Raw genomic sequence first — 56405 nt, 5'->3', positions numbered from 1 at the left:
CCGGCCCCGCCGGTGTCATGACTTTCACCTTGTCTTGGCTGAGGGAATGCGCCACGGTCAGGATGAAGCCGTGGCCGAGCACGATTCCGGTTCCTTCAAGGGTGGCCTCTTTCTGCCCCCCGTCCGCTCCTTGGCCCCCGTCCACCGGCTTGAATTCCGTGACCGTCTTCAGCCTCACCATCGCCTCGGAGATGCGTGGCAGGTCCGTCCGCGCTGATTTCAAAAACACAGCGTAATTGTCGTAGCCGCCATCCATCCGAGGAATGAATCTCGCCAGATAAATATTCAAGGCGACGGAAAAACCGAGGATGAAAGTCACGGCTCCCATCAACGTGAGCGTCCCGTACTTGCGGATGGCGCGGAATTTGGCTTTGCGGGAAACGGATGACATTTCCGACCTCATTTTGACAAAGAGAGCGGCGATTGATTTCCATTGGCCTTGCTGGCTTCGGCGTCTTGATTGCTGGGCTTGAATCAGCCGGCTTTGGCAAGAGAGGGGGTGCCGGTTGCTGGGTGTGCCGTTTTCGCCAGATATCCATGTTCGGCGGTTCTGGATGCCCCCTCGCATCCCTAACTATTAATCTAAGCGCGGAGGAAAATCGCGCCATGCGCTTTGATTTTGCCGGGGATTTTATCAGGGACAGGCCCGCGTCTGGAGGATGCAAAAGGCGGGGATACCTTGCATTGAAACGAAGGGTTATCCCGGTTGCTTAATCTGCAGGAGGAAATATTTGTCAGAAGGCCGCGTCCAGCTTCCTTCTGAGGTAGCCGCTCATCAAGTCCACGGCGTTCACCAGAATGAATACGGCCGCGATGAGGGTGACGAGGCGGGATTCGAGAAAAAGAGAGAGCGCGATGTGCATCTGCTGCCCCAGGCCGCCCGCTCCCACGAAGCCCAATACCGCCGCGGCGCGGATGTTCACCTCCCAGCGGTAGAAGGTGTAGGCGACGAGCTGGGACCACGCCTGAGGCAGTGCTCCGTAGAGAAAAGCCGAGGACCGCCGCGCGCCTCCCGCCCTGAGCGCCTCCACCGGTCCCCTCCGGACATTCTCCAGCGTCTCGGCATAAAGTTTTCCGATGACCCCTCCGTTATGAGCGCCCAGAGCCAACACCCCCGCGAAAGGGCCCAGCCCCACGGCGAAGACGAAGATGATGGCCCACACCAGCTCGGGAATCGAGCGCATGAGGTTGAGGGCGGCGCGGGCGGCGAGGTAGGCCGCGCGCCGGCCCATGACTCTTCCCGGGGAGGCGCTTTCCTGCTCCCCGCCCGCTCCGAGGACGTCGTCCGAGGCGGCGAAGTAGAGGAGCAGCGCCGCGATGGCGGCCGCCACCGCCGTTCCCGCCACCGAGATGGCGAAGGTCTCGGCCGTGGCGCGGGCCACCAAAAGGAGGAACTCCGGCGAGCGGTCGGGCGGCCAGAGCCTCGAGATATAGGCCCACATTTGTGTCGCGCTCTCGGCGGTGAAGAAGCCCGCCAGCTCCCCCCGGACGCCGTTGAAGCTCCACAGCACGAGGAGGATGGGAATCCCCCAGGCGGCGAGGACGCCCCATCCGCCAGGCCGGCGGGGGATGGGAGCGCCCATGCCCGGCGCGGCGCTCATGCCAGCTTCCTCCGCAGGCGGGAGCTGATGAAATCCGCGGCCGCGACGAGGAGGGCCAACTCGAGGATGAGCGTGGCCGTCTGGCGGTGCTCGAACATGCGCATGGCAATCTCGATGTGCTGGCCCAGGCCTCCCGCCCCCACGAAGCCCATGATGGCGGCCGCCCGCATCGCGCATTCCCACCGGTAGAGCGCGTAGGAGAGGAACTGGCGGAAGATGGGCGGGATGATCCCGTAGAGGATGACCTTGGGGCGGCTCGCCCCCGCCGCGCGCAGGGCGAGGGCCGGGCGGAGGTCCGCGCTTTCCATGATCTCGGCGAAGACCTTGCCGAGGATGCCGGCGTAGGCCACCCCGAGCGCGAGAATGCCGGCCAGGGGGCCTAATCCCACCGCGCGGACGAAGATGAGGGCCCAGATCAGCTCCGGGATGGAGCGCATGAAGTTGAGGAGGAGCCGCGACAGCCAGTACGGCGCCGCCCGTAGTCTTCGCACCGCCGGGGAAGGCTCGGGATCGCCCTCGAAAAGGGCGCCCCCAAGGTGGAAATTGCCGGCGGCCAGGAGGGCCATCGGGAAACCGACGAGGATGGCCAAGGCCACCCCCGCCGTCGCCAATTGGACGGTTTCGATTACGGGTCCAAGGGAACTGGAGAGGAAATCCCGGTTCAGGTCCGGCGGGAAGAAGGCGGCGGCGAAGCTCCCGATCGCGCGCAGCGCCTCCGGGGAGAGAAGGAGGGCCGGATTCGATTGAGTGTAGGCGAAGCTTCCCAGGAGAATGAGGAGGCCGGCGCCGGTGAGGATTCTGCGCTCCCGGGATGCCCCCGGAGAGGGCGGGACCGCCGCCTGATTCACCTAGGCAGCCCCGGCTGGCCCACCTGAAAGATTTCCTGGAACCACTGGCGAACGTCCGAAGTCAGCTCCTCATCCCCCTCGTAGAGGCTGACGAGGAGGCCCGAGTCCACCTCCTCCACGGGCAGATCGAAGCGGACGCGCCCGTCCCGGACGCCCACGATGCGCCCGAAGTGGCGCAGGGCCAGCGGGACGTCGTGCAGGTTCACGACCAGGGTCTTGCCGTCGCCGGCACACACGCGCCGGAGCAGGCCCACGATGGCGTCGGCGAGGGAGGGATCCACGCTCGCCACGGGCTCGTCCGCGAGGAAGTGGCGGGGGTTCTGGACCAGGGCGCGGGCGATGGCCACGCGCTGCTGCTGGCCTCCACTCAGGCGGTCGGTGCGCTCCCAGAGCTTTTCGAGAATCCCGACCTCGCCCGCCGCCCGGGCCGCCAGGGCGGTTTCGCGCGGCGAAAAAAGGGAGAGCACCGCGCCCGCGAGCGACCAGACGGAGAGCCGCCCGGCCAGGATGTTGTGGACGACGCGAAGGGCCGGAATCAAATGGTGCTGCTGGTAAACCGTGGCCGTGCGGGCCCGCAGTTTTCGTAAGCCGCTTTGCGAGAGGGAAGTGGGGTCGGTTCCGTCCACGCGAAGCGCCCCTTCGTCCGGGCGCAGGGAGAGGTTCAGGAGGCGCATGAGGGTGGTCTTGCCCGCTCCGCTCGGGCCGATGATCGCCACCGCTTCACCCGGGCGTATTTCGAGATCCACGCCCTGGAGCGCTTCCGTCCAGCCGCCGCCGGCACGGCGGAAGCGCTTGGAGACACCGTTGAGTTCAAATGCCAGGTTCAATCCACACCTCGCGAAAAAAACCGGCGGGGAGGGCCCGTCCCCGCAAGTGGAAGGCTACTTCAACAGCTTGGCATTCCGGGCGGCCTCTTCGATGCTGTCGTAGTCGCCCGGCCTGGCCGGAATGTATTTCTTCGCCCCCTGGAGATCGAGAATCTTTCGGTCCTCCGGCTTGGCGTAGTTGAGCTTGAGGAAGGCATCCCTGATTTTTTTCCGGAACTCGGGAGCCAGGCCGCCCCGGACTGTCCAGTTGTAGTCATGGTAGGGCGGAGTGGTGTAGAAGATGGTCACTTTCTTCGTGTCCACCAGCTTTCCGGCCATCATCTTCTCCCACACTTGCTCGTTCAGTGCTCCAGCGTCCACCTTGCCCTCCTGGACCCATTTGACGGTGGCGTCGTGGGCGCCGCTGAAGCTGAACTTGGCGAAATCCTTCTCGGGGGAGATTCCCTCCTTCAGGAGGAAGAAACGGGGCATGAGGTGGCCCGAGGTGCTGCTCACGCTCCCGAAGGCGAACGTCTTGCCCTTCAGGTCCTTGAGGCTCTTGATGCCCCCGCCCGCGCGGGTGATGAAGTAGCTCTTGAACACGGCGTCGCGGTCGCGCATGACGAGGGGCACCGCATCCCCGTTTGTCCGGATGCGGGCTTGAACGTAGGTGAAGCCCCCATACCAGACCATGTCCACCTTCTTCGCGGCCAGGGCCTCGACTGTGGCGGCGTAGTTGACGAGAGGGGTGAATTTCACCGGGACGCCCAGTTCCTTGGAGAGGTAGCTGGCGATGGGCTCGAAGATGCGGATGAGCTTGGTCGGGGCTTCGTCCGGGATGGCCGAAATATGGAAAGTTCCAGCCCCGAACGCCGGTGTCAGGGCGAAACAGGAACAGGCCAGCACAAGCCCAAGAAACGCATTGATTTTTTGTCGCATTCGCCTCATTTCCTAAGAAAAAGGCGGGAAAAGCGTGAACATCTTCCCATAGCCGGCCCTGCGTTGGCATTGATGTTTCCGATGCCTGCAAGAAGTATTTTCTATGCATTGGCTCTGGCTGTCAACTCTTATCAGACCGCAAAGCGTCCCCTTGAAGAAGAGCGAACAGGAGGAGAAAGCCTAAGGCCAGGCGCCGGCGCGGCCTAAAACAGGACCAAGCAGTCCGCGCGCCTTGCGCAATCCAGGCGGTGCCGATACCATCCGCCGGGTTTCCGGCCATTCCGCATTTCATTCATTCATCGGCGCCCGCCGGCTCAATCGCGCGGGGGAGGAATGCAAGGCATGGACTTTTCGCTCACCGAAGAACAGTTGGCGCTCCAGAGGCTGGCCCATGAGTTCGCCGAGCGGGAGATCCGGCCCGTTGCGAAAGTGCTCGATCAGACGAAGGATCCTCACAAGCGCTTCCCCTGGGATATCTTGGAGAAGGGCAGCCGCGCGGGGCTGCGCACCTTGGCGTTGCCCGAGGCGATGGGCGGGGCGGGGGCGGACGTCCTGACCCTCTGTCTGGTAGGGGAAGAATTGGCCTGGGGCGACCTGGGCGTGGCCGTCACCTTCGACCAGACCTGGAAGATCACCCACCTCCTCGAGCGTCTCACCAACGAGGAGCAGCGCGCCCGCTACCTGCCGCGCTTCCTCGAGGATCACCGCTTCCATCTTGCGGTCGCCATGACGGAGCCATCGGGCGGGACCGACAACATTCTTCCCTTCGACAGCCCCTCCGCGGGCGTCCGCACCACCGCCGTACGGAATGGGAACGACTGGGTGGTGAACGGCACCAAACACTTCATTTCGAACGGAGGCATCGCCAAGCTTTACTTCCTGGCCGCCCGGACCGATCCCTCCAAGGGCGTGAGCGAGGGCCTCACTTACTTCATCGTCACCCCCGACATGGCCGGCTTCTCCATCGGTGCAATCCACGACAAGATGGGCCAACGGCTCTCCCTGAACGCAGAGCTTATCTTCCAGAACTGCCGCGTGCCGGACGCGAACCGGGTGACGGCCGTGAACGAGGCGATGAAGGCCCGGCGGCGGTTCGTCCGGGGCTCCAACATCGAGGCGGCCGCCACCGTGCTCGGCACCGCCCGGGCCGCCTACGAGGACGCCCTGGAATACGCCCGCAACCGGGTCCAGGGCGGCAAGCCCATCATCGAGCACCAGGCGGTGGGCTTCATGCTCTGCGACTGCTTCGCCGAGTACGAGGCCAGCCGCCGGCTCCTCCACTACGCGGCCTGGACCGCCGGCCAGGACAGCCTCTACGATCCCAAGATGGGCTTCATGACCAAGTGCTTTGTCTCGGAGGCGTCCTTCCGCATCGCCACCCGCGCCCTTGAAGTCTGGGGCGGGATGGGCTACATGACCGAGGCCCCGATGGAGAAGTACCTGCGCGACGTGACGAGCTTCCTGCACTCGGACGGCACCAACCAAGCCATGCGCATCCGGTCCATGAACTTTCTCTGAGAGGTGAACATGCCCGGCCTCAAGATCCGCGCCCTCGAGGCGAAGCGGCTCAAGATCCCCCTGGCCAAGCCTTTCTCGAGCTCGCTGGGAGTGTACAAGCACGTGGACTGCCTCGCCGTCCTCATCCACACCGAGGGCGGGCCCTCGGGGACGGGATACACCACCGTGCTGGGCGGGGAGGGTGGGGCAGCCATGACGGTCTACGCCCGGGACGAGTTCGCCCCCCTGGCCTTGGGCCAGGACGCCCTGGCTCCCGAAGCCTTGTGGCACCGGTTGTGGGCCCCCAACAAGGCGCGGCTGCGGGCCGGGCTGGGCGTGTATGCCCTCTCGGCGGTGGACATCGCCGCCTGGGACATCGTGGGCAAGGCGGCGGGGCTCCCCCTGAACCGCCTCTTTGGCGGCCACCGCCAGAGCGTGCCCGCCTACGGCAGCGGCGGCTGGCACACCCTCACCGATGCCGAGCTCCTGGACGAAGCGCAGGGGAGTGCCGAGAAGGGGATGAGCGGCTACAAGCTCAAGATCGGCACTCCGCGCGATCGGGAGCGCATCTCCATGCTTCGCAGGGAAATGGGGGACAAGTTCACCCTCTACGCGGACGCCAACCAGAAGTACAACGTGCGCGAGGCGGTCGAGGTGTCCCGGATGCTGGCTGATCTGGGCGTGGCCTGGATGGAGGAGCCGGTCATCGCCGATTCCCTGGACGATCTGGCCGAAGTCGCGCGCAAGAGCCACGTGCCTGTCGCGGCGGGCGAGAACGCCTACATGCGGTGGGGGTTCCGGGAGATGTGCGAGCGCCGCGCCGCCGCGTACCTCCAGCCCGATGTGGGCCGGTGCGGCGGGATCACGGAGCTCATGAAGGTGCTTCACCTGGCCGATGCCTACAACCTGCCGGTGGCCACCCACCTGGCGCATGACGTCTCGGCCGGGCCGGTCGCGGCGTCGCCGGCCGGCGCCATGGTGGAGTACATGGAGCTCTTCCCGCCGGGCACGCTCACCCGGGAGTTCAAGCTGGAGAAGGGGAGCCTTCGCGTCCCGGATGTGCCGGGGCACGGGGTGGAGTTCACGCCCGAGGCATTCAAGCGTTTCGGGGCGGACTGAGGCGATCAACCGACCGGCGCCCAGGCGCCGGCCCATCGATGGGAGTCATGCCATGAGGCTTCTGACCTACGACTACCGGGGACTGCGCCGCGTGGGGGTCTGCGTGGGGGAGAAGGTCGCCCATCTCTCGCGCATCGCGGGCATCCTGGGCCAGCCGGACCTGGCCGTCGGCTCCATGCGCGAGCTGATCGAGAGATGGGACAAACTCGGGCCCCGCGTGCGGGCCCTTGTGGCCGAGGCGGAGAAGAGGGCGAAGGACAAGGACATCGCCCCGGTCCTGATGGACCCGGAGAGTGTCACCTTCCTGCCTCCGGTCCCTGACCCTCCGAAGCACGTGCTCTGCATGGGGCTCAACTACAAAGACCACGTGGAGGAGGGCCTCAAGGCCAAAGATGTGCAGACCCAAGCAATGGGAACGGATCTGCCCATCTTCTTCACTAAGGCGCCGGCTACCCTTATTGGCCACAAAGCGGGCATTCCCAAGCACGCCTGCACGGCGAAGCTCGATTACGAGGCCGAGTTGGTGGTGATCATCGGTAAGCGGGGCCGGGATATTCCCGAGCCGAGGGTGAACGACCACATTTTCGGCTACTGCTGCGGGAATGACATCTCGGCGCGCGATCTCCAGCGCGCCCACAAGCAGATCTTCAAGGGCAAGACGCTGGACGGCTCCTGCCCGCTCGGCCCCTATATCGTCCCAAAGGAAGACGTGAAGGACCCGGCCAACCTCCGGATCCGGAGCTTCGTGAACGGCGAGCCACGCCAGGACTCGAACACGAACAAGATGATCCACAGCGTTCCGGCCATGCTCTCCTCCCTCTCGAAGGGTTTCACCCTGGAGCCGGGGGACCTCTTCATGACGGGCACCCCCTCGGGCGTCGGTTACGCCCGCGCGACACCCGCTTTCCTCAAGGCGGGGGACGTGGTGGAAATCGAGGTGGAGGGGCTGGGCAAGCTCGTGAACCCCGTGGTGGCGGCCTGAGCCTGGGAGGCCGCAAGGACCAGAGGCTTGTGGAAGGGCGAGGCAGGACATCCAACAGGAGGCTGGAATGCCGGAAGAGCAGCCGATAGACCCCGCCGCCATTCGACGGGGGGATACGCAGTATGGCGAGGGTTACACGGAGGCATTGTTCAAGAGGCTTAACAAGGTTGATGCCCATTTCTCCCACCTGATGCAGAAGTTCGTGCACGGCGGGCTCTACGACCGCGACGTAATTCCCCACAAGACGCGCGAACTGTGCGCCATCGCGGCGCTCTGCACCTCGGGGCGCTTCGCCCAGCTCCGCTCCCACTTCACGGCCGCCCGCAGCTATGGGGCGAAGGACGTGGAGATCCTCGAAGTCCTCATCCAGATGAGCACTTACGCGGGCATCCCCGCGGTGCTCGAGGCCATCAAGGTCTATCAGGGCTGGGTGGAACAGGGATACTCTATGTCCGGCTACGGGACCGGCGAGAAGTGAGGCCATGAGCCCGGGACGGTCCCGGGGGCTGGAGGGAAAAACCGCCCTCGTCACCGGCGCGGGCGGCGGCATCGGCCGGGGCATCGCCCGTTGCCTGGCCGAGGAGGGGATGGCCCTCGTCCTGGCGGACATCTCCCTGGCGGGCGCCGAGGCCGCCGCGGCGGAGATCGAAGGGCAGGGGGGGCGCGCCATCGCCCTCGGGCTCGATGTCACGGACGGCGCGGCGTGCCGGGCGGCGGTCGAGGAGGCGCGCCGGGAGCTGGGCGGCCTTCATGTGCTGGTCAATAACGCCGGGGTCATCGGAAGCCCTGGGCTCAAGCTGGGGCTGCCCCTCGCCGACCTCACGGAGGCGGACTGGGACGCGGCATACGAGGTGAACGTGAAAGGAGTGTTCCTCCCCTGCCAGGCAGCGCTTCCTCACCTCCAGGAGCAGCGCTGGGGCCGCATCATCAATATCGCCTCCCGTGCCGGCAGGTACGGCACGCCCGCCATCCCCCACTACAGCGCGAGCAAGGCCGCCGTCATCATCTTCACTCAGGCGCTCGCCCGGGAGGCGGCGCCGCACGGCGTGACGGTGAACGCCGTCTGCCCCGGTCTCATCTGGAGCCCCATGTGGGAGCGCCTGGCAGAGCTCTACCGGGCCAAGCTCCCCGCGCTCTCCGGCATGAAGCCGCGGGAGATTTTCGAGCATTTCGTGGCCCAAACCCCCCTCCGCCTTGAGCAGACTCCCGAGGATATCGGCCGCTCGGTCGCCTTCCTCGCCAGCGAGGATGCCCGGACCATCACCGGTCAGGCCCTTTTGGTGGATTCGGGGGCGGTTATGCATTGATTATGAAAATTCTGAAAAAATAACCTTGGCCTTGACAAGTAAGGTAAAGACCTGATAGGTTCGCATTTGAAGCTAAAAAAAGCCCAATTTAAAGCAACTTTGAAGTAATCCGCCGAAATGGGGACGCGGATGTAACGCATCGAGGCCCTCCCTGTAATTCTGCAACAATGGGGGTAGAAGTGGCCGGCAAGAAATACACCATCATGGTCATCCCCAGCCACGACAGCGGGGCGAGGCGGTTCGCCATTTCCCGTGTGGCGGTGGTTCTGGCATTCCTCCTGATCCTTTCCCTTCTGGGCACCAGCAGCTACCTCATATACGACCGAGTCACCCTCGAGCATAGCCTCTCCCGCCTGGAGCCCCTGCAGGAGCGCGTGCAGGCCCAGCGCAGCGTGCTGGAGCGGATGGGCGAGCGCGTGCGGGAGATGGACCAGAATCTCGTCCGCCTGCGGAAGCTCGAGGAGCAACTCCGCATCATGGCCTCGCTCAAGCCAGCGGAGCGCGGGACCGACCTGGGCGTCGGCGGCGTGAACCGTACCGATCTGCTGGACAGGATGGACAAGCTGCCCGAGAACGAGAAGCTGGTCGTGGGCCGCCTGAGCCGGCAGTTCCTGGACATGGAGCGGCGCGCCACGGTTCAGGAGGACGCTTTTAAGGAAATCATCGGGGTATTCCGGGACAAGCGCGTCCTCCTGGCGCACACGCCCTCCATCCTGCCGACCAAGGGCTGGGTCACCTCCGTTTTCGGGCAGCGCCGTTCCGTCTTCACCGGCGGGTCGGAGTTCCACGCGGGCCTCGATATCGTGGCCCGCGTAGGCACCCCCATCACGGCCCCCGCCGACGGCGTCGTCATCACCTCGGGGCGCGAGTCCGGCTACGGGAACATCGTCGAAATCCGCCACATGCAGGGCATCGTCACCCGGTACGCCCATAACCACCGGAACCTCGTCCGGGTCGGGCAGAAGGTCCGCCGGGGCGACGCAATCTCCGAGGTGGGCAGCACAGGCCGCTCGACGGGACCCCACCTCCACTATGAAGTCCGCCTGAACGGCGTGGCGGTGAACCCGTTGCTCTACATCGTGGAGGAAGTGGTTTTCCGGAGATAACCGCAAGCGCTGAGGATTTCCGCCCCATCCCTTTCCGTCCCCCCCTCCGCATGGTAATCTGGCGGGCTGAATTTGCCGCGCTTCGCGGTGTTTTGCGCGGTGAAGCCGCCGTTTCGGAGTCTTGAATGGCCGTTGTCCAATCCGTCGTCTCCGCCATGAAGTCGGTCTTCGGGACCGCCAACGATCGGCTCCTCAAGCGCATCCGGCCCAGGGTGGAGGCCATCAACGCGCTGGAGTCCCGCGTTCAGGCGATGCCGGATGCTGAGCTCAAGGCGCAGACCGCCCGGTTCCGCGAGCGCTTGGCCGCCGGCGAGACCGAGGACGACATTCTCCCCGAGGCCTTCGCCGTGGCGCGGGAGGCCGGCCGGCGCTTCCTGCGCATGCGCCACTTCGATGTCCAGCTCATTGGCGGCATCGTCCTTCACATGGGCCGCATCTCCGAGATGAAGACGGGCGAGGGAAAGACCCTCGTGGCCACCCTCGCCGCCTACCTGAACGCGCTGTCCGGCAAGGGCGTCCACATCGTCACCGTGAACGATTACCTGGCGCGGCGCGACGCCGCGTGGATGGGACCCCTTTACGAGGGGCTGGGTCTCACAGTCGGCTGCATCCAGCACGAGATGGACGACTTCGCGCGACGGGCAGCGTATGGAGCCGACATCACTTACGGGACCAACAACGAATTCGGCTTCGATTACCTGCGAGACAACATGAAGTTCGAGCCGGGGTCCCTCGTTCAGCACGGCCTGAACTACGCCATCGTGGATGAGGTGGACAGCATCCTCATCGACGAGGCGCGCACCCCCCTCATCATCAGCGGGCCGGCCGAGGAGGCCACCCGCCTGTACGCTGTCATCAACCGCCTCATCCAGCCCCTCCTGCGCGAGGCGCCGCGCGGCGCCGAGGACGAGCCGCCGGAGGCCGGGGAGGCGGCGGACGGCTACAAGGAGGGGAAGGACGCCATCAGCAAGAAGAAGTACGAGTTCCTGATCGTGGACGAGAAGAGCCGCACGGTGGGCCTGCGCGAGAAGGGCGTGCTCGAGGCCGAGCGGCTGCTCGGCCGGGCGGGAGTCCTCTCCAACGGCCAGGGGCTCTACGACATGGGGAGTATCACCGTGCTCCACCACGTCGAGCAGGCCCTGCGGGCGCACGCCCTGTTCACGCGGGACATCGACTACGTGGTGAAAGACGGCCAGGTCATCATCGTGGACGAATTCACCGGGCGGCTCATGCCCGGCCGCCGCTACAGCGACGGCTTGCACCAGGCGCTGGAGGCGAAGGAAGGGGTGAAGATCCAGGAGGAGAACATCACTCTCGCCACCATCACCTTCCAAAACTATTTCCGGCTTTACAAGAAACTGGCCGGCATGACGGGTACCGCCGACACCGAGGCCGCCGAGTTCAACCAGACCTACAAGCTCGACGTGGCCGTCATTCCGACCAACCGGGACCTGATCCGCACCGAGTATCCCGATCTCGTCTACCGCACCGAACGCGAGAAGCTGGAGGCCGTGGTGGAGGAGATTGCCGACTGGTACAAGAAGGGCCGGCCGGTCCTGGTGGGCACCGTCAGCATCGAAAAAAGCGAGAAGCTCGCGGCCCATCTCAAGCGGCGCGGCATTCCGCACCACGTCCTCAACGCGAAGAACCACGAGCGCGAGGCGGAGATCATCGCCCAGGCCGGGCGGAAGAAGGCCATCACCATTTCCACGAACATGGCGGGCCGCGGCACCGACATCCTCCTGGGAGGCAATCCCGAATTCCTCGCCGCGGCCGCGGCAAACGCGAGCGAAGGGGCGGAGTTCGACGCCGCCATCGAGGAATTCCGCGCCCAGTGCGCCACCGAGCATGATGAGGTCGTGGCCCTGGGCGGCCTCCACGTGCTGGGGACCGAGCGGCACGAGAGCCGCCGGATCGACAACCAGCTCCGGGGCCGGGCGGGCCGCCAGGGCGACCCGGGCAGCTCGCGCTTCTATCTCTCCCTCGAGGACGACCTTCTCCGCATCTTCGGGTCCGATCGCATCAAGGGCATCATGGAAAAGCTCGGGATGGAGGAGGGCGTCCCCATCGAGGCCCGGATGGTCACCCGCGCCATTGAGAACGCCCAGAAGCGCGTCGAGGCGCATCACTTCGAGATGCGCAAGCATCTTCTGGAGTACGACGATGTCCTGAACAAGCAGCGCGAGGTCATCTACACCTTGCGGCGCGACATCCTGGAAGGAAAAGATATCGCCGACCGCACCGAGGACATGGCCGCCGGCTTGCTCGACGGGCTCCTGGACCTCCACCTTCCGGAGGCGGTGCACTTCGAGGAGTGGGACCTCCCAGCTTTCGCGGCGGCCTTCGAGCGGCAGTTCGGGGTCCCGGTCAAGATCGAGGGATACAAGCTCATTTTCGAGAAACAGGGCGCCGCGATCGATCTGGAGGACGAGCCCCGGGACGCGGTGGCCGAGCGGCTCCAGGAGCTCATCAAGGCGGTATTCAAGGCGAAGTACGGCCATTTCGACGAGAAGGTGGTCCAGGATCTCGAACGGATTGTCTACATCCAGGTGCTCGACGCCCAGTGGAAGGAGCACCTGACCAGCATCGAGCACCTGAAAGAGGGCATCGGCCTGCGCGGCTACGCCCAGGTGAATCCGCTCAACGAGTATAAGAAGGAGGCCTTCGCGCTCTTCGAGGCCCTGAACGACCGCATCGACTCCGAGGCCATCCAGTACCTCTACCGGCTGGACGTCTCCGAGGAGCGCGTCCAGATCGAGGAACCGGAGCCCAAGCAGGAGCTCATCTACACCCACTCGAACGCCTCCGGGTTCAGCGGCGACACCGACAACGGCGCGCTCGCCGAGCCCGTCCGCCGCAAGACGCCCAAGGTGGGACGCAACGATCCATGCCCATGCGGCAGCGGAAAAAAGTACAAGCACTGCCACGGCCGGTGAGCCGCCTGGGAGCCCTCGCGGGGGCGGCATTCCTGGGAGTTCTGCTCCTTGCGGGCTGCGGCGGGACGGATGCGCCTGCCTCCTCCAGGGGGGCCGAGGGCGGCGGCCCCCCTGGCGGTTTCGTCGTGGCGGGGGTGGTGCGGGAGACGGGCGGGTTCCCCATCGGCGGGGTTCCCGTCCAGGTCCTCGCCGTCCCCCGGTCCCTGCCGCCCGACCCCCGGCTGGACCGGCAGGGCCTTGAGCCCCTCGCCGAGACCCGCACGGCGGCGGACGGAACCTACCGGCTCTCTTTTCCGCTCCGGACCGGCTCGGCCCGCTACTACCTCAGCTTCTTTGCCCCAGGCTTCGACGAAGTGCGCTACGCCCGGCCCGACCGGGTGGAGTTCACCTCCCATGTGAGGCCGGGCGGGCACTGGGTGTTCGACCTGCGGATCCCCTTCCACGGAGGCTGGTCCAAGGTGCAGGAGGTCCTCAAGGCCTACTCCAAGGACTCCGATAAGGCCCGGGTCATCCGAGGGTACGGCATCGCAGAGGAGGTGCGCGTCAAGCCGGGCGAGCCGGGCGCGGAGGTCTGGTGGTACTATTCGAGGGGAAAGAGCTTCACTTTCCGGGGAGACGCGCTCGAGGGCGAGACCACCTTCGCCCCCGTCCTTAAGTAAAATCTTTCTCGCGCAGGAGGGCGCCGCCGTGCAGTTCGGCCTCATGCTCCGGGGCCAGTTCCCTCTGGGCGACGACATGCGCCTCCGCCTTCAGGAGATGATGGAGCAGGTCCGCACGGCCCAGGCGCTCGGCTATGACTCCATCACCAAGGGACAGCACTTCAGCGGCCATCCCTTCCAGGGCCCCCAGCAGCTCCCCTTCCTCGCGATGGTGGCGGCGGTGGCGCCGGGCCTCAGGCTGAACGCGGGCATCCTCCTCCTCTCCCTCCACAAGCCCCTCGACCTGGCCGAAACCTTGGCCACCATCGACGTGGCCTCGGGCGGCAAGCTCATCTTCGGGATCGGTCTGGGCTACCGGGAGGTGGAGTTCCGCGCCTTCGGCACCACCCAATCCGAGCGGGTGCCGCGCATGGTGGAGAACCTCGAGGCCATCAAGCGGCTCTGGGCGGAGGAGAAAGTCACGATGAAGGGCTCGCACTTCGAGCTCATCGAGGCCTCCTGCCCCATCAAGCCCCTTCAGAAGCCCCATCCGCCCGTCTGGGTGGGGGCGAACTCCGACCCGGGCATCCGCCGCGCCGCGGAGATCGGGGACTGCTGGTACATCAACCCGCACAACCGCATGGACACCATCGAGCGCCAGCTCGACATCTACAGGAAGGAGCTCGACCGGCTGGGCAAGCCCTTCCCGAAGGAACTCCCCATGCGGCGCGAGGCCTTCGTGGCCCGCACCCGGGAGGAGGCGATGCGCCTCTGCCGGCCTTACCTCGAGACGAAGTACAAGTCATACCACGAGTGGGGGCAGGGCCGGGCCATGCCCAAGGAGGACAACAAGCTGGACCAGGAGTTCAACGCGCTCCTGGAGGAGAGGTTCATCATCGGCTCGCCGGACGAAGTGGCCGAGCAGATTGTCCGCTTGAACCGGCTCCTCGGCGTGAACCACCTCATCATGAGTACCCAGTGGCCCGGGATGCCCCAGGGCCTGGCGCTCGACACCATGCACCTCTTTGCCGGGGAGGTGTTCCCCAAGGTGAGGCGGGCGGTCAAGGCGTAAGCGGAAAGAGATTTCGAAACTTGGCGCGACGAGAGAGGATTCCCCATGGAAACCCCGCCATCTGCCGCGAGCGAGCGGATCTGCCGCTTCGCCGAGACCCTCCGCTACGAGGCGATTCCCCCTGATGTGGTGGAGAAGGTGAAGCTCCTGGCGCTCGACGTAATCGGCATCGCTCTGGCTGCTCATTCCACCCCGGTCGACGCCCCCCTCCGCGCCGCCGCCCGCGCCCTGACGGGCCGTCCCAAGGGGGAGGAGGGAGGCGATCTGGGGCCTGCAAGCGCCGTGGGGGAGAAGCGGCGAATGCCCGCCGCGGGCGCCGCTCTGCTGAATGGCGCCCTGGGCCATGCCCTGGATTTCGACGATACCCACACCCTCTCGGTCATCCACACCGCCGCTCCCGTCATCCCCGCCGCCCTCGCGGGGGCGGAGGCCTTCGGGAAGAGCGGACGAGAGATGCTCCGCGCCGCTGTCGCCGGCTTCGAGAGCGAGATCCGCATCGGCCTCGCCGCCCCGGGCCGATTTCACGCCCGAGGGTTCCACATGACGGCCATCGCCGGGACGTTCGGCGCCGCCCTGGCCTACGGCCTCCTGGCCGGGCTGGACGGCAGGCGGCTCGTCTCGGCCCTCGGCATTTGTGGGAGCATGGCAGCCGGGCTGTTCGAGTACCTGGAGGACGGCAGCCCCGTCAAAGCCCTTCACCCGGGGTGGGCGGCCCATGCGGGCATCGCGGCGGCGGCGCTGGCGGAAGGGGGTTTCGGCGGCCCGCCCACCGTCATCGAGGGGCGTTTCGGCCTCCTCCGGAGCCATCTCGAGGGAGAGGCGTTCGATGCCGCGGCCGTGGCCTCAGGACTCGGCGAGCGCTGGGAGACCCTGGCCACCGCCTTCAAGCCCTACCCCTGCGGCCACGTCATCCACGCCTTCCTGGACGCCGCCCTCCGGGTCCAGCGCGAGAGAGGCTTCGCCCCGGAGGCGATCACTTCCATCCTCTGCCACGCCGCTCCAGGCGCCATCGCGCTGGTGCTGGAGCCCGCGGAGGCGAAGTGCCGCCCCCGCACCGAGTACGACGCCAAGTTCTCGCTCCCCTATTGCCTGGGGAGCGTCCTCGTGCGGGGCCGGTGCGGGGTGGGGGAGTTCGAGGGGGAAGCGATCCACGATCCCCGCGTCCTGGAGGTGGCCTCCAAAGTCTCCTACCGGCGGGAGGATGGGTTCGATTTTCCGCGCTTTCTCTCCGGCCGGGTGGAAATCCGCCTGAAAGACGGGAGCACCTTCGCCGCCGAGGAGAAGTATCAGCGCGGCTGCCCCGAAAATCCCCTTTCGGTGGAGGATTTGAAGTTCAAATTCCTTGACAACGCCTGCCGCAGTCTTTCCCGCCCCAGGGCCGAGGCGCTGGCGGAGGCCATTCTCGGGCTCGACTCGCTCGCGAGCGTCGAGCCCGTCGCCGGGATCCTGCGGAACGCTTGAGGGCCCCGCGGCCCGCCGCGTCTCAACCCCCGTTCACGTCCTCGATCACGGTCACGAAGTCCGGGATGATCCGGAAGCGGATCTCCTCGCCCACGTCCACCCGCAGGTTGGGATGGGCGTGGATGGTGAGGCGCTGGCCCAGCCCCGGCTCCTGCAGCAGCTCCACCACCAGGGTGATGTACTGGCCGCCGTAGGCGATGTGGGCCACCCGGGCGCGGAAGGGGCCCCCGGGATCGATGGTGAAGCTCTCGGGCCGGATGGAGATGAAGGCGTCGGTCCCGAAGTCCAGGTCCCGCATGGAAAGGCAGGGGACGGGGCCGATGGAGGTCATCACCTCGTCGTAGCCCGACTCCAGGATGATCCCGGGCAGGATGTTCGTCTGCCCGACGAAGCGGGCCACGTACTCTGTCGCGGGAAACTGGTAGACCTCGCGCGGGGTCCCGATCTGCTCGATTCTTCCCTTGTTCATTACGATGATCCGGTCCGAGACGGCTAGGGCGTCCCGCTCGTCGTGGGAGACGATGAGGGAGGTCTGCCCGCTCCGGCGCAGGATGCCCACGAGCTCGTCGCGCACTTGGCTGCGAAGCCGTGCGTCCAGGGCGCTGAAGGGCTCGTCGAGGAGAAGTACCTCGGGGCGCGGGGCGAGGGCCCGGGCGAGGGCCACGCGCTGCTGCTGGCCGCCCGAGAGCTGGTGGGGGTAGCGCTCCTCAAGCCCCGTCAGGTTCACCTGGGCGAGTACCTCCCGCACCCGCGCGAGCCGCTCGATGCGGCCGAGGTGCTGGAGGCCGAAGGCGACGTTCTGGGCCACCGTCTTGTGGGGGAAGAGGGCGTGGTCCTGGAACACCATGCCCACGCCGCGCTTCTCAGGCGGCACCCACCGGCGCCCGCCCGCCACGGAGCGGCCCGCCAGGATGATCTCGCCCTCGTCGGGCCGGTCGAGGCCCGCGATGAGCCGGAGGGTCGTGGTCTTTCCGCAGCCAGAGGGGCCGAGGATGGAGAATACCTGGCCTTTCAGGAGAAAGAAGGATATCCGGCTGACCGCGTCCTCCGTGGCGTCCGGGAAGCGCTTGGTGACGCCGGAGAGCTCCAGGATGGTTTCCCTCACCGGGCGGCCTCCGCCTGCGGCGGGGTGCCCGGCACCGAGCCGCGCGTGGGGTCGCCGAAATCCCCGCTCCTTGGGGCGCTCCGGATGGTGGCGCTCAGGAGGATGACCGGCAGGATTCCCGAGGCGACGATGGTCAGGGCGCCCAGGGCGGATTCCTCCAGCAGCCCCCGCGAGGCGTACTGATGGACGTAGGTCGCCAGCGTCTCGTAGTTGAAGGGCCGGAGGATGAGCGTCATCGGCAGCTCCTTCATGCCGTCGACGAAGACCAGGATGCCCGCCGCGAGCAGGCTTCCCCGGATGAGGGGCAGGTGGACCCCGAGGAGCGTCCGGAAGGGGCCGTGGCCCAGGGTGCGGGCCACGCCTTCCATGCCGGGGGTGATCTTGGCGAGGCTCGCCCGGGAGGCGCCGTGTGATAGCGCCAAGAAGCGCACCAGATAGCCATATACGACGGCGGTGATGGAGCCCGTCAGCAGGTATCCGGCGGAGGCGCCGGTCATGCCCCGCCAGAGGGCGTCGAGCGCCGCGTCGAGCCGGGACAGCGGGATCAGGACGCCGATGGCCAGCACGGCCCCCGGGACGGCGTAGCCGGTGCTGGCGAACTGCGCGGCGGCCCGCACGGCCTTGCCGCCTCCCACCCGGGCGCCGTAGGCCATGAAGAGGCCGGCGGCGACGGCGGCGACGGCGCTCACGGCGGAGAGCAAAAGACTGTTCCAGGCGTAGGCGAGGTAGTTCCCCGAAAATATCTGGTCGGAGTACCTCAGCGCATAGCGGAGAAGGACCCCGGCCGGGAGCAGGAAGCCCAGGAGGATCGGGACGAAGCAGGCGGCCGAGGCGAGCAGTCTCCTCTTCCCCTGGAGGGGCTGCCGCGAAACGGCGCGGTACTTCGAACCCGTCTGATAGAAGCGCTGGTTGCGCCGGGCCCAGCGCTCCGTCCCGATGAGGGCCAGGACGAAGGCGAGGGCCACCAGGGCGAGCTGAGCCGCGCCGGAGACGCTGTTCATGTTCAGCCATACGTCGAAGATGCCGAGGGTAAACGTCTGGACGGCGAAGAAGTCCACCGTGCCGTAGTCGTTCAAGGTCTCCATGAGGGCCAAGCTGACGCCCACCACGATGGCCGGGCGGGCCATGGGCAGCGCCACCGTGAGGAAGCTCCGCCAGGGGCCGCAGCCCAAGGTGCGGCTGGCTTCCAGGAGGCTCAGGGATTGTTCCGCGAAGGCGGCGCGGGCCAGGAGATAGACGTAGGGATAGAGGACGAGGGTCATCATGGCGATGGCTCCGCCCAGGGAACGGATCTCGGGGAACCAGTAGTCGCGCCCGCTCGTCCAGCCGAAGAGGGTCCGGAGGAAAACCTGCGCCGGCCCCGCGTACTCCAGGAGATCCGTGTAGACGTAGGCGATGATGTAGGCCGGCATGGCCATGGGAAGGAGGAGGGCCCACTCGAAGAGCCTCCGGCCGGGGAACTGGTGGAGGCTCACCAGCCACGCGGCAGCCGTCCCGATGAAGAGGGTGCCGAGGCCCACCCCGAGCATCAGGGACAGGGTGGTGCGGACGTAGCGGGCGAGGACGGTCGCGAGGAGGTGCTCCCAGATTCCCCCGCTGGGGGAGAGGGCCATGAGAAGCACGAAGAAAAGAGGCGCGGCGACGACCGCCGCAATGAGGGCGGCGCCCGCCGTCCAGAGGTCGAGGTGGAAGCCGCGGCGGAGGGTCCGCCCGGCGGAGCGGAAGGATTCAGTCGCCGTGACCATTCCTTGTCCGCCGCCTCCGTCCGGGCGAAAACCGCGCGGGGCGCGGAGGGAGGACCGGCCCCTCACGCGCCCCACGGGCAAATCAATTCCGTATGCTCGGATTGTCGAAGTTGACCCGGTCCACCAGCCGGGAGGCCGCCACCCGGTGCTCGGCGAGCTTCGCCAGATTGATGTCGTCGGCCTTGAACTCGCCCCACGACTTCAGCAAGTCGTTCAACGGGACACCCGGCTTGACCGGGTACTCGTAGTTCTGGTCGGCGTAGAGCTTCTGCGCGAAGTCGCCGCTCAGGAACTCGATGAGCTTGACGGCGTTCTCCCGGTTCTTGACCCCCTTGACCAGGCCGGCGCCGCTCACGTTCACGTGCGTGCCCCGGTCCTTCTGATTCGGAAACACCAAGCGGATGGCCTCCGCCCACTGCTTCTGTTCGGGGTTCTTCTTCTCCGTCAGCATCTTGCCGACGTAGTAGGTGTTCCCGAGCGCCACGTCGCACTGGCCTGCCTGAATGGACTTGGCCTGGGAGCGGTCGTTGCCCTGGGGCTTCTGGGCCAGATTGGCCCTCAGCCCCTCCAGCCACTCCTTGGCGGCCACCTCGCCCTTATGGGCGATGATGGAGGCCAGCAGGAGGAGATTGTAGACGTGCTTTCCGGAGCGGGTGCAGATGCGGCCTTTCCACTTCGGATCCGTCAAGTCCTCATAGCTTCCGATCTCGCCCGGCTTCACCCGGTCCTTGCTCACCCAAAGGACGCGCCCGCGCACGGTGAGGCCGTACCAGAGGCCGTCCGGGTGGCGGTACTTGGACGGGACGTTCGCTTCGAGGGTCCTCGAGCGGACCGGCTCCAGCAGATTCGCCGTCTGCAGGTCGTGCAGGCGGCCGAAATCCTCCGTCAGGACGGCGTCCGCCGCCCCGGGCCGGGCCTTGATTTGCTCGATGACGCCCTTGTCGGCGAACACGACGTTCACCTTGATCCCGGTCCGTTTGGTGAACTCGTCCAGGAGGGGCTTGATGAGGAACGGCTGGCGGTAGGAGTAAAGGTTCACCTCTCCGGCGGCTTCGGCCGCGGCCGGCCAGAAGGCGGCGCCGCTCAGCGCCAGGGACAAGAATCCGATCAGGGGCAGGCATACCCACTTCTTCATGACCCAGTTCTCCTTGTGATGAATTTCAAGACATTCACTGTGGGGTTTGCCTCCTCCGCCGCTGGCCCGGCGGCAGGACGGCCGCCCGGGCTGGCTGGGAATCGCGCCAGAAGACCGGCCCGCGCGGGCCGGAAGTTCGCTATTTCTTCAGGAGCAGCTTTCCGCTCCGGGTGCGCTCCAGGCAATACTCGGCCCCCTCGTGACGGATGATGAGGGAGGAGGCGCCGCCGAAGAGCTCGCTCGCCTCGATCACGGGCTTCCCGCCCGCCATGAAGCCCACACCCAGTATGACGGCCGTGGGACGAGAAGCCCCTGCTTCGCGCTTCGCCGCGAGGTTCATCTCTTCCGGGGTCATTCTTGCTTTCCTCGCTCGTCCGATCCCTGCACCACGATATCGCAATGGAACGAGCAGGTCGGGCAGGAGTCGTCGCTCTCGCAGCTTCTGCGGTAGGCGCGGAAGGCCTCGAGGATCTCCTGCTTGTCCTCCCGCTCGAAGAAGCGGAGGAGGTCCAGCAGGCGGTCCATCGTGGTGGGGCTGACGTAGTGCTCCATCAGGCAGGCGTCCATGAAAGCCTGTTCCTCGCGCACCCCCAGGACTTCAATGAGGAAATGGTGGAGGATGGAGAACTTGCCCGACACCCCCTTGGCCCGCTGCTTTCCATCCTCGGTGAGGTGGACGCTTTCGTACGCCCGGTGGTCCACCAGCCCGGAGCCGCGCAGGGAGCGGAGGGCGACGGATACGGCGGGCTTGGCCACGCCCAGCCGCTCGGCGATGTCGGTGACGCGGGCGTAGCCTTTTTCCAGTTCCAGGTCGTAGATGGCCCGCAGGTAGTGCTCCAAGCTGGGGGAGAGGTCGCGCGCCACGCGAAGGCGGGGAGCAGGCATAAGTCCTCCTTCCCTTTCCTGAGAGTTCGTAGAAAAAAACACTGTTAATGTACATTAACTTACGCATGCGCGCAAGGGAAAAGAGATGCGAACTTATAAAACATGAAACTATTGTGTTATCAGGCTTATTTCTGCTTTCGATTCAGAAATTGCTTTAGCCTTTCGGAAGTGTCGCCTTCGTTTTCGGGTACCACTTCGGTGGAGGGGCGCCAGGCAGAGAGCGCTTTCTGAGGGGGCGAGGCCAGCGGCCCACCGCGAAGCCCATGGGTCTCGATTAGATGGGCGACGAAGGAGCCGACGAAGGTCTTGCTCTCGATGCGGACGGGCACCCGGGCTTCGTCGGCGGTCACCCAGATCCAGGCGCGACCCTTGCGATTGAGGGATTCATCCTCGAATTCGGGCTCGATGCGGAGGGTGCGGATCGGCCCCCAGAGGGAGTCGAGGCGGTCGGCCTGCGTGACGCGCACCTTCACCCGCCGGGTGCGCTTCCGGTCGAATACGGACAGCTCAATCTCGCTGCCCGGCCTCAGCGCCTCGGCCCGGATTTTGTAGAGCGCCGCCAACGCGTCCAGTACGCCCTCGGGCGCATCGTGGCGGACCGGAGTCTTCTCCTCTCGCCCGTACAGCACGTGATCCTTCCCGAAAAGCAGCCATTTGTGGCTCCGGTAGCGGAAGCCCTCCTTCTGGCGGATGTCGGCGCGCCGGCTGGCCAGGGTTTCGGAATCCGCCAGGCTCACCGCCCGGTCCCGCACCGGGTAGAGGCGGTGCAGGAGGCCGATTGAGTCCAGGCGGAGCCGGTAGCGGAGCACACGCTCCCCCTGCCATTCGACGGGCCCTTCCACTGCCAGCTCCGTCGTGAGGACCGGAATCCCCAGCCAGCGGACCTGATAGGCGAGGCGCTCGCCGCTCCGAAAGGGATGCACCGGCGCGGGATGCGCGGGGGCGGCGCTCGACGCGAGGCAACCGACTCCCGCCGCGAGGAAGGCTCGGAGTAGGAGGCGCGCCCTCGGACGGAGGGAGGGGCGCCCGCCGCCGGAGAGAGCCGTGTGGGTGCTCATGACAGGAATGGCTGTATGGCGCCGCGAACCCCCGCCCATTCCCCCAGCGACGCCGGAAGCACCTGGCTCGAGACGTAGGCGCGCCGGAAGGCCTGCATCTCCCAGGCCTTCCGGGCCGGATCGAGCAGGAGCGGGCCGGCCTGGGCAAGGCCGCCCGCGAGGATGATGGCCTCCGGGTTGAGGAGGTTCATGAGGTTGGCGATGCCGATGCCGAGCATCCGGCCGCATTTCTCCCACAAGGCCCGGACGTCCGCATCTCCGGCCAGGGCCAGCTCGGCCAGGCGCTTGGGGGTGAGGTCGGTCATGGAGGCGATGGGCGAGGCCGGATTGCGGGAGGCGATGATCTTGGCCTCGCGGACGAGGGCCCAGCCGGAGACGCAGGCTTCCAGGCACCCCCTCGCGCCGCAGGAGCATAGGGGCCCGCCGGCCTGGATGCACATGTGGCCCACCTCGCCCGCCACTCCGGCCGCGCCCTCCCATATTTTCCCGTCGAACACGATGCCGCCGCCCACCCCCGTCCCGAGAGTCAGGAGAACCATGCTACGGAAGGGAAGGCCGGCTCCCGCGTGGAATTCGCCCAGGGCGGCGGCGTTGGCGTCGTTCATCATTCGGATGGGGACGCCGCCCAGTGCGGACTGCAGCCGGTTTCGGAGCGGGTAGGCGGAGAGCGCGGGCAGGTTCGGGGACTGGATGATCCGCCCTTCCTCGATGTCCAGAACCCCGGCCACTCCGATTCCGATGCCGGCGGGACCGCCATCGGGGAAAAGCTCCCGGGCGGCGGCCAGCAGGGCCTCGAGGATGGCCCCAGCATCCTCCCGGGCGGGCGAATCCGCCCGGGCCACCGCCTCGCGCTCGCCCGAGGGGGAGAAGCGGGCGGCCTTGACCTGGGTGCCCCCCAGGTCGATGCCGAGAAGGGCTCCTTCCGCGCGTGTTCCGCCCGCCATTAAAGCACCTCGGTCTGGAGCAGGCGGCCTTTCGCGTCCTTGACCCCGAAGGGGAAGCCCGCCGTGAGGATGGCGTAGTCCCCCGGCTTGGCCAGTTTCTCTTCGATGATCCGCTTCCGGAACTCCCCCAGAATCCGATCCGGGGCCAGGCGGCGCGGGATTTTCCAGGGGATGACCCCCCACGACAAGGCCAGGCGCCGCACCGTGCGCTCGGAGACGCTGAGGGCCAGCACTTTCTGGCGGGGGCGGTGGAGAGCCACCCGGCGCGGCGTATCGCCCGAATCCGTGGGGCAGATGATGATACCGGCGCCAAGCTCGTCGGCCAGCAGCGCCGCCGTATGGGCGATGGCGTGAGGCAGCCCGTGCATGCGCAGGTCCGACCGGCGCACCCAGCGGGGCCCGCTCTGGGCCATCCCCTCCTCCGTCACCTCGGCGATGCGCACCATCGTCCGGATGACGGCGGCCGGGTTGCGGCCCATCGCCGTCTCCTCGCTCAGCATGACGGCGTCGGTCCCGTCCAGGATGGCGTTGGCCACGTCCCCGGCCTCGGCCCGGGTGGGCCGGGCGGAGGAAACCATGGACAGGAGCATCTCCGTCGCCGTGATGACGGGTTTTCCCAGCTCGTTGGCGGCGGCGATCATGCTCTTCTGAACCATGGGGACGCGCTCGAGAGGAATCTCGATGCCGAGGTCGCCCCGGGCGACCATGACGCCGTCGGCGGCATCGATGATCTCCGAGAGATTCTCCACCGCCTCGCGCATCTCCATCTTGGCGATGATGGGCACCGAGCCCTGGCGGGCCGCGATCTCCTTGCGGCATAGATCCACGTCGGCCTTCGTCCGGACGAAGGAGAGGCCGAAGAAGTCCACCCCTTCCTTGACGCCAAAAGCGATGTCCTTGAGATCCTTTTCGGTGAGGGAAGGGATGTCGAGGTTGGTATCCGGCAGATTCACGCCCGCGTTGTCCTTGAGGGCGCCTCCCACGACGATGCGGCAGAGCGCCTCCTCCTTGCCCGGAGCCACCACCTCGAGCTGAAGCTTCCCGTCCCAGATCATCAGCCGGTGGCCCTTGACGAGTTGCGGAATCAGGTCGGCGCGGTTGAGGGAGAGCCGGTCGGACGTGCCGATGAGGGAATGGGAGACGATGCGGACGCGCTTCCCCTCGCGGAGGATTTCCCCCGGACGCACCTTGCCCAGGCGGAACTTCGGCCCCGCCAGATCGGCCAGGATGGCGATGGGGTTTTCCTCTTCGGCGGACAGGCGCCGGAGCTTGTGGATGATGGCCCGGTGCTCGGCGTGGGTCCCGTGGGAGAAATTGATGCGGGCGACGTTCATTCCGGCGCGAATCATGGTGCGGAGGGTGAAGGTGTGGCGGCTGGCCGGCCCGAGGGTGCAGACGATCTTGGTGCGGGGCATGGGAGGCGCGAGCTCCTCTTGAGGAAGAAAACTGCCGGGCGCGAATGGCAGAACTTCCTTGCCCCTTTATCTTACCTCGCCCGGCGCGGAGAGGACATCCGGCCCGCGCGAGGCGGCTTCAATGGCTGCTGGACTACTTGGGAAGGGTCAGTTCAGGCTGCTGGAACTTGACGAACCGGTTGGGCGAGGGCTGGAGGTGGCTGGCGCTGGTTTTGTTGAATTCGATATGGGCGAAGTAGCTCTCGGCCTCCGCCCGCGTGTCGTCGGAATCGATCATGACCGAAACGCCGCCGACGTCGGGCGGGTCCTGGCCGAAGACCCGGCGGTAATCCTCCAGGACGTTCCGCTCCTCGATCAGCCACTTGTTCATGTCGTCCCCGCCGCTGCGCACGACGATGTAATGGACGAGAGGGTTCTTCTTGCTCTGAATGACCGTTCCCTCGGGTACGTTGGAGTCCCAGATGTATCCGATGAGCTGGCTGTTCACGAAGGTGGGGAAACGGGGGAAGAAGACATACAGCCCCGCCGCCTGGTCGTCACGGTTGCTTTCGCGGGCATCCCCTTTCTCGGGGAGCTTGGTGACCTTCCATTTCCAGAGGAGCATGGGGTGGCGCTTGAGGTCCAGCTTGACCTCGCGGTACACCGAGACGGCCGCCTTGTCGCTGCGGAGGCGAAGGATGGATTCCCCGTCCTCGCGGACAATCTTCACGTCCGGCGTCCCTTGCCACACTTTCAGGGTCCAGTCCTTGGGGAGGCCCTGGCCGTTCTGGTGGTTCTCGAAATGAAAATTGGAAATCCGGACGGTGGGATTCTGGCTCTGGTCGAGCGCTGAGGCGGGATGAAGGAACGCCAGCAGCGATATCCAGACCGCGGCGAGGGTGAAGCGGGCGCACAACATGGTCACCTCCGCTCCCCCCAGGCGGTATTGGCTTCCCCGTTAAGCCGATGGAATACGCTTATTCCTTTCCCGATTATGGCACCAGCAGCACGACGAGGTCCATGACATTCGTACCGCTTGGTCCGGTTTTTAAAAGCCCGCCTACCTGCCTGAAAAAACCGAACGCGTCATTATTGCTTAAGTACTTTTGAGGGTCAACGTTAATATTTTTCGCATTTTTTATGATATTTCTATCGGCAAATGCCCCCGCCGCAGGGGTGGGGCCGTCTCGGCCGTCCGTCCCGGCGGCCAAAAGACCTATATTTTCAGCTTCCCCGGAGCGGATGGCAAAAGCCAAGGCCAATTCCTGGCAACGTCCTCCCCGGCCCTCCCCCCGGACCGTGACCGTGGTTTCCCCGCCCGCGAGCAGGCAAGCCGGGGGGCGCAACGGGAACCCTTCCGAGCGGATATCGGCGGCGATGGCCGCCAGGAAAGCCCCTGCCTCCCGGGCCTCGCCCTGAAGCCGGCGGGTGAGGACGAGGGTCCGATAGCCCAGCCGCCGCGCCTGCCCGGCGGCGGCCTCGAGGGCAAGCGCGTTGGTCGCCAGGAGCTCGTTCCGCACCCGGGAGGAGGGGAGGTCCCGCGGCGAGGGCGTCTCGGGGACCCGTCCGGCCATCCCCGCCTCGATGCGCCGGCGCACCCGGGGAGGGGCCGTCCGCCAGGCCCCGTAACGCTCAAGATAGGCGCGGGCATCGGCGAAGGTGGTGGGGTCGCCGCAGGCGGGGCCCGAGGCGATGACATCCAGCGAATCCCCGACCACGTCCGAGATGAGCAGCACCAGGACGCGGGCCGGGGCCGCCCGGCGGGCCAGATGCCCCCCTTTCAGGGCCGAGAGGTGCTTCCGGACGCAGTTGAGCGCCTCGATGGGAGCGCCCGCCCGGAGCAAGGAGGCGGTGACTCTCTGCTTGTCCTGAAGGGTCAGCCCCTCGGCCGGGGCGGGCAGGAGGGAGGAGCCCCCGCCGGAGATGAGGCAGAGAACGATATCATCCCGGCCCGCGTCATCCACCCAGCGCCCGATGAGCCGGGCGGCTTCGACGCCGGCCGCGTCCGGGGTGGGATGACCGGCCTCCCGGATCTCGATCCGGCGGCAGGGGACGGCGCTCCCGTACGAGGTGACGACGGTCCCCCCGGCGATGCGGTTGCCCAGAATCTTCTCGGCCGCGCGGGCCATTCGGGCGCTGGCCTTGCCCGCGCCCACCACGATGATGCGCCCGCCCGGGCGCAGGGGCATCCGGGTGCGGCCGCAGACGAGCACTTCATTCTTGCCTTTTTTTTCCACCCGCAAAGCGCGGCCTACCGCCTCCTCCGGCCGGACGGCGTCCAGGCCCGCCTCGTAGATGGCGCGGGCCTCGCGGCGGAGGGAGGCGGAACTCGGTTTCCGCTTCGCGGCGCGAGGCATGTCAGGCCCTGGAAGGATGGCGCGTTGAGAGGTTCCACGGGCATCGTAGGGAGTGGCCGGCCGAGGGTCAACCGTTCGAGGAAAATCCGCCCATTTTCGGGCAATCCTTGACGCAAGGCGAGGTCTTCTCTAGCCTCCGGAAGGTCATTCCGAGGTCCCCTGCCGTGGAGGATGGCTTGGCCAGCGTCGGCATCATCGCAAACCCCCAGTCGGGCAAGGACATCCGGCGGCTGGTGGCCCTGGCCAGTTCTTTCAGCAACCACGAAAAGGTCCTCATCCTCCGCCGTGTCCTGGCGGGCCTCGAGGCTGCCGGGGTGAAGGAAGCCTGGGTGTTTAACGACGGGGACGCCCTGGGCGCCGCCGCCCTGGACGCGGGCCACCGGCGGCGCCGGGGGCCTATGAGGGCGCGCCTGCTCTCGTTCTCCCTTCAAGGGGACGGTGAGGATACGGCGCGCGCCGCGGCGCTCATGCGGGAGAGGGGCGCCGCCTGCATCGTCGTGCTGGGGGGGGACGGGACGAGCCGGGCGGCCTCGCGGGGCTGCGGAAATGTGCCCTTGGTCCCTCTCTCGACGGGTACGAACAACGCTTTTCCGCAGCATTGGGAGGGGACGGTGGCGGGGCTCGCGGCCGGCCTCTTTGCCCTCCGCCCCAAGGCCTACGCGGCCCAGGTGCGGCCCTCCAAGCGCCTGCGCATCCGCCTGGGTGATGCCACCGAAACCGCCCTCATCGACCTGGCCGTGGTGAGGGGCGGCTACGCGGGCGCCCGCGCGGTGTGGGACGTGCGGCGCATCGAGTCGCTTTTCCTCACGCGGTGCCAGCCGGGCGGGCTGGGGCTCTCGGCCATCGGGGCGAGCCTGGACCCCATCGGCCCCGACGACCCCGAGGGGCTGTGGGTGGAATTCGGGGGCGGCGGACGGCGCTCCGCCAGAAAGGTGCTCTCCCCGATCGCTCCGGGGCTGGTGGTGGCCGCTCCGGTCCGGTGCAGCCGCCGCGTGGGGGTGGGGGAGAGCGTCTCCTGCACCGTGGCGGGCGAGCGGGTGCTCGCCTTCGACGGGGAGCGCGAGCGCGTGATGGCGGCGGGGGAGAGCTTTGTGGCGGTGCTGGAGCGGAGCGGCCCCCGGGTGGTGGATGCCCCCGCGGTGCTGGCCCGCGCGGCGGCCCGGGGAGCCCTTGCGAGGCCGCTGTGAGGCGGACGGCCTCCCTTCAGCCATAACCTGCCTCTAGACAAAGGTTTTTAGATAGGGCAAATGGGGTGAGACGCATCGTCCGGCCGGCAAGTTCCTGGACTTTGTCCGCATGGCGGCCGGATTTCGGGCGGAATTTTGGGTTGACAAGAGGATAGGGTAATTTATATTTTACTTTGGCACTTGAGAGGATAGAGTGCCAATCCATTAAAATACAATCTATTGGGCCCTTCTCTCGAAGGGTTTCCCGTTTTTCAAATGGCGGTGCCGGCCCCCCAGGCGGGCGGGCACGGGAACGTGATCGGCCGGAATGCGGAAGGGAGGCATGGGCCATTGATTCGGGTTGAGGGACTGACCAAGCATTACGGAAATGTCCCCGCTATCCAGGACATCTCCTTTCGGGTGGAGAAGGGCGAGATTCTGGGCTTCCTCGGCCCGAACGGGGCCGGCAAGTCCACCACGATGCGGATTCTCACCGGGTTCATGCCTCCCACCTCGGGCTCGGCCTGGGTGGCGGAGATGGACGTGGCGGAGCATCCCCTCGAGGTGAAGCGTCACATCGGCTACATGCCCGAGAGCAATCCGCTCTATCTGGACATGACGGTGACGGCGTATCTGCATCACATGGCCGCCTTGAAGGGGGTGAGCGGCCGCGCCCGCGGCGAGGCGGTCGCCCGGGTCGTCGACAGCTGCGGCCTGGGGAACGTGGCTTCCCGCATCATCGGCCATCTCTCGAAGGGATACCGGCAGCGGGTGGGCCTGGCTCAGTCGCTGGTGAACGACCCGCCCGTCCTCATCCTGGACGAGCCCACCTCGGGCCTCGACCCGGCCCAGATCATCGAAATCCGGAACCTCATCCGTTCCCTCAAGGGAAGCCGAACCATCGTCCTCAGCACCCATATCCTCCCCGAGGTGAGCATGGTGTGCGACCGGGTGGTGGTCATCCATCAAGGCCGCGTCGCCGCCGAGGGGCCCATCGACGCCCTGGCGACAGGCGTCCAGAAGGAGGACATCCTCCGCGTGTCGGCGATCGGGAGCGCCGAGGCGCTCCGGGCCAAGCTGGCCGCGGTGCCCGGCGTCCGGCAGGTGAGCAGCCTCGGCGCATCGAACGGGGAAGTTCATTTCGAAGTGAGGGCCGAGCAGGGCCGGGAAGTCCGGCCGGACTTGGCCCAGGCCGTCCCGGCGGCGTCGGGCCGGCTCACCGAGCTGCGCCGAGAGCGCCTCACGCTGGAGGATCTCTTCGTCCGCATCGTGAGCGGCGAGCATAAGGTGGAGCCGAAGGTGGATAAGGAGAGCGCCCGTGCGTAACGTCTGGCTAATCTGCAGGCGGGAGCTGGCCTCCTTCTTCTTCTCGCCCATCGCCTACGTGGTCCTCGGCGCCTGGACCTTCCTCATGGGCATCTTCTTCTCGGGTTCGTTCTTCAACTATGTCCTCATCTCGATGCAGCTCGCCCGCAACCCGCAGGCGGCGGCGCAGATGAACATCACACCCACGTCGGCGGTGCTCGAGCCCGTCTTCGCGAGCGTGAGCGTGGTGCTCCTCTTCCTGACGCCCATCCTGACGATGCGGCTCTTCAGCGAGGAGAAGAAGCTGGGGACCATCGAGCTGCTCCTGACCTATCCGCTGCGCGATGGCCACCTGCTGGCCGGGAAATTCCTCTCGGTCCTCCTGCTCTACGCCATGATGCTGGCGATCACCCTGGTTTATCCGGCCATCGTGAGCCTGCATGCCACGGTGGAATGGCCGGTCGTGGCTGCCGCCTACCTGGGGATGTTGCTGCTGGGAAGCGCTTTCCTGTCGGTGGGGGTGATGGCGAGCTCGTGGACCTCGAACCAGATCATCGCCGCCACGGCGGCCTTCATGATTCTGCTGATGAGCTTCATCATGGACTTCCTCGCGGCGTCGGCCGGGCCCGTCCTGGCGGCGGTGCTGCGCCACCTGTCCATCGGCCTGCACCTGAGGAACGCCATCCGCGGCATCATCGACACGCGCGACGTGATCTTCCTGCTGAACGTCAACATTCTCTGCCTGTTCCTGGCGATGCGGTCGCTCGAGTACTACCGCTGGAGGGCATGAAGACGTGCAAAACAGAAACCTGTACCTGTTCATCGCCGCGGCGGCCCTCCTTGTGGTGGCGGTGCTCGGCTATTTCTCCGGGGACCGGTTCTCCGGCGTCCCCTACTGGACGTACGCGGCGGCCGGGGTGGGGGCGCTCCTCCTGGGCTACGCGCTCTGGGCCTCCCGGGGCGAGCTGAGGGGCGGAATGCGGCACCGCTCCACCCGGACGGGCATCCAGGTGGCGGCGATGGTGGTCATCGTGGCCGGCATCCTGTCGGTGGTCGAGCTCTTCTCGGTGAAGCACTACAAGCGGTGGGACATGACGCCGGGCAATTTCTTCAGCCTCTCGCCGAAGACGGTCCAGCTTCTTGATCGCCTCGACCGCGAGAAGCAGCGCGTCGAGTTTATCGCCTTCGTGCGGACCCTCGAGCGCACCCAGGTGGAGGACATCCTCCAGCAGTACGCCAACCAGTCGAAGCAGGTGACCTACCGCTTCGTGGATCTGGACGCCAACCCGCGCCTGGCCAAGCGCTACGACGTGGACGCCTATGGCACCATCGTGGTGGTGCATCCTCTCGCGGACGGGGCCAAGGACGGCGCCGCGGCGGGGAAAAAGGAGGCGCAGGAGCCAAAGGCCGCCACGCCATCCACCCCCGCCGCCGCCCCTCCGGCGGCCAAGCCCGGGGAGAAGGAAGCCCAGGAGGAGAAGAAGACCTTCCGTTCGGAGAAGATCTACGACCTCTCCGAGAACGCCATCGCCAACGCCATCCTTAAGACCATCCAGACCGAGCAGAAGAAGGTCTACTTCCTCACCGGCCACGGCGAGCGGCCCTACTCCGGGACAGGCCGCGAGGTGCTCTCCACCCTCGCCACCGGGATGCGGGACGACAACTACCGGCTGGACGACCTCTTGCTGCTGCGGCAGGGGGAGAAAGGGGTGCCCGAGGACGCCAACTTCGTCGTCATCGCCGCTCCCAAGAAGGACATCGAGGAGGCCGAAGCCCAGGCGCTGGACGGCTTCTTGAAACGCGGGGGCAGGCTGCTCGTCTTCCTCGAGCCCGACACCCCCCGCGGGCGGCTCATCGGTCTGCTCGAGCGGTACGGGTTCGAGATACCCGAATCCATCGTCCTCGATCCCCAGGCGGTGCGCTTCGCCCTCGCCGGCGGGAACGAGCTGACGCCGTTCGCCGCCGACTACGGGGTTCATCCGGTCACGAATCAGCTCCGGGGCCTGGCCACGGTTTTCCCCACGGCCCGGAAGGTCGCGGGAAAGGCCGACCCCAAGCGGGGCATCCAGGCCGAGGAGCTGGTGAAGACCGGCCCCGGCAGCTTCACCGTCCCCCGCCTCGGCGTGCAGGACAACAAGCTGGTCTTCGATCCCAAGGAGAAGAAGGACGGCCCGATCCCCATCGTCACGGCCGTCACCGTCTCCCTGGACGCTTACGCCGCCGGGGACAAGAAGGAAGGCGCCCCGGAGGCCAAGCCCGCTCCGGGCAAGGACGCCAAACCCAAGGAGGCGAAGATCGCCGTCTTCGGCGACGCCGACGTGGCCAGCGACGCCTTCATCGGCGCGCAGGGCAACGGTAACCTCGTGCTCAACGCCGTCAACTGGCTCGGGGGCGAGCAGGAACTCATCTCCATCGCGGCCAAGCGCCGGATCGGCGAGCCGCTCTTCGTCGGAGAGGGCGAAGGCATGTTCGTCCGGCTGCTGACGGTGTGGACGCTCCCTCTGTTCATCCTTTTGGCCGGTGCCGCCGTTTACGTTCGGAGAAGGCAGCTACGGTGAATCCGCGGAAAAATCTCATCCTATTGCTGGTTTTGGCGATCGCGGGCGGGGCCTACTACCTCTACGACGTGAAATGGGCCTCGGAGAAGAAGGAACGCGAGGAGCTCCGCCTGAAGGTGCTCAAGGGCATCGATGCGAAGAACCTGATGCGCGTTTCGGTGGACCGGAAGGACGAGCCCTACCAGATCATCCGGACGGAGAAGGGTTGGCGCTTCGTCAAGCCCGTGGACGCGGCCGTGGACGAGGAGGCGATGGAGCGCATGCTCAAGGTGGCCGCCGGGATGAAGGAGGAGAGGCGGATCCCCAAGGCCCCCGATTCCGCCGAGTTCGGCCTGAAGGAGCCCTACCTGAAGCTCACCTTCGGCATCAAGGGGCAGGACGACATCGTGCTGAGCATCGGGGACCTCACCCCCACCAAGGAATTCCGCTACGCCTCGGTCAAGGACGGCGGCGTCTTCACCCTGCCGCTGAACGATTACAGCGCCTTCAACTACAAGGTCTTCAGCCTCCGGGACCGGAGCATCGTCAATCTCGACACGGAAAAGATACAGAAGATCGTCGTCGAGCCCCAGGGCAAGGCCTCGTTCACGCTGGTCCGCAAGGCTAAGGACTCGTGGGAGATGACTTCTCCCGTCCAGGATCGCGCCGACTCCGTCGAGACCGAGGGCATCGCCACCACCCTGCGCTGGGAGAAGGTGCACAGCTTCGTCGAGGAGGACCCGAAGGACCTCGCCCAGTACGGGCTCGCACCGGCGGGCCTCGTGGTCCAGCTCTACACGGAGCCTAAGGGCAAGCCGGCCGAGGGTTTCCTCCTGGGCGCGCCCAAGAAGGTCGAGGAGGAAGAGAAGGGGAAGAAGGTCCAGAAGACCTACTACTACGGGCGCCGCCTCTCGGGCGGGCCGGTCTTCATGGTCGCCGAGAAGGTGCGCGAAGATCTCCCGGCCACGCCCTTCAAGGTCCGGCGCAAGGTGATGGTGGACTACGACGTGGACCACGTCACCCGGATCCGTCTCGAGAAGCCGGAGGAGACGGTGGACATCCGTAGGCTCGAAAAGAGGAAATGGGAGATCGCCCTCACTCCCGCCGGCGGGAAGGAAGCCAAGCTGGAGGGGCGCCACAAGCACATCGACGACGTGATGTGGGACATCAAGTGGGCGAACGCCGTGGAGTTCGTGGACGAGCCGGGCGGGGACCTTTCCAAATACGGGCTCGACGGCCCGAAAGCCATCCGCCGGGCGACGGTCTGGCTCAAGCCGAAGAAGGACGGCCCCGAGGAGCGGAAGAGCTTCATCCTGGGCCCCTTAAGGGATGGCAAGGCCTACGGCCGGGTGGAGGGCGAAAAGCGGCTCTTCGCGTTCGGCGGAAAGGATGTCGAGAAGATTTTCAAGACGGGCTTCTACCTGAGCGACCGGCGCCTGGTGCGGGTCGATGAGCTGAAGGATGTGGCGCGCATCGAGGCTTCGTTCCCGGGCGGGCAGTCGGTGGCGGTCCGCCGGGCGGGCGAGGAGTGGCGGATGGAGAAGACGGCCGGAAAGGAGCCGGACCAGGGCCGCATCGGCGAATTCCTCGGCATCGTGGACGAAATCGAGTCCCAGGGCGAGGCGGCTCCCGGCGGCGAGGCGGATTTCAAGAATTTCTTGGCGCGGATCAGCGTCGTGGACGCGAAGGGGAAGACCTGGGGGCCCATCACGTTCGCCGGGAAGGGCACGAGGGAGCATCTGTTCGTCCAGGTGGGGGAGGACCCCCGCATCCTGAAGGTGAGGCGGGATCTCGTCGAGAAGAAGCTCCCGGCGAAGGTGGATGATTGGATCAAGAAGCCGGAGAGCGCCTCGTAGGGCGGTTGTTCGTATCTGTCGCGATGCAGGGAATTCGCAGGGGTGGCCGGCCGCCCCTGCGTTTTTAGGTGAGGCAGATTTAGCGGCCGGGGAAGCCGGGCTGGCGGGTCACGCGCTCCATCTGTTCCTGGTGGAGCGCGTCATGGATGCCCGAATAGATGATCCGCTCGTAGGCGTTGAGCGCCCCATAGCGGGGGGAGGGGACCACGAGGCGGCTGAGGTCCCGGCCGCGCCACGCGAGAAGCGCCTCCCGCACCGCTTCCCGGCCGGGCATCAGCTCCCCTGTCATCGCTCGCAAGCCGGTCCGTCCCTTGGGGTGGAGCGGGGGGGGGGGGCATCCACGTGCCCCTGCTCCCGCCGCCGGAGCGCCTCCAGCGTCATCTTGAACGCGCCGGGGACGGAGTTGTCCCACCGGCCGGAGGCGCCGGCCTCCTTGAGCGCCTCAAGCATGGCGGACTGGAAGAACGCGTCGGTGAGCAGGACGTGCTCCAGGCCCTCCAAAACGGACCATTCCCCCTCTGGCGGCTTCCAGCGCGCCTGTTCCTCGGTCACGCCTCCCAGGAAACGAAAGAGCTCCTTGCGGTCCTCGAACGCGGAGGCGAAGGCAGCGTCGAACTGTTGCTCCGGCGTCAGGGCCAGGCTCAACGGGTTTTTCCCTGTCCAATGCGGCGGGAGCGGAGGTCGAAGCGCTCGATGCGGCCGTTTTCGATTTTTCCGTAGCCGGTGCGGCGGGATTGGCTGTCGTAGAAGTCCATTCGTCCCGAAGATGGGTCGATGACGGCGTAGCCGGCGCGGCGGGAGCCGGGGGTGAAAAATTCCACCCGGCCCGGGTCCCCCTCCCGCCGTTCCTGGGCCGGAGCGGAGGCAGGGAGGATGGCGAGAACCAAGGCAAGGGCGAGGCGGATTCGCACGGGGAGGGCCTCTTCCCGGAGAGCGATATAGGATGGTCGGGGCGAGAGGATTTGAACCTCCGACCCCCTGCACCCCAAGCAGGTGCGCTACCAGGCTGCGCTACGCCCCGACCGATGGTGCAACCGCAGGGGGCTAATTACTAATGCTAAGGGGCGGGTGCCGTCAAGGCCTTCCGGACGCCGAAACCGGGGAGACGTTCGGCACGGCGGGAGATTCCCCCCGGGAGGGGCGCCGGGGCAGGAGATTGGCCGGGGCCGGCTCTTTGTCCGCTTCCGTGAAGGAAGTGATCCGGTGGCTGCCGGTGCTGGAGATGGTGGTGACGGTCGAGGTCCGCAGGGGGACGGTCTGGTCCTGGAAGATGAGTTGCAGATTGCCCGCTTGATGAAAGACGGAAATCCAGCCGTCGGTGGCCTTCACTGAGAACCGGGCGCCGTGGCTCAGCAGGCGGCCTACGGAGGTGGTCACTTCGAGGGCGGTCCGGCACCCCTCGCTGGGGACGCGCAACACGCCCCTTTCCAGTTTGGCGACGACATATTCCGGCGCGTCCGCCCGGCGTCCAGGATGGAGAACCAAGCGGCTCTCGGGCTCGAGGAGGAATTGGCAGCCCGGCTGGCTCTGCAGCCAAATCAGGACGCGGTCCTGCGGGCCCGTCTCGACCCATCCGCCACCCGGCAACGCATAGATCTCCCCTTGGGAAGGTTGTAGGGAGATTTTTCCCTTGGCTGTGCGGGGAGCCCCCGCCAGCGGGACGATGCGGATGGAATCCAAGGTGTGCAGCGGTGCGCCGAAAGAGGGGGCGGCCAGGAAGAGGATTGCCGGGAGCGCGAACGCCAGAACGCGCCCGCACGGGAAGCCGCGCTTTTGCATCTTTTCCTCGAAAAGGCGACGAATCTAAAAGACAGCCCAATGCGAGGCGGCGCCGCTTTCAGTGAATTTACAAGAGGTTGAGTAGTTTTCGCAACAAAGAAATCAGGTTTTTTCTGAGGGAGGGGTGTTTTTTTACCCCCCTGACCACCCGGATCGCCCTCAGATCAGGGGTTCTTTTCGCGATGTGATCACCCCCGTGCGAATTCCGGCCCACTGGAGACTCCCCCGCCAGCGCCCGTGCTCAATCTTCATGCACCGGTCCATGACCACGCTGAGGCCCGCCTCCCGCGCCCGCCGGGCCTCGGGCTCATTGATGACGCCGAACTGGAGCCACAGTGCCTTGGCGCCCACGGCGATGGCCTCATCCACAACCTCGGGGATTTCCTCGGGCTTGCGGAAGACGTCCACCACCTCGGGGGGCTGAGGGATGGCGGAAAGGCTCGGGTGGCAGCGCAGCCCCAGAATCTCCTCGTAGCGCGGGTTGACTGGGATGACCTCGAAGCCCATCCGCTTGAGGTAGTACCCCACGAAATAGCTGGGACGGATGGTGTTGCCGGAAAGGCCTACCATGGCGATCCGCCGCATCCGGAGGATGTTCCGGATGATGCGGGGGTCCTGGAATTCATGGCTCGGCATCAATCTTCCTTCCTTAGGGGCGGGCTAGACCGCCGCCTTCGCCGCCGCGCCGAGAGCCTGGTCCAGATCCCACAGGATGTCGTCCAGGTTCTCCAGACCCACCGAGATCCGGATGAGGTCGGGCGTGATGAAGCCGGCCTTCATGTCTTCCTCGGTCAACTGAGAGTGCGTCGTGGAGGCGGGATGGATGATGAGGCTCTTGGCGTCCCCGACGTTGGCCAGATGGCTGTGAAGTTGAAGCGATTCGACCAGCTTCACCCCCGCCTCGTACCCGCCCTTCACCCCGAACGAGAAGACGGAGCCCTTTCCGTTGGGGAGGTACTTGTCCGCCAGCTTCTTGTATGGGCTGCCCGGGAGGCCGGGGTAATTCACAAAGCTCACGCGTTTGTCGGCCGCCAGGAACTCGGCCACCTTCTGGGCGTTGTCGCAGTGGCGCTGGACGCGCAGCGGGAGCGTCTCCAGCCCCTGAAGGAAGAGGAAGGCGTTGAAGGGGCTCATGCAGGGGCCCATGTCCCGGAGGCCCTCCGCACGGACCTTGGTGATGAAGCCGAGTTCACCGAAGGTCTCATGGAAGTTCAGCCCGTGGTAGCCGCGGGAGGGCTGGACGATGCTGTCAAACTTTCCGTTCGCCCAATTGAATTTGCCCGAATCCACGATGACGCCGCCGATGCTCGTCCCGTGGCCGCCGATGAACTTGGTGGCGGAATGGACGACGATGTCCGCCCCCCATTCCATAGGGCGGCAGAGGTAGGGGCTGGCAAAGGTGTTGTCGACCACGAGGGGGATTCCCGCGTCGTGGGCAATCACGGCGAAGACCTCCAGGTCGGCCACGTTGGACATGGGGTTCCCGATGGTTTCGCAGTAGAGGGCCCGGGTGTTGTCTGTGATGGCCCGGCGGAGATCGTCGGGATTGTGCGGGTCCACGAACTTCACGTTCCATCCGAGGCGGCGGAAGGAGACGTCGAACTGGGTGTAGGTGCCGCCGTAGAGGGTGGACGCGGCGACGATCTCCTGGCCGGCCTCCATCAGGGTGAAGAAGACGAGGAACTGCGCGGCCTGGCCCGAGGCGGTCGCGAGGGCGCCGACGCCGCCCTCGAGGGAGGCCATGCGCTCCTCGAAGGCGCTGTTCGTGGGGTTCCCGATGCGGGTGTAGATGTAGCCGTAGTCCTGGAGGGCGAACAGGCCCGCCGCGTGCTGAATGCTGTCGAAGACGAAGGAAGTGGACTGGTAGATGGGGACCGCGCGGGCGCCGGTCGTGGGATCGGGGCGCTGCCCAGCATGCAGGGTTTGGGTTTCGAAGTGGAACTGCCGTGTCGGCTCCTGGGGGGCCGAATTGCCGTTGGACTCGCCCATGCTGCCTCCCTTGGATATATCGGATGAAATTCGATGAAATGTTTGGCGGGTGCCATTGTGGCCCGGAGGGAAATGGGGCGCAAGGGCAGGATTTCCCCCGAGGATAGGCGGAAAATCGGCCGGATTTTGCGTCCCGCCCGCGGATTTTCTTCTCAATTTGCCAAATCTCACTCATGCCTTTAGGGATACCGGCCGATAAAAAGAGGGAAATGCCATATTCAAGCAAGGATGCTTGGATAATTGATGGCTCCTCATGGAGGAGGAGAGAGATGGCGGACGCCAACCTGGTTTTGGCTGTGGTGCGGGGCATCCGGCCCCCCCTTATTTACGGGGCGGTCGCCAGCGCCCGCGCGGAAGTGAACCAGCTGGTCTCTTCGGGACAGATCGCGGACAAGCGCCTCTTCATTCTGTTGGGGGCGGCCAACGCCCTTCAATCCCCCAACGGACTGGATATCTTCGCCTGAGCCTTTCCCTGGCGCCTGCCGTCCCCGTTTGACCTTCCCTGGCAGGGGCCCATATACTTGTCCTTGTCATCTCTTTTCGCCCCTTTTGCGCCCTCTGGTTGCATGGTCCGAATCCTTTTATCCAACGACGATGGCATCACGTCCCCGGGGCTGCGCGCGCTCCATGAGGCCGTCCGGCCCCTGGGGAAAGTGACGGTGGTGGCTCCCGACCGGGAGCAAAGCGCCGCCGGCCACTCTCTCAACCTCCACCGGCCCCTCCGGGTGGATCTCCTGGAGGAGGGGTGGTATGCCGTGGACGGCACCCCCACCGACTGCATCAACCTCGCGTTGAACGGCCTGTTCAAGGACGAGCGGCCGGACATCATCCTCTCGGGCATCAACCGGGGCGCGAATCTGGGCGACGACATCACCTACTCCGGCACGGTGGCTGCGGCCATGGAGGCCACCCTGCTGGGGGTGCGGGCGGCCGCCTTTTCGATCGTCTATGAGCCTGGCCGCCCGATGCTGTACGATTTGGCGGCGGAATTCGCCTGCAAGATGGCCTCCGAGATGCTCCGGCGGAGGCTCATGCCGGGGGTCCTCCTGAACGTGAACGTCCCGAACGTGCCGAGGGAGGAGTGCTCGGGGGTGCGGGTGACCCGCCAGGGAAAGCGGATTTACGGCGATGCCATTGTCGAAAAGATCGATCCGAGGGGCAGGGCGTATTATTGGATCGGGGGAAGCGGTCTGAAATGGGTGGAGGAACCCGACACGGATTTCGACGCCATCGCCCACCGGGCCATCTCGGTCACCCCCGTCCGGCTGGACATGACGGATCACGACACCTTGCGGGAACTCGAGAAATGGAATCTCCAGTGAAAGGATCGGCCGCGGCACATTGGGGCCGCGAGGAGGAGCGGTTCCGCCGCGCGCGGCAGGACATGGTCGAGAACCAGCTCATCGCCCGCGGCATCCGCGATTCGCGCGTCATCGAGGCGATGCGGCGCGTGCCCCGGCATCTCTTCGTCCCCGACGTCTTCCGGGAGGAAGCCTATACCGACAAGGCCCTTCCCATCGGGTACGGCCAGACCATCTCTCAGCCTTACATGGTGGCCGCCAGCCTTCAGGCGCTTGGCCTCCGGGGGGAGGAGAAGGTGCTTGAGATCGGCGCGGGATCGGGGTACGTTACGGCCCTTCTGGCGGAGCTTTCCGCCAAGGTCCGGGCCATCGAGCGCGTGCCCGAGCTTTCCCGGACGGCGCGGGAGCGCCTCGAGCGGGCGGGATACGCGAACTTCCTCCTATGGACCGCCGACGGCACCTACGGCTGGCCCGAGGAGGCGCCCTTCGACGCCATCCTCGCCGCGGCCTCCGCGGTGGAGCCGCCCCAGCCCTGGCTGGACCAGCTGGCCCCGGAGGGGCGGCTGGTGATGCCGCTCGGCGGGGAGGAAGGGCAGGTCCTCGTCCGCATCGAGAGGGGGCGGGACGGCACCTTCCGCCGCTCCCAGGATCTCGTTCCATGCGTTTTTGTCCGCCTCATCGGGCGCTACGGCTGGCCCGAGCCGGGCGGGAAATAGATCGCTTTTCGGGGCGTAGCGCAGCTTGGTAGCGCGCCTGCTTCGGGAGCAGGAGGCCGGAGGTTCAAATCCTCTCGCCCCGACCAAAAAAAGACCCGTGCATCCTTCTAGCTCACGGTTTTTTGAGGGGAGCACGTGTTGTCATTTTGACCGGGCCGCCACCCTGATCCTATCCGAAGGACCTTCTTGATTTTCTCAAAGCGCAGTTCGCGGCGGTGAAGTAGGCGGCGGAGCCGGGAGCTTCTCCCTGTTCCTGCCGCAGGAGGCCGGAGGTTCAAGTCCCTCCCCCCCCGATCCCCCCACAGCCCGGGAATGCCCGGGTTTCGCGTGGGGGAATATTTTTGCCCCAAGCAGGGAACAGGGGACGGATACATGGCCACGCGTGAGATCGGCATCATCCTGCACGGCGCGACGGGCGGCATCGGCTCTTTCCAGCACCTGCGCAATTCGCTGGCGCCGATCCGGGCGGAGGGAGGCCTCCCCGCCGGCGGCGATACGATCATGCCGAAGCCGCTTCTGGCCGGCCGCAACGCGGAGCGCCTGGCGGCGGTCGCGGCGGAAAACGGCGGCCTCGACTGGACGACCGATCTGGACGCCGCGCTGCGCAATCCGGAATATCCTGTTTTCTTCGACGCGGCCGCGACCCATCTGCGGTTCGGCCTTCTCAAGCGGGCCATCGAGGCGGGAAAGCACATCTACGCCGAGAAGCCGGTGGCTCCCACGGCCGAGGACGGATTGGCGCTCCTGCGGGCTGCCGAGGCGAGGGGCCTCAAGCACGGTGCCGTCGAGGACAAGCTGTTCCTGCCGGGCTTCCGCAAGCTGCACCGGCTCGTGGACAGCGGTTTCTTCGGGCGCATTATCGGATTCCGCATCGAGTTCGGCTGGTGGGTGTTCGATGGTGTCGCGGCGCCGTCGCAGCGGCCGAGCTGGAATTACAGGAAATCCAGCGGCGGAGGGCTGATCTCGGACATGCACCCGCACTGGCGCTACATCGTCGAGGGAATGCTCGGGCCGATCAAGCGGGTCGCCGCCATGGCGTGGACCGGCCAGACGGTCCGGGCGGATGAGTCGGGGGATCGCTTCGGCGTCGACGTCGAGGACAATGCGCACACGCTGCTCGAGATGGAGAGCGGCGCCCGGGGCGCGATCCTTGCCTCCTGGTCCACGCGGGTGCGGCGCGACGACCTTGTCGCCTTTCAGATCGACGGGACCGGAGGTTCGGCCGTGGCCGGCCTGCGCCGGTGCTGGAAGCAGCCGGCGCGGGATACGCCCGCCATCCGCGGCTTCCTCATGGGCCGGGACGCCGATACCATGAACGTCAACGTGGACTACCGCGAGGGCTGGCAGGAGGTTCAGGGCTCTGAGCCTTACAAGAATCCCTACCGCTTCGGCTGGGAGGGCTTTATCCGGCATGTGGCGGCCGGCGAGCCCTTTTACGCGGATCTCGCAGGCGGGATTCGAGATGTCCAGCTCGCCGAGGCCTGCCAGCGCAGCGCCGCGGAGGGAAGATGGATGGAGATGCCGCTGTTGCGAAGGCCGGGAGCGCCGGCCTGAGCCCGGCTCCTCCGTTCAGCAGGCTTCGGCTTTCTAGAAAAATGCAGAAGGCATTTTGCAAATTCGGCGAAGGAGCCCGAATTTCAGCCCGTGGAGCAGAAACCCCCGCGGGGTCCTCGGGTAGATGAACAGCCATGAATGCGGCCGCACCTCGTTCGTCCATTTCAGCTTCCACTCGTCATCCGAGCCGAGCAGATCATATTCGGTGATATCCCGGGCCAGGGCATTCCGCAGCGTCAACGAAAGAAGCAGCCTGGAAGGCGCGTATTGCGCGCAGTCCGGATCGTAACCCGGCTTGAGCAAAAAAAGTCTTTGCTTGTAGCAAAGCGAGTAGGTGAAGGCGATGCGGCGGTTCCTGACGCTCAGGAAATAAAGGCGCAACCATCCCCGAAGCGCGGCCCGCTCGGCCAGCTTGCTGTAAAAAGCGCAAACCGCCGGATCGGAGACTATCGCGGTCCCGCTCCCCGCCTTCCAGGCCGCCGCCTCGAGCCGCAGGCCGTCGTTGAGAGTTGCATCCGCCTGAGTAATCACCTCGAGATCCGGCTGCCCCAGCTTTTGAAGCCGGTTGAATCGATTCTTCAGGTTTTTCTCTTCTTTCCGGCAGGTTCCGTCCGGATAACCGTTCGGGGTCCCGATGAGCAGGTAGGGGGACTTTTCCCCCTCCCAGATTCCCGCCGGGAACCGCCCCGCGGAGGCATATCTCCGGAACTTCAGGAGCGTCCTTGAATCGGACGGAAGCTGGCAGAGTGCCAGCACATCCCACTCGCTCCTGTGGCTCCAGAGGTGCCGCCAAACCGCCGGATAGACGCCCTTCGCATCCCTCGCCACAAGGAAGTCGCACCGGGGGGTGTGGGGGTTGTAGATGAGGCCGAGCTGCCGCACGGATACGCCGTACTTCTTCTCCGTGCTGCGCATCAGGGGCGCGATGGCCTTTAGCTTCCCGTTATTCTTCACGAGGAGGATATGAAGCTCCTTCCCCTCGCCAAAGCATTCCCACCAGGTCTGGACCCACTCGAAAGTCAAGAAAGGGTGGCTCACGTCCGACTCCTCCGCCAGCCGGTCCCAGGCCGGCTTCAACCGGAGGAGCGTCTCGTAATCGGAGACGAGCTCGACAGTGCAGGAGGAGACTCTGCCCGCGGTGGAGAATGGGCTTCCGGCATTCCTCGCGCCCTCGTGCTCTTTCCCGGAATGGGCCGCACGGTTTCCCGCGGGATGCGCCTCGCGTACGGCCGGAGCGGAAAGCGCTGAATGATGCCATATGGCGCCCTGGATGCCCGCCACCGCGTGAGCCAGGTTTTTGGGATTGTGATCGCCAGCAGGATTGATGGACACCACACCGCCCTTGAATGAGAATGAGCTAACTTTGGCGGCAATTTTATTTTACATGAACAAAAAACGCCGATATAGCAGAAAAATATCGAAAGTGTATCAGTGTGTTAAAAATATTTTTTCGTAAGTTACATTAACATTTCAATTTGGTTAGAACAAAGTTTCTTTTGGCGCAGGCGGGGGCGGCACGAATCTCGGAGGGTTTGAACGGGGGGCGGGCGTGCGACCAGCCGAATCGGGTGGGATGCGGATGAGAAGATTGGAGCGCGTGAGGCGGTAATCCTCGCTCCAATAATCCGTTGGAAAATCAAGGATATCGCATCGCAGACCTTCCGCATCCAGCTGCTTTTTCATTTTATCAAGATCGAATTCCAAATATTCCAGATCATACCGGGGTTTTAGCCGAAAGAGCCGGCGCATGATGCGTATCGCGGGCCGCGGGATCAGGAGATGAAGCATGACCCTCCACTTCTCATTCCACCTCGCCCTCCGCAAAGCCAGCAATTTTCCCTGAAACTTCTTATGGACGTCGGGGATGCTCGTAACAAGCGCTTCGCCCCCGGGCCGGCACACCCGGAGCAATTCCCGGATCAGCTTCAGCGCGTCCTCGTGATTCGGAAGCGTGTGCATCATGTCGGAGCAGTAGGCCTTGCTAAAGACGCCCGCCGGGAAGGGGAGGAGGCGGCCGTCCGCCGCCGCGAACCATGCCGGATAGCGGGAGGCGGCGGCGTTCTGCCGGTCGGCCTCGATCAGCATCGCGGGTATGAAATTCACTCCCGCGAAGCGCCGGCAGCGGCGTGCGACAAAACGGCTGACGACTGCGCTGTCGCAGCCGACGTCCAGGACGATGTCCGCGCTCGGATCCAAATCGAGGAAAGAGGCGATCAATTCCGCGGTCATGGCCATCTCTCCTTCCGAGATGGCATGGAAGCCTCTCGACCGCTGCGCCAGCGGCTGGTTGAGGAAATTCAAGTACCAGCCGCGCCAGTCATGCCTCCCCGCGTTTCTTTTTGCTTGTTCGATCGCCACCGTCTTCGTGCTCTTAGTTGGGCGGTCCAGATGAACCCCGGCCCGTGGTGAAGGCGATTCTCGAGACGAATTCCCGGATTCGGGGGATCAGCCCGAATTTGAGCCTGTGGAGAAGGACGCCTCGCGGGGTCCTCGGGTAGACGAACAGCCACGTGTGAGGCCGCAGCTTGTTCGTCCACTTGAGCTTCCACTCATCGTCCGTGCCGAGCATGTCGTACTCCTCGATCCCCTCCGCCAAGGCATTCCGAAGGGTCAGTGAAACGAGCAGCATGGAGGGAGAGCAGCTGGCGTAGGCGGGGTCATATCCAGGCTTGAGCAGGTAGAGCTTGCCTCTGTAGCAGAGGGAGTATCCAAAGGCGATTCTGCGCTGCGCGACGGACAGGAAGTGAAGACGGAGCCATCCTTTCCCGGCCGCCCGCTCTGCCAGCTTTCGGTAGAAGAGGCACACCGCGGGGTCGGAGGAGATGGCGGTGCCGGCTTTTCCCTTCCAGGCCGCCGCCTCGATCTGAAAGCCGTCTTCCAGCGCCTTTCCCATATTCTCTCCGCCCGGGATGATTTCGAGCTCCGGCTCGCCCAGCCTGCGGACCCGGTTGAAGCAATTCCGCAGCCTTTTCTCTTCCTTCCTGCTCGGCCCTTCCGGATAGCCGTTCCTCGTCCCGATGGGCAGATAGGGAGATTTCTCCCCCCCCCAGGTCCCGGAGAGGAATTCATCCGAGCCGGCCTGGTTCCGTATTTCCGGCAGGGCCTCGCTTTCAGGCGGAAGCTGGCAGAGCTCCAGCACGTCCCACATGTCTTGGTTGCCCCGCAGGTATTGCCAGACGGCCCGCCAGATCCCGTTCGCGCCTTTCGCCGCCAGGAAATCGCACCGCGGGGTGTGGGGATTGTAGAGGAAGCCGAGCCGCTGCACGGGAATGCCGTACCTCTTCACCGTGCTCCGCATCAGCGGCGCGATGGCCCTCAGCCTATCCTTTTCCTTCACGAGGAGGACGTGAAGCTCCTTCCCGGCGCCAAAGCACTCCCACCAGGTTTGAATCCACTCGAAGGTCAAGAACGGATGGTCCAGTCCAGACTCTTTCTCCAGCCGGCCCCACGCCTGCCTCAGTTGGAGAAACGTCTCGTAATCGGTGACGGCCTCAACCCTGAGCGCGCCGCTTTTACGAGAGAGAATCCCGACGCCGCTTTCTAGATCCGGATCTTCCTTCTTCCGTCCTTTAATGGTTTTCATTTTTCCTCATTGAGCGCCGGATTGCGCATTCCTCTCCGCGACTCTTTGCATCCGGGAGCCGGGCCAGCGGTCCCTCATCCTCTCTCATGTCCGGGAAGAGGAGGGAGTACATCCGATCCGCGGCCAGGCGGAGGGATGGAGTCCCTCCGGGGGGGGCATGCTCCCTGCCGGGTTCGCCAGCGAATGGGCGCGCTCTACACGCCATCGGTGGGGGGATAGAAATTTTGAAGCCGGTTTCGGAGAGAATGAGCTGTCCGCCTCCGCAAGAAATGCCGAGGCGGCGTTTCATTGTAGCCAATCGCCCAAACGGCTGGATAGCAGAGAGACACCGAAAAAATCACGCCAGCCTCAGAGGAACCTGGTGGCAACGTAATGGCAAGGTTTCCTATGTTGCTCGCCAATGAACGAAACCTTTCCGCCGCTTTTTGGGGCGCTTCCGATTGCGCTCGGAGCGCGGCAGATATCTCTCCGCTGTTTATAGAGGGCAGCTGTCTCGCGTGCTGTGCGGAAGCGCCGATCGCGCTGCGCACGAATCGAGCATTGAGCGGCAGGCCAGTTCGCGTGACGAGCGCGAGCGGGTGTCGTTCCGAGGGAGCCCGCCGTGCACGAAGATTCCCCGCGGAGCTTGCCATGGGCGCAAGCGAAGGGCTCCGGAATGACCCCCAAACCGCCAGATGACCCACAACCGGGGGCTTGACCCCGCGGCGGAAGTGTTGAAAATACGTTACGTTGCGTTTTCATTCCGGGTCCCCGCCCGCCCACCGCATTTCCTCCGCCCCCGGGAATGCCGGCGCGTGAAGCCCCTGATCGCTGTCATCGGCGATTCCGTCTCATCGCCCTCCGTCCTGCGCATGGCCGGAGAAGTGGGCCGCCTCATCGCCCGCGAGGGTGCCATCCTCGTGTGCGGCGGGCTGGGCGGGGTGATGGAGGCCGCCGCCCGAGGCGCGAAGGAGGGCGGCGGCCTCACCCTCGGCATCCTCCCCGGATACGACCCGGCCGCGGCCAATCCCCACATCGACCTCGCCATCTGCACCGGGATGGGCCATGCGCGGAACGCCATCATCGCGGCCACGGCCACCGCCCTGATTGCCCTCGAAGGGGCTTACGGAACTCTCTCGGAGATGGCCCTGGGCCTGAAGCTCGGGCGGCGGGTGGTGGCGCTCGGCTGCCGCGAGAATCCGCGCGGTGTCCTCGCGGCGGACACCCCCGAGGAAGCGGTGAGGCTGGCGCTCCATGGCTAGGTGGGCGTTCCTCCCGCTTGGGTGGATGTGCCACTTCGCCCTCTCCCTTTGGGAGAGGGCCGGGGTGAGGGAGAATTTAGCTGCGCCGCTGGATGTTTCCCTCACCCCCGTCCCCTCTCTCTCCTCCCGAACCGGCCTGTCGGTTCGGGGACCCGAAAAGACGGGGAGAGGGGAGGCGGAGCCTGTACAGAGGGCTCCTTCGGTTCTAAAAGGTTGCCGCGCAACCTGTTTGGATTTCATCGGGTGGCTTCGGGCCCGGTCATGGAAGGGAGCGGTTTTGCTCTTCGCCGCAAGCCTGGCCGGGTGCGGGGGGCAGTTCCATGATTACCGGCGGGCGGCATCGGACGGCCGCAGGCAGGGCGTCTATCACGTCGTCGAGCCGGGCCAGACCCTCTGGCGCATCTCGAGAACCTATGGAGTGGACGTGGAGGAAATCGCCGTCCTGAACGGCATCCCGAACCCGGACCGGCTGAGGGCGGGCGCGCGGCTCTTCATCCCCCGCGCGCAGCGGACGCTTGCGGTGCCGGTGCACGGGGGGCCGCCGCCCCCGAAGGAGCGGCCGCGGTGGGCCCAGGCCGAGGAGCCGGCCTCAAGAGGAGGCGTGAACGCCGGCCGGGGCGGGTTGCGGTTTTCCTGGCCGGTGCAGGGGAAGCTCCGCCACCGCTTCGGAAGCCGGAACGGGATGAAGTACGACGGCATCGTGATCTCCGCCCGGGCGGACGCTCCCGTGCGGGCGGCGGCGGCGGGGCAGGTGATCTTCAGCGACTGGGGCCCGGGCGGCTTCGGGCGGACCATCATCATCCGCCATGGGGAGGGGGAGTATCATTCCATCTACGCCCATAACGCCGAGAACCTAGTGCGGAAGGGCGACGTCGTCGAGGGAGGCCGCCTCATCGCCCGCGTCGGGCGGACGGGCAACGTGGACCAGGCCCAGCTTCATTTCGAGATCCGGCATCGCACGGTGCCCCAGGATCCGTTATCGTACCTGCCCTGATGGTTCGAGAGCCGGCCGGGAGGAAGAGATGGACCCCATCCAGGAATTGTTGCGCCACATCCGCGACGTCCCCGATTTCCCGAAGAAGGGGATCGTCTTCAAGGACATCACCCCGCTCCTCCAGAATCCGCGCACGTTCCAGATGGCGGTGGATCTCCTCTCCGACCAGTTCGTGGGAAAAGGCGTCCAGGTGGTCGTGGGCGCCGAGGCGCGGGGCTTCATCATCGCCTCGCCCCTCGCCTACAAGCTGGGGGCGGGCTTTGTCCTCGTCCGCAAGCCGGGCAAGCTCCCATGGGAGAAGGAGAAGATCAGCTACCAGCTCGAGTACGGCACCGACGCCCTCGAGATCCACCGGGACGCCATCCGGCCCGGCATGAAAGTCCTCGTGGCGGACGATCTTTTGGCCACCGGCGGGACGGCCGAGGCCTGCGCCACCCTCGTCGAGAAGATGGGGGGGGAGGTCGTGGGAATGGCCTTCTTCATCGAGCTGGCCTTCCTCAAGGCCCGCGAGCGCCTGGGCCGCTACCCCATCACCTCGCTGCTCCAGTTCTGAGCCCCGGCGGCCGGCGGGTGGACGAAAAAAACCGGCGGCCGGTTTCCCGGCCGCCGGTTTTGGCTTCGTGAAGGAGCTTGCCGGCCTAGGCCTGGGCTCTCCGCACGTTCGCCGCCTGCGGGCCCTTGGGGCCGCTGGCGACATCGAACTCCACCCGGTCGCCCTCCTGGAGGGACTTGAAGCCCTCGCCCTGGATGGCGGAGAAGTGGACGAACACGTCGTCCCCGTCCTCGCGGGTGATGAAGCCGAAGCCCTTGGCGTCGTTGAACCACTTCACTGTACCTTGTGTCACACTCTTCTCCTGAAACAAATTGGGCAGCGCCGCGCCCCCAAGGACGCCCTGCACGCCGCCCGTGGACTCCCCGCCTGCACCTTGCCTGCGGGATAACGTAAACAAGGTAACACCCTTCCAGGAATATTGCAATTTATATTTCAGGCGGAAAAAGCCGGCGAAAATGGTGCCCCCTGCGTGATTCGAACACGCGGCCTACGGATTAGGAATCCGTTGCTCTATCCTGCTGAGCTAAGGGGGCGAATCCCGGCCCGATTATGGCGGAAACCGGGAACTTTCGTCCACGCCAGGGTTGACCTCCCGATCGCACGGATTTTGGAGCCTTTTCCGGGCCGGGTGTATGATTCCCGCTCAACGCGGCATGGCGCGCATGAAGGGGAGGGCGTCCGATGCGCTGGTTCTGGGGTGGTTTGGTGCTCGCGTTTTTGCTTCCCACGGCGGATGCTTCCGCGCAGAACGTCTACGAGTCGAACTCCAAGTTCTACAGTTTTCAGATGCCCATGACGTGGTCGGTGGTGCGGGAGAGGCAGAACGAGGATGTGGTGATTGCCTCCCCGGCGGGCATCAGCCGGGGTTCGATCTACATTGTCCTCGCCGCGCCCAAGGGCTCCCTGCAGGATGACGCCAACCATACGTTCGGCGGGGGCGGCGTGACGGTCCAGAGCAAGAGGACACGGATGGTCGATCGCTTCTCCTGCCTCCATGTCACGGTGACCAGCGGAAGAGGCGTCCCCCATCACAACGTCTTCTGCCAGTTCACCGTGCCCTACAAGGAGGGCCCTCGGCGCGTGGGCATCATGTTCGGCCAGGCCATGCACCCCAACGAAAGGTTCCAGCAGGAGCCGATCTTCGAGAGGCTGCTGAGCAGCGTCAAGTTTCACCCGTCCCTCCAGCCCTAGAGGGGCCGCTCACCCCCGGCGAGGCCTGGATTCCTCCTTGCTGCTTCGCCTCGATAACCGTCGGGCGCCGCGCTCGCGGGGAGGATGAGCCGCGCCACGGCCCGTGGAAGCGGCGCCAGGGTTCGAGCGGGAGAGAAACCGGGGCATCCTTCCCTAGCCACCCGGGCGAAGGTCAGAGCGCCCTTTGGCCAGCCCGGCACTCGAACCGGACCTGAACCTTGTGATCCCAATCCGCACGGAGCATGCCGCGCACCCAATCCTGGAGCCTGGGCGTCATGCGTTGGCCGAAAGACTGGCACTCGGCCAGTGTGTTGAACTGGGTGGTTTCGGGGATGGGGCCATTGTAGACCCCGGCGGCAGTCATCGTGATGACGAACCAGGTGAGCGCGATCATCTTGCCGCCTCCTCTGCCTTGGCGCTCTCTTGGGCGCGGTCTCGTCGCGTTCGCATCAATCGAGAAGCCTATATGCTTGGCGCCGGCGGTAACTTTTCCATGGGTTCATGCCGCATGTAACAAGCCGTATGTAACAATAACAGCAGCCTGCGCGAGGATATTCTCTGGGCGGGAATATTCTGGGAAGCCGTAGAAAAGGCCGGACCCGTCATCCCCGCCGGGGCAGGCCGGCCATCTCGCGCAGCACCTCGAAGACGGAGACCGAATCCTTGTCGGCCAGGCCCCGCTGGTAGGCCGCCTGGGCGAGCTGGGACCACACGCCGGTCATGAGCATGGGCGAGCCGTATTTTTGCCCCTGCTCGAGCATGAGCCGGGAATCCTTGAGCGAGGTCCGGATGAGGCCCTCGGGGCTGTAGTCCCCCCGGATCATCTTGGGGCCTTTGTCGATCATGGTCTTGGAGGCGCAGGCGCCGTCCTGGAGCACGGACAGGAGCCTCTCCCCGTCCATCCCCGCCTTCTCGCCCAGGGCCAGGCCCTCGGCCAGGGCGAGCCGGTTCCCGGCCAGCACCAGGTTGACGATGAGCTTGGTCAGGGCGCCCGCACCCACGGGGCCCATGTGGTAGGCCGCCCGGCTGACGGCCGCGAAGTAGGGCTTGCAGGCCTCGAAATCCTCCTTCGCGCCCCCGGCGATGATGATCAGGTCCTTCTTCCAGGCCATGGCGCTCGTGCCGCTCACCGCGGCGTCGAGGAAGCGGATGCCCCTCTCGGCCATCTCGGCCCCGAGCCGGGCCGAGTCCTCGGGGCGCGAGGTGGTGGCGTCGCAGAAGATGAGCCCTTTCCCCGCGCCCTCGGCGATGCCGTTCCGGCCCAGCACCGCTTCCCGGACGATCTCGCTCGTGGGGAGGGAGGTGACGAGCCACTTCACCCCCCGGGCGGCCGCGGCCGGGGAGTCCACCGGCACGCCCCCGCGCTCCGCGAACTCATCCACCCGGCGGCCGTCCACGTCGAATCCCTGCACCTCGAAACCCGCCTGGAGCAGGTTCCCCGACAGGGCCGACCCCATGAGCCCGATTCCCACGATCCCCACCCGCTCGCCCATTTCCCGTTCCCCCGATAAATAAAGAAAGAATGCCCTCACGGAGCCCTGCGCGAAGGGCGCATTCTACATCATCGGCCTCCTGCCGCGAGGGGCCGGGCGGATGGATTTTCCCCGGCGCCCGCGCTATCGTTCGGGGGAACGGATCCGACAAGAACCGGCCTCGCCGCGCGGCCCGCCGGCCCACCCTGGGAGTGAGATGCCATGATCACCGCCATCGTCACCGCCCCCATCCCGCAAGGAATGACCTACGAGAAGTACGTCGAGAACACGAATCGCATCTCCTCCCGCTTCCAGCAGATCCCCGGCCTCATCCGCAAGAACTTCCTCTTCAGCCGGGCGCAGGGCCTGGGCGGGGGCGTGTATCTCTGGGAGAGCCGCGAGGCCGCCGAGAAGTGCTACGCCGGGATGTGGCGGGAGAACTTCGTCAAGGCCTTCGGGGTGGAGCCCAGCATCGCCTTCTTCGATACCCCGGTCGTGGTGGACAACGCGGCCGGCAAGATCGTCCAGGCGGCCTAGCGCGGGGAAGGGGAGGAGGATGGACCGCTACGACGGCATCGTGATCGGCGGCGGGCACAACGGCCTCGTCTGCGCGGCCTATCTCTCGCGCTGCGGGCTGAGGGTTGCCGTCCTGGAGGCCGAGCGGGAGATCGGCGGGGGCGCCTCGACGCGGGAGTTCCTGCTGCCCGGCTACAAGTCGAACATGCACGCCAACTTCTTTATCGGGCTGGACGACTTCCCGATCGTCCGCGACCTCGAGCTGGAGCGCCACGGCTTCCGCTACCTGACGCCCGATGTGCAGCATGCGGCACTCTTCCGGGACGGCACGGCCATCGTCCTCCACCGGGATCCCAAGAAATCGACGGCCTCCATCGCCCGAATCTCGAGGCATGACGCGGACGCCTTCGGGTATCTCCACCAGCGCTACGCCGTGGAGCTCGCCCCCCTTCTGCGGAGCTTCCTCTTCCACCCGCCCCTGCCACGCGAGGAGATCGGCGTCCGGGTGGGTTCGGACGCGAAGGGGAGGGAGCTCCTCGCCTTCGCCCCGATGACCATCTCCTCGGCCATCGACGCCCATTTCGAGCACCCCAAGGTGCGCGCCCTCTTCAAGCTCTTCGCCCACGCCATCACGGTGGAGGACGAGCCGGGGACCGGGCTCTTCCTCCCGAGCCTCTTCTCCACCCAGACCACCCTGGGGCTCCCGGTGGGCGGGGCCATGGAGCTCCCGAGGGCCCTGGAGCGCATCATCCTGGCGAACAGGGGGGCGGTCATCCGAGGCGCGGCCGTGCGCGAGGTGACCCGCGAGGGGGGGCGCACGGCGGGCGCCGCCCTGGAGGACGGCCGCAGGCTCTCGGCGGGCCGCTTCGTGGCGAGCAGCCTGAACGCCCCGGCCTCCATCCGCATGGCCGGGGAGGACGCCTTCCCGGCCGAGGTGAACGAGAAGATGCGCAAGTGGGACTGGGGTTTCCACTCACTGATGACCCTCCATCTCGCCCTCTCGGACCGCCCGCGCTACGAGGCCGAGAAGTACGACGCCGACGTGGGCCGCTGCTACAACATCATCTTCGGGGCCGACGGCGACGCCCAGGTGGTCCGGAACGCTCAGGAGCGCCGGGCCGGCAAGTTCCCCTCCCAACCCATGGGGAACGGCTCCTGCAACAGCCAGCACGACCCCTCCTACGCCCCGAAGGGGGGGCACGTGGCCTTCTGGTGGCCGGGCGCCCCCTACTCCCTGGAGGGCGACGCCGCGCGCTGGGACACGGTCAAGGAGGAGGCGGCGGAGAAGCTCGTGGGCGTCTGGCGGGAGTTCGCCCCGAACCTGACGCGGGACACCGTCCGGGCGGCCAAGCTCTACACCCCGCTCGACGTCGAGCGCGGCAACCGCAACATGGTGCGCGGGGCGGTGCGCATGGGGGCCTACAAGACCGAGCAGCTCGGGGTGAACCGGCCCCATCCGCTCCTCTCGGGGATGCGCACCCCCCTCGAGGGCTTCTATCTCTGCGGCTCGAGCTGCCAGGGCGGGGGCCTGAACGGCGCCCCCGGCTACAACGCCGCGGGCGTCATCGCCCGCGACCTGGGGCTCGACCTCTGGTGGGAGCCCCTCCCGGCCCCGGCCCTGGCCGCGCACGCCTAGTCATATCGCGCCGGAGCGGCATGGGCCGTGACCCCATCCCTTGCCGGCGTTTCATCCAGGAAAGGAAGGCCCGAATGTCCTCATCCGCCGCGCGGCGCTCCCACCCCGATACCGTCCGTCACATCCATCCCGCCGTCTGGCCCCAGTACCCCTTCGACGAGCCTCCCAAGGCGCGGGAGCGCTCCGAGCCCCGCTACAACATCCGCGCCGAGACGGACCAGCGCATCAAGATGCGCGACGGCGTGCACCTGGCCGCCGACGTGTACCGCCCCCGGGTGACGGGCCAGAAGTTCCCGGCGCTCCTCTCGATCTCGCCCTACACCCGGCAGCTCCAGGTCACCGAGGTCCCCATCGGCCAGAACGAGGCGGGGCTCACGGAGTTCTGGGTGCCGAGGGGGTACGCCCATGTGATCGTGGACGTGCGGGGGTCGAACGACTCCGAGGGCTCCTACGACGACAAGGGGGAGAAGGAGCAAGGGGACTACCTCGAGCTCATCGAGTGGGCCGCGAAGCAGCCCTGGTGCAACGGCAAGGTGGGGATGATCGGCTGCTCCTACTTCGCCCTGGTGCAGCTTCTCTCCGCCGTCCACCAGCCCGACGCCCTGGCGGCCATCTTCCCCTACGACGGCTACACCGACCTCTACCGGCACCGCACCTTCCACGGAGGCGTCCCCTACCTGGGCTTCATGAAGGGCTGGTTCGCGGCGGTGGGCAACCTGAACTTCCAGAGCGGGCGCCTCAAGGACCGCTCGGGCCTGGACCAGATGATGCGCGACCACCTGAACCTGGAGCACCCCTTCGACGGCGAGTTCTTCCAGATCCGCTCGCCCCACAAAGTGTTGCGCAACATCAAGATCCCCACCTACTTCGGCTGCGACTGGTCCTTCTGGTGGCTCCACCTGCCGGGCGCCTTCCAGGGATGGGAGGGGACGGGGAAGATCCCCAAGCGCATGCTCATCGGCCCCAAGCCCCAGCCCTGGCGGCCCTTCGGGGCCTATCACGAGGAGGCGCTCCGCTGGTACGACCACTGGCTCAAGGGCATGGACACGGGGGTGATGGAGGGCCCGCCCATCCAGCTCTGGATCCAGGGGGAAAACCGCTGGCGCGGCGAGCCGGACTGGCCGCTCCCCCGCACCCAGTGGAAGAAGCTCTACCTGGGCGGTCCGGGGGGCACCCACGGCACTCTCTCGGACACCCCGGGCGGGGGAGGGGAGCGGGCCTACGCCTACAGCCCCTTCACGCGCGAGTGGCGCTTCGGCAACCCCCGCCTCATCTACCGCACCGAGCCCATGGCCGGGCCCTACGAGCTGACGGGGCCGCTCTCGCTCCACCTCGCCGCCCGCTCCTCGGCCGAGGACACGGACTGGATGGTCCACCTCCAGGACGAGGCGCCGGACGGCTCCTGCCGCACGCTCACCAAGGGTTGGCTCCGCGCCTCTCACCGGGAGCTGGACGAGAAGCTCTCCAAGCCGGGCCGGCCCTGGCACCCCCACCTGAGGGCGGTGCCCCTCACGCCGGGCGAGGAGGAAGCCTACGAGATCGAGCTCTGCCCGACGTGCAACGTGTTCCAGCCGGGCCACCGGGTGCGGCTCGAGATCTCGAGCGCGTTCCCCTTCGCGGAGAACCTGAGCTTCCACGAGTCGCTGCCTCTCCCGGCGGACAACACCGTGCTGGAGGGCCGGGAGGGCTCCTACCTCCTGGTGCCGGTCATCCCGAAGCAGGCGTAGGACGGAGGCGCGATAACCGGGGGGCGGCGTGCGGCTCCCCCCAATCATCCGAGGCACCGAGAGAGGAAAGGAGAAACGAATGCCGGGGGGAGACGGGAGGGGACCCTCCCTGTTCATGACGCGCACAGCGGCCGCTTGGAACATGCGCCAGATCGCCCATATCGACCTGGCGCCCGACGACGCGGAGATGTACGGCGGCGCGCTGAAGATGCAAATCCAGATCAAGGGCGGCCGCCGTTTCATGTACGCGGGCTGCCTGTGGTACCGGGGGGTGCACATTCTGGACGTGACGGACCCCGCCCGGCCCCAGTACGTCGGGAACCTGCCCTCGCCGCACAAGGTTTCGCGCTCGAACATCCAGCAGGCGGGGGACCTCCTCATCGTCTCGGAGGACGTGCCCCCGCCCGTCCCGCCGAACCGCTGGCATCCGGGCCTCCCCGACTGGTCCGACGACCGGCCGGCCGAGCGGGCGGGCGTGACCATCTACGACGTCTCCGATCCCCGGCGCCCCCGCGAGATCGCCTACCACCACATCCCGGGCCGGGGCTGCCACCGCAACTACTACGACGGCGGGCGCTACGCCTACCTCACCGCCGCCACCGATGGCTGGGCGGGCCACATCCTCATCATCCTGGACATGAAGAACCCCGAGAAACCCGAGGAAGCGGGGCGCTTCTGGCTGCCCGGGCAGAAGGAAGGCGAGGAGCGCAAGTGGGACCCGAAAAAGCTCAGCGAGAGGGAAGGGCTCCACGGGCCGGTCTACGTGATGGGCGACCGGGGCTACGCCTCCTGGGGCGCGGCCGGGATGCTCGTGATGGACATGAAGGAACCCGCCAAGCCCAAGGTGCTCGGCCAGCTCCGCCTCTCGCCTCCCTTCGACGGGGGCATCCCCTGTCACACGGCTTTCCCGATGCTGAACCGCAAGCTGGCCGTCATCACCCAGGAGGCCATCGCCGAGAACTGTAACGAGACGCAGCCCCTCGGCTGGGTCGCGGACATCCGGTGCGACTGGAACCCTGTCTCCATCTCTACGTTCCCGGTACCCCGGCCGCCCGCCGGCCTGCCCTACGCCTCCTTCTGCGTGAAGGGCGGCCGCTTCGGGCCCCACAACGTCCAGCACATGAGCGAGCCGGGGGATCGCCGGGACGACATGGTCTTCATGACCTATTTCAACGCGGGGCTGCGCGTGTTCGACATCCGCAACCCTTTCAGGCCCCGCGAGATCGCCTACTTCGTCCCGCCGGACCCCAAGCCGGGCCTCGCCGTGCGCTCCGAGGACGTGTACGTGGAGTGGGACCGGGGGGTGGTGTACCTCGCCAACCGCAACATGGGCATCTATGTGCTGGAGCTGGACGAGAAGGCCATGGACGGCGGGGAGCCCCCGCGATGATGCTGGCCTATCTCCTCCGCCGGATGCTGGCCGCCATCCCCACCCTTTTCTGGGTGCTGGTGCTCATCTTCTTCGGCCTGCACATCCTGCCAGGCGACCCCGCCATCGCCCTCCTGGGCGATCAGGCGAGCGAGGAACAGCTCCGGAACTTCCGTGTGCTGAATGGCCTGGACAAGCCGCTCCTCGTCCAGTTCTGGAACTACATGAAGGGGGCGGTGCTGCTGGACCTGGGGCACTCTTACCAGATCGAGCAGCCGGTGGCGGGGCTCATCCTCGCCTTTCTCCCTTATACGCTGGATCTGGCGTTCGCCTCGCTCACCCTGGGCATCCTCGTCGGAATCCCGCTCGGGGTGATGATGGCGATGCGCCGGGACAGCATCTGGGACGTGGCGGGCGGAGCGGCCGCGCTCGGCGGCATCTCCATCCCCGACTTCTGTCTCTCCGTGCTGCTGCTCCTGGCCTTCTCGGTGGGCCTGGGGTGGTTCCCGACGGTGGGGCAGATCGACATGTCGAGCCCGCTGAGCCGGCTCTACAACGTCATGCTGCCCGCGTTCGCCATCGGCTTCGTCCAGTCCGCCCCCATCATGCGGGTGACGCGCGCCTCGATGCTGGACGTGATGAACGCCCCCTACGTCCAGACCGCCCGCAGCAAGGGTCTCCCCGCCTGGCGGGTGACCTTCCTGCACACCTTGCGGAACGCCCTCATCCCAGTGGCCACCGTGGCCGCGACGGGTATGACCGTGGCGCTGGGCGGGACCATCGTCATCGAGATCATCTTCAACCGCCCGGGACTGGGGAAGCTCCTCATCGGCGGGGTGGCGTCGCGGGACTACAACATGATCCAGGGCGTCATCCTGGTGTACTCGTTCATCGTGGTCGTCATCAACCTCGCGGTGGACCTGCTCTATACGGTCATCGATCCGCGCGTCTCGCTCGGGAAGGAGGGCCGCTGATGGGCCTGGGG

The 56405-nt window shown here is 66.2% G+C and carries 55 protein-coding genes and 3 tRNA genes (1 of these 58 running past the window's edge); 29 read left to right on the top strand and 29 right to left on the bottom strand.

Features of this window, described 5'->3' with window-relative positions; genetic code table 11:
• The 5 genes from HYZ11_17740 to HYZ11_17720 form a co-directional block, all read right to left on the bottom strand.
• On the bottom strand, positions 1–568 hold the beginning of the coding sequence (locus tag HYZ11_17740) for a trypsin-like peptidase domain-containing protein (protein MBI3129454.1). The gene continues 587 nt to the left of window position 1, outside the view; the window shows 568 of its 1155 coding nt (coding positions 1–568); it begins with the start codon at positions 566–568; its stop codon lies beyond the left edge, outside the window.
• Positions 569–734: 166 nt separating this feature from the next.
• Positions 735–1583 carry an ABC transporter permease subunit gene (locus tag HYZ11_17735; protein ID MBI3129453.1) on the bottom strand — a complete coding sequence of 283 codons (849 nt, stop codon included), beginning with the start codon at positions 1581–1583 and terminating at the stop codon, positions 735–737.
• A 14-nt stretch (positions 1584–1597) separates the two neighbouring features.
• Complete coding sequence (locus HYZ11_17730) at positions 1598–2449, bottom strand: phosphate/phosphonate ABC transporter permease (protein MBI3129452.1); 852 nt, start codon at positions 2447–2449, stop codon at positions 1598–1600.
• A complete protein-coding gene (locus tag HYZ11_17725) occupies positions 2446–3270 on the bottom strand; it encodes a phosphonate ABC transporter ATP-binding protein (GenBank protein MBI3129451.1) in 825 nt (274 codons plus the stop codon). The genes HYZ11_17730 and HYZ11_17725 overlap by 4 nt, the downstream gene beginning before the upstream one ends.
• Positions 3271–3330: 60 nt before the next feature.
• Positions 3331–4194 carry a putative selenate ABC transporter substrate-binding protein gene (locus tag HYZ11_17720; protein ID MBI3129450.1) on the bottom strand — a complete coding sequence of 288 codons (864 nt, stop codon included), beginning with the start codon at positions 4192–4194 and terminating at the stop codon, positions 3331–3333.
• 342 nt (positions 4195–4536) lie between these two features.
• Between HYZ11_17720 and HYZ11_17715 the strand changes: the two genes are divergently transcribed.
• The 10 genes from HYZ11_17715 (at position 4537) to HYZ11_17670 (ending at position 16312) form a co-directional block, all read left to right on the top strand.
• Entirely contained in the window at positions 4537–5712 is a 1176-nt protein-coding gene (locus HYZ11_17715; protein MBI3129449.1) for an acyl-CoA dehydrogenase family protein, read from the top strand.
• Positions 5713–5721: 9 nt separating this feature from the next.
• Entirely contained in the window at positions 5722–6810 is a 1089-nt protein-coding gene (locus HYZ11_17710) for a mandelate racemase/muconate lactonizing enzyme family protein (protein ID MBI3129448.1), read from the top strand.
• 52 nt (positions 6811–6862) lie between these two features.
• On the top strand, positions 6863–7792 hold the full coding sequence (locus HYZ11_17705) for a fumarylacetoacetate hydrolase family protein (GenBank protein MBI3129447.1): 930 nt from the start codon (positions 6863–6865) through the stop codon (positions 7790–7792).
• Positions 7793–7859: 67 nt separating this feature from the next.
• Complete coding sequence (locus tag HYZ11_17700; GenBank protein MBI3129446.1) at positions 7860–8270, top strand: carboxymuconolactone decarboxylase family protein; 411 nt, start codon at positions 7860–7862, stop codon at positions 8268–8270.
• Positions 8271–8274: 4 nt separating this feature from the next.
• Positions 8275–9099, top strand: a complete 825-nt coding sequence (locus tag HYZ11_17695) for an SDR family oxidoreductase (protein ID MBI3129445.1) — start codon at positions 8275–8277, stop codon at positions 9097–9099.
• A gap of 404 nt (positions 9100–9503) precedes the next feature.
• Entirely contained in the window at positions 9504–10205 is a 702-nt protein-coding gene (locus HYZ11_17690; protein MBI3129444.1) for a M23 family metallopeptidase, read from the top strand.
• Between the two features lie 125 nt (positions 10206–10330).
• A complete protein-coding gene (gene secA, locus HYZ11_17685) occupies positions 10331–13141 on the top strand; it encodes a preprotein translocase subunit SecA (protein ID MBI3129443.1) in 2811 nt (936 codons plus the stop codon).
• 125 nt (positions 13142–13266) lie between these two features.
• Positions 13267–13800: a carboxypeptidase regulatory-like domain-containing protein gene (locus HYZ11_17680; protein ID MBI3129442.1), complete on the top strand. Its 534-nt coding sequence runs from the start codon at positions 13267–13269 to the stop codon at positions 13798–13800.
• Between the two features lie 28 nt (positions 13801–13828).
• The gene (locus HYZ11_17675) at positions 13829–14851 is read left to right on the top strand and encodes an LLM class flavin-dependent oxidoreductase (protein MBI3129441.1); all 1023 of its coding nucleotides are present in this window, start codon (positions 13829–13831) and stop codon (positions 14849–14851) included.
• 45 nt (positions 14852–14896) lie between these two features.
• Positions 14897–16312, top strand: coding sequence for an MmgE/PrpD family protein (locus HYZ11_17670; GenBank protein MBI3129440.1), 1416 nt, complete (start codon positions 14897–14899; stop codon positions 16310–16312).
• A gap of 22 nt (positions 16313–16334) precedes the next feature.
• Here HYZ11_17670 and HYZ11_17665 read toward each other — a convergent pair whose 3' ends face one another.
• The 10 genes from HYZ11_17665 to HYZ11_17620 form a co-directional block, all read right to left on the bottom strand.
• Positions 16335–17417, bottom strand: coding sequence for an ABC transporter ATP-binding protein (locus HYZ11_17665; GenBank protein MBI3129439.1), 1083 nt, complete (start codon positions 17415–17417; stop codon positions 16335–16337).
• The gene (locus HYZ11_17660; protein ID MBI3129438.1) at positions 17414–19162 is read right to left on the bottom strand and encodes an iron ABC transporter permease; all 1749 of its coding nucleotides are present in this window, start codon (positions 19160–19162) and stop codon (positions 17414–17416) included. Before HYZ11_17660 ends, HYZ11_17665 begins: the two co-directional genes overlap by 4 nt.
• A gap of 82 nt (positions 19163–19244) precedes the next feature.
• Positions 19245–20297 carry a Fe(3+) ABC transporter substrate-binding protein gene (locus HYZ11_17655; protein ID MBI3129437.1) on the bottom strand — a complete coding sequence of 351 codons (1053 nt, stop codon included), beginning with the start codon at positions 20295–20297 and terminating at the stop codon, positions 19245–19247.
• Between the two features lie 139 nt (positions 20298–20436).
• Positions 20437–20568 (bottom strand): hemin uptake protein HemP, encoded by a 132-nt coding sequence (hemP, locus tag HYZ11_17650; GenBank protein MBI3129436.1) that lies wholly within the window; start codon positions 20566–20568, stop codon positions 20437–20439.
• Between the two features lie 80 nt (positions 20569–20648).
• Positions 20649–21182 carry a metal-dependent transcriptional regulator gene (locus tag HYZ11_17645; GenBank protein MBI3129435.1) on the bottom strand — a complete coding sequence of 178 codons (534 nt, stop codon included), beginning with the start codon at positions 21180–21182 and terminating at the stop codon, positions 20649–20651.
• Between the two features lie 125 nt (positions 21183–21307).
• Positions 21308–22105, bottom strand: coding sequence for a DUF3108 domain-containing protein (locus HYZ11_17640; GenBank protein MBI3129434.1), 798 nt, complete (start codon positions 22103–22105; stop codon positions 21308–21310).
• A 131-nt stretch (positions 22106–22236) separates the two neighbouring features.
• Positions 22237–23184, bottom strand: coding sequence for an ROK family protein (locus tag HYZ11_17635; GenBank protein ID MBI3129433.1), 948 nt, complete (start codon positions 23182–23184; stop codon positions 22237–22239).
• Positions 23184–24599, bottom strand: a complete 1416-nt coding sequence (pyk, locus tag HYZ11_17630) for a pyruvate kinase (protein ID MBI3129432.1) — start codon at positions 24597–24599, stop codon at positions 23184–23186. Before pyk ends, HYZ11_17635 begins: the two co-directional genes overlap by 1 nt.
• Positions 24600–24732: 133 nt before the next feature.
• Positions 24733–25503: a DUF3047 domain-containing protein gene (locus HYZ11_17625; protein ID MBI3129431.1), complete on the bottom strand. Its 771-nt coding sequence runs from the start codon at positions 25501–25503 to the stop codon at positions 24733–24735.
• Positions 25504–25570: 67 nt separating this feature from the next.
• Positions 25571–26935: a glycerate kinase gene (locus HYZ11_17620; protein MBI3129430.1), complete on the bottom strand. Its 1365-nt coding sequence runs from the start codon at positions 26933–26935 to the stop codon at positions 25571–25573.
• A 176-nt stretch (positions 26936–27111) separates the two neighbouring features.
• Here HYZ11_17620 and HYZ11_17615 point away from each other — a divergent pair, with 176 nt between their 5' ends.
• From HYZ11_17615 to HYZ11_17595, 5 genes are all read left to right on the top strand, one after another.
• Positions 27112–28122 carry an NAD(+)/NADH kinase gene (locus HYZ11_17615; GenBank protein ID MBI3129429.1) on the top strand — a complete coding sequence of 337 codons (1011 nt, stop codon included), beginning with the start codon at positions 27112–27114 and terminating at the stop codon, positions 28120–28122.
• Positions 28123–28452: 330 nt separating this feature from the next.
• Complete coding sequence (locus HYZ11_17610; protein MBI3129428.1) at positions 28453–29427, top strand: ATP-binding cassette domain-containing protein; 975 nt, start codon at positions 28453–28455, stop codon at positions 29425–29427.
• Entirely contained in the window at positions 29420–30196 is a 777-nt protein-coding gene (locus HYZ11_17605) for an ABC transporter permease subunit (protein MBI3129427.1), read from the top strand. The genes HYZ11_17610 and HYZ11_17605 overlap by 8 nt, the downstream gene beginning before the upstream one ends.
• Positions 30197–30200: 4 nt before the next feature.
• On the top strand, positions 30201–31964 hold the full coding sequence (locus HYZ11_17600; GenBank protein ID MBI3129426.1) for a GldG family protein: 1764 nt from the start codon (positions 30201–30203) through the stop codon (positions 31962–31964).
• Positions 31961–33799, top strand: a complete 1839-nt coding sequence (locus HYZ11_17595; GenBank protein MBI3129425.1) for a DUF4340 domain-containing protein — start codon at positions 31961–31963, stop codon at positions 33797–33799. Before HYZ11_17600 ends, HYZ11_17595 begins: the two co-directional genes overlap by 4 nt.
• A 79-nt stretch (positions 33800–33878) precedes the next feature.
• Here the strand turns inward: HYZ11_17595 and HYZ11_17590 are convergent, their stop codons facing one another.
• The 7 genes from HYZ11_17590 to HYZ11_17560 all read right to left on the bottom strand — a co-directional run bounded on the left by HYZ11_17590 (position 33879) and on the right by HYZ11_17560 (position 37567).
• A complete protein-coding gene (locus tag HYZ11_17590) occupies positions 33879–34073 on the bottom strand; it encodes a hypothetical protein (protein MBI3129424.1) in 195 nt (64 codons plus the stop codon).
• A gap of 11 nt (positions 34074–34084) precedes the next feature.
• Entirely contained in the window at positions 34085–34444 is a 360-nt protein-coding gene (locus HYZ11_17585; protein ID MBI3129423.1) for a DinB family protein, read from the bottom strand.
• Positions 34441–34710, bottom strand: coding sequence for a hypothetical protein (locus HYZ11_17580; protein MBI3129422.1), 270 nt, complete (start codon positions 34708–34710; stop codon positions 34441–34443). Before HYZ11_17580 ends, HYZ11_17585 begins: the two co-directional genes overlap by 4 nt.
• Before the next feature lie 33 nt (positions 34711–34743).
• Positions 34744–34820, bottom strand: a tRNA-Pro gene (locus tag HYZ11_17575).
• 53 nt (positions 34821–34873) lie between these two features.
• Positions 34874–35386, bottom strand: coding sequence for a hypothetical protein (locus HYZ11_17570; protein ID MBI3129421.1), 513 nt, complete (start codon positions 35384–35386; stop codon positions 34874–34876).
• Positions 35387–35737: 351 nt separating this feature from the next.
• A complete protein-coding gene (locus HYZ11_17565; GenBank protein ID MBI3129420.1) occupies positions 35738–36214 on the bottom strand; it encodes a CoA-binding protein in 477 nt (158 codons plus the stop codon).
• Between the two features lie 24 nt (positions 36215–36238).
• A complete protein-coding gene (locus HYZ11_17560; protein MBI3129419.1) occupies positions 36239–37567 on the bottom strand; it encodes an O-acetylhomoserine aminocarboxypropyltransferase/cysteine synthase in 1329 nt (442 codons plus the stop codon).
• Between the two features lie 269 nt (positions 37568–37836).
• Between HYZ11_17560 and HYZ11_17555 the strand changes: the two genes are divergently transcribed.
• The 5 genes from HYZ11_17555 (at position 37837) to HYZ11_17535 (ending at position 41138) form a co-directional block, all read left to right on the top strand.
• On the top strand, positions 37837–38031 hold the full coding sequence (locus HYZ11_17555) for a hypothetical protein (protein MBI3129418.1): 195 nt from the start codon (positions 37837–37839) through the stop codon (positions 38029–38031).
• 102 nt (positions 38032–38133) lie between these two features.
• Positions 38134–38889 (top strand): 5'/3'-nucleotidase SurE, encoded by a 756-nt coding sequence (surE, locus tag HYZ11_17550; GenBank protein MBI3129417.1) that lies wholly within the window; start codon positions 38134–38136, stop codon positions 38887–38889.
• Positions 38874–39584, top strand: a complete 711-nt coding sequence (locus tag HYZ11_17545) for a protein-L-isoaspartate(D-aspartate) O-methyltransferase (protein ID MBI3129416.1) — start codon at positions 38874–38876, stop codon at positions 39582–39584. The genes surE and HYZ11_17545 overlap by 16 nt, the downstream gene beginning before the upstream one ends.
• Before the next feature lie 9 nt (positions 39585–39593).
• Positions 39594–39670, top strand: a tRNA-Pro gene (locus tag HYZ11_17540).
• A 286-nt stretch (positions 39671–39956) separates the two neighbouring features.
• Positions 39957–41138: a Gfo/Idh/MocA family oxidoreductase gene (locus HYZ11_17535; GenBank protein MBI3129415.1), complete on the top strand. Its 1182-nt coding sequence runs from the start codon at positions 39957–39959 to the stop codon at positions 41136–41138.
• 33 nt (positions 41139–41171) lie between these two features.
• Here HYZ11_17535 and HYZ11_17530 read toward each other — a convergent pair whose 3' ends face one another.
• The 3 genes from HYZ11_17530 to HYZ11_17520 form a co-directional block, all read right to left on the bottom strand.
• Entirely contained in the window at positions 41172–42215 is a 1044-nt protein-coding gene (locus HYZ11_17530; GenBank protein MBI3129414.1) for a GNAT family N-acetyltransferase, read from the bottom strand.
• A gap of 402 nt (positions 42216–42617) precedes the next feature.
• On the bottom strand, positions 42618–43496 hold the full coding sequence (locus tag HYZ11_17525; protein MBI3129413.1) for a class I SAM-dependent methyltransferase: 879 nt from the start codon (positions 43494–43496) through the stop codon (positions 42618–42620).
• 13 nt (positions 43497–43509) lie between these two features.
• A complete protein-coding gene (locus tag HYZ11_17520; GenBank protein MBI3129412.1) occupies positions 43510–44721 on the bottom strand; it encodes a GNAT family N-acetyltransferase in 1212 nt (403 codons plus the stop codon).
• Positions 44722–45395: 674 nt separating this feature from the next.
• Between HYZ11_17520 and HYZ11_17515 the strand changes: the two genes are divergently transcribed.
• The 3 genes from HYZ11_17515 to HYZ11_17505 all read left to right on the top strand — a co-directional run bounded on the left by HYZ11_17515 (position 45396) and on the right by HYZ11_17505 (position 47509).
• Positions 45396–45962: a TIGR00725 family protein gene (locus HYZ11_17515; GenBank protein ID MBI3129411.1), complete on the top strand. Its 567-nt coding sequence runs from the start codon at positions 45396–45398 to the stop codon at positions 45960–45962.
• Positions 45963–46239: 277 nt separating this feature from the next.
• On the top strand, positions 46240–46956 hold the full coding sequence (locus HYZ11_17510) for a peptidoglycan DD-metalloendopeptidase family protein (GenBank protein ID MBI3129410.1): 717 nt from the start codon (positions 46240–46242) through the stop codon (positions 46954–46956).
• Positions 46957–46984: 28 nt separating this feature from the next.
• On the top strand, positions 46985–47509 hold the full coding sequence (locus tag HYZ11_17505) for an adenine phosphoribosyltransferase (GenBank protein ID MBI3129409.1): 525 nt from the start codon (positions 46985–46987) through the stop codon (positions 47507–47509).
• 85 nt (positions 47510–47594) lie between these two features.
• On the opposite strand, the gene HYZ11_17500 is transcribed toward HYZ11_17505, so the two are convergent.
• Together HYZ11_17500 and HYZ11_17495 are read right to left on the bottom strand one after the other, a co-directional pair.
• Entirely contained in the window at positions 47595–47801 is a 207-nt protein-coding gene (locus HYZ11_17500; GenBank protein ID MBI3129408.1) for a cold-shock protein, read from the bottom strand.
• 164 nt (positions 47802–47965) lie between these two features.
• Positions 47966–48042 (bottom strand) — tRNA-Arg (locus tag HYZ11_17495).
• Positions 48043–48190: 148 nt separating this feature from the next.
• Here HYZ11_17495 and HYZ11_17490 point away from each other — a divergent pair.
• A complete protein-coding gene (locus HYZ11_17490) occupies positions 48191–48700 on the top strand; it encodes a hypothetical protein (GenBank protein MBI3129407.1) in 510 nt (169 codons plus the stop codon).
• 172 nt (positions 48701–48872) lie between these two features.
• Here the strand turns inward: HYZ11_17490 and HYZ11_17485 are convergent, their stop codons facing one another.
• Positions 48873–49094, bottom strand: coding sequence for a hypothetical protein (locus HYZ11_17485; protein ID MBI3129406.1), 222 nt, complete (start codon positions 49092–49094; stop codon positions 48873–48875).
• 208 nt (positions 49095–49302) lie between these two features.
• A complete protein-coding gene (locus HYZ11_17480) occupies positions 49303–50193 on the bottom strand; it encodes an NAD(P)-dependent oxidoreductase (GenBank protein ID MBI3129405.1) in 891 nt (296 codons plus the stop codon).
• Between the two features lie 201 nt (positions 50194–50394).
• Between HYZ11_17480 and HYZ11_17475 the strand changes: the two genes are divergently transcribed.
• The 5 genes from HYZ11_17475 (at position 50395) to HYZ11_17455 (ending at position 56394) form a co-directional block, all read left to right on the top strand.
• Positions 50395–50709, top strand: coding sequence for a YdhR family protein (locus HYZ11_17475; protein MBI3129404.1), 315 nt, complete (start codon positions 50395–50397; stop codon positions 50707–50709).
• A 19-nt stretch (positions 50710–50728) separates the two neighbouring features.
• Positions 50729–52324 carry an NAD(P)/FAD-dependent oxidoreductase gene (locus HYZ11_17470; protein MBI3129403.1) on the top strand — a complete coding sequence of 532 codons (1596 nt, stop codon included), beginning with the start codon at positions 50729–50731 and terminating at the stop codon, positions 52322–52324.
• A 74-nt stretch (positions 52325–52398) separates the two neighbouring features.
• The gene (locus tag HYZ11_17465; protein ID MBI3129402.1) at positions 52399–54051 is read left to right on the top strand and encodes a CocE/NonD family hydrolase; all 1653 of its coding nucleotides are present in this window, start codon (positions 52399–52401) and stop codon (positions 54049–54051) included.
• A 115-nt stretch (positions 54052–54166) separates the two neighbouring features.
• Entirely contained in the window at positions 54167–55441 is a 1275-nt protein-coding gene (locus HYZ11_17460; protein ID MBI3129401.1) for a hypothetical protein, read from the top strand.
• Positions 55438–56394 (top strand): ABC transporter permease, encoded by a 957-nt coding sequence (locus HYZ11_17455; protein ID MBI3129400.1) that lies wholly within the window; start codon positions 55438–55440, stop codon positions 56392–56394. The genes HYZ11_17460 and HYZ11_17455 overlap by 4 nt, the downstream gene beginning before the upstream one ends.
• Positions 56395–56405 lie beyond the last annotated feature (11 nt).

The sequence above is a fragment of the Candidatus Tectomicrobia bacterium genome (genome assembly GCA_016192135.1).
GTDB lineage: Bacteria > UBA8248 > UBA8248 > UBA8248 > UBA8248 > 2-12-FULL-69-37.
The sequence above is the reverse complement of the archived record's forward strand: the minus strand, read 5'-3'. Positions and strand labels throughout refer to the sequence as shown.

Excerpts from the sequence above, each read along its gene's own strand:
- HYZ11_17735 (MBI3129453.1), bottom strand. The coding sequence starts at position 1,583 with ATGGGCGCTCCCATCCCCCGCCGGCCTGGCGGATGGGGCGTCCTCGCC.
- HYZ11_17720 (MBI3129450.1), bottom strand. The coding sequence starts at position 4,194 with ATGCGACAAAAAATCAATGCGTTTCTTGGGCTTGTGCTGGCCTGTTCC.
- HYZ11_17715 (MBI3129449.1), top strand. The coding sequence starts at position 4,537 with ATGGACTTTTCGCTCACCGAAGAACAGTTGGCGCTCCAGAGGCTGGCC.
- HYZ11_17710 (MBI3129448.1), top strand. The coding sequence starts at position 5,722 with ATGCCCGGCCTCAAGATCCGCGCCCTCGAGGCGAAGCGGCTCAAGATC.
- HYZ11_17705 (MBI3129447.1), top strand. The coding sequence starts at position 6,863 with ATGAGGCTTCTGACCTACGACTACCGGGGACTGCGCCGCGTGGGGGTC.
- HYZ11_17700 (MBI3129446.1), top strand. The coding sequence starts at position 7,860 with ATGCCGGAAGAGCAGCCGATAGACCCCGCCGCCATTCGACGGGGGGAT.
- HYZ11_17695 (MBI3129445.1), top strand. The coding sequence starts at position 8,275 with ATGAGCCCGGGACGGTCCCGGGGGCTGGAGGGAAAAACCGCCCTCGTC.
- HYZ11_17690 (MBI3129444.1), top strand. The coding sequence starts at position 9,504 with ATGGGCGAGCGCGTGCGGGAGATGGACCAGAATCTCGTCCGCCTGCGG.
- secA (MBI3129443.1), top strand. The coding sequence starts at position 10,331 with ATGGCCGTTGTCCAATCCGTCGTCTCCGCCATGAAGTCGGTCTTCGGG.
- HYZ11_17670 (MBI3129440.1), top strand. The coding sequence starts at position 14,897 with ATGGAAACCCCGCCATCTGCCGCGAGCGAGCGGATCTGCCGCTTCGCC.
- HYZ11_17660 (MBI3129438.1), bottom strand. The coding sequence starts at position 19,162 with ATGGTCACGGCGACTGAATCCTTCCGCTCCGCCGGGCGGACCCTCCGC.
- HYZ11_17655 (MBI3129437.1), bottom strand. The coding sequence starts at position 20,297 with ATGAAGAAGTGGGTATGCCTGCCCCTGATCGGATTCTTGTCCCTGGCG.
- hemP (MBI3129436.1), bottom strand. The coding sequence starts at position 20,568 with ATGGCGGGCGGGAAGCCCGTGATCGAGGCGAGCGAGCTCTTCGGCGGC.
- HYZ11_17645 (MBI3129435.1), bottom strand. The coding sequence starts at position 21,182 with ATGCCTGCTCCCCGCCTTCGCGTGGCGCGCGACCTCTCCCCCAGCTTG.
- HYZ11_17635 (MBI3129433.1), bottom strand. The coding sequence starts at position 23,184 with ATGGCGGGCGGAACACGCGCGGAAGGAGCCCTTCTCGGCATCGACCTG.
- pyk (MBI3129432.1), bottom strand. The coding sequence starts at position 24,599 with ATGCCCCGCACCAAGATCGTCTGCACCCTCGGGCCGGCCAGCCGCCAC.
- HYZ11_17620 (MBI3129430.1), bottom strand. The coding sequence starts at position 26,935 with ATGCCTCGCGCCGCGAAGCGGAAACCGAGTTCCGCCTCCCTCCGCCGC.
- HYZ11_17590 (MBI3129424.1), bottom strand. The coding sequence starts at position 34,073 with ATGCCCGGCCGGGAAGCGGTGCGGGAGGCGCTTCTCGCGTGGCGCGGC.
- HYZ11_17565 (MBI3129420.1), bottom strand. The coding sequence starts at position 36,214 with ATGCCGAGCCATGAATTCCAGGACCCCCGCATCATCCGGAACATCCTC.
- HYZ11_17560 (MBI3129419.1), bottom strand. The coding sequence starts at position 37,567 with ATGGGCGAGTCCAACGGCAATTCGGCCCCCCAGGAGCCGACACGGCAG.
- HYZ11_17555 (MBI3129418.1), top strand. The coding sequence starts at position 37,837 with ATGGCGGACGCCAACCTGGTTTTGGCTGTGGTGCGGGGCATCCGGCCC.
- surE (MBI3129417.1), top strand. The coding sequence starts at position 38,134 with ATGGTCCGAATCCTTTTATCCAACGACGATGGCATCACGTCCCCGGGG.
- HYZ11_17545 (MBI3129416.1), top strand. The coding sequence starts at position 38,874 with ATGGAATCTCCAGTGAAAGGATCGGCCGCGGCACATTGGGGCCGCGAG.
- HYZ11_17535 (MBI3129415.1), top strand. The coding sequence starts at position 39,957 with ATGGCCACGCGTGAGATCGGCATCATCCTGCACGGCGCGACGGGCGGC.
- HYZ11_17520 (MBI3129412.1), bottom strand. The coding sequence starts at position 44,721 with ATGAAAACCATTAAAGGACGGAAGAAGGAAGATCCGGATCTAGAAAGC.
- HYZ11_17515 (MBI3129411.1), top strand. The coding sequence starts at position 45,396 with ATGACCCACAACCGGGGGCTTGACCCCGCGGCGGAAGTGTTGAAAATA.
- HYZ11_17505 (MBI3129409.1), top strand. The coding sequence starts at position 46,985 with ATGGACCCCATCCAGGAATTGTTGCGCCACATCCGCGACGTCCCCGAT.
- HYZ11_17490 (MBI3129407.1), top strand. The coding sequence starts at position 48,191 with ATGCGCTGGTTCTGGGGTGGTTTGGTGCTCGCGTTTTTGCTTCCCACG.
- HYZ11_17485 (MBI3129406.1), bottom strand. The coding sequence starts at position 49,094 with ATGATCGCGCTCACCTGGTTCGTCATCACGATGACTGCCGCCGGGGTC.
- HYZ11_17480 (MBI3129405.1), bottom strand. The coding sequence starts at position 50,193 with ATGGGCGAGCGGGTGGGGATCGTGGGAATCGGGCTCATGGGGTCGGCC.
- HYZ11_17475 (MBI3129404.1), top strand. The coding sequence starts at position 50,395 with ATGATCACCGCCATCGTCACCGCCCCCATCCCGCAAGGAATGACCTAC.
- HYZ11_17470 (MBI3129403.1), top strand. The coding sequence starts at position 50,729 with ATGGACCGCTACGACGGCATCGTGATCGGCGGCGGGCACAACGGCCTC.
- HYZ11_17465 (MBI3129402.1), top strand. The coding sequence starts at position 52,399 with ATGTCCTCATCCGCCGCGCGGCGCTCCCACCCCGATACCGTCCGTCAC.
- HYZ11_17460 (MBI3129401.1), top strand. The coding sequence starts at position 54,167 with ATGACGCGCACAGCGGCCGCTTGGAACATGCGCCAGATCGCCCATATC.
- HYZ11_17455 (MBI3129400.1), top strand. The coding sequence starts at position 55,438 with ATGATGCTGGCCTATCTCCTCCGCCGGATGCTGGCCGCCATCCCCACC.